This window comes from Marinilactibacillus sp. 15R (genome assembly GCF_001895285.1).
Lineage (GTDB): Bacteria > Bacillota > Bacilli > Lactobacillales > Carnobacteriaceae_A > Marinilactibacillus > Marinilactibacillus piezotolerans.
Genome location: NZ_CP017761.1, coordinates 865073 through 922743, shown reverse-complemented (window position 1 = coordinate 922743; position 57671 = coordinate 865073). Strand labels below are relative to the sequence as shown.

47 protein-coding genes, 1 pseudogene and 1 other annotated feature (1 of these 49 cut by a window edge) are annotated in these 57671 nt (G+C 36.2%); of the genes and pseudogenes, 11 read left to right on the top strand and 37 right to left on the bottom strand.

All coding sequences use genetic code 11. From position 1 onward, the window contains the following. The 7 genes in view from purN to purC are tightly spaced (at most 44 nt apart) and all read right to left on the bottom strand, a layout consistent with a single transcriptional unit that may run on beyond the window. Positions 1-403: the 5' portion of a phosphoribosylglycinamide formyltransferase gene (gene purN, locus BKP56_RS04475; RefSeq protein WP_072695967.1), read on the bottom strand. Its footprint begins 185 nt before the window's first position; 403 of the gene's 588 nt are visible here — the first part of the coding sequence; it begins with the start codon at positions 401-403; its stop codon lies beyond the left edge, outside the window. 10 nt (positions 404-413) lie between these two features. Continuing rightward, positions 414-1457 (bottom strand): phosphoribosylformylglycinamidine cyclo-ligase, encoded by a 1044-nt coding sequence (purM, locus tag BKP56_RS04470; RefSeq protein ID WP_072693911.1) that lies wholly within the window; start codon positions 1455-1457, stop codon positions 414-416. A 44-nt stretch (positions 1458-1501) separates the two neighbouring features. Next, positions 1502-2953: an amidophosphoribosyltransferase gene (purF, locus tag BKP56_RS04465; protein ID WP_156849220.1), complete on the bottom strand. Its 1452-nt coding sequence runs from the start codon at positions 2951-2953 to the stop codon at positions 1502-1504. Next, on the bottom strand, positions 2929-5160 hold the full coding sequence (purL, locus tag BKP56_RS04460; RefSeq protein WP_072693908.1) for a phosphoribosylformylglycinamidine synthase subunit PurL: 2232 nt from the start codon (positions 5158-5160) through the stop codon (positions 2929-2931). Before purL ends, purF begins: the two co-directional genes overlap by 25 nt. Further along, positions 5157-5840 carry a phosphoribosylformylglycinamidine synthase subunit PurQ gene (gene purQ / locus BKP56_RS04455; protein ID WP_072693907.1) on the bottom strand — a complete coding sequence of 228 codons (684 nt, stop codon included), beginning with the start codon at positions 5838-5840 and terminating at the stop codon, positions 5157-5159. The genes purL and purQ overlap by 4 nt, the downstream gene beginning before the upstream one ends. A 2-nt stretch (positions 5841-5842) precedes the next feature. Further along, a complete protein-coding gene (gene purS, locus BKP56_RS04450) occupies positions 5843-6103 on the bottom strand; it encodes a phosphoribosylformylglycinamidine synthase subunit PurS (protein WP_072693906.1) in 261 nt (86 codons plus the stop codon). Positions 6104-6117: 14 nt separating this feature from the next. Beyond that, a complete protein-coding gene (gene purC, locus BKP56_RS04445) occupies positions 6118-6828 on the bottom strand; it encodes a phosphoribosylaminoimidazolesuccinocarboxamide synthase (protein ID WP_072693905.1) in 711 nt (236 codons plus the stop codon). Between the two features lie 347 nt (positions 6829-7175). Between purC and BKP56_RS04440 the strand changes: the two genes are divergently transcribed. Continuing rightward, a complete protein-coding gene (locus BKP56_RS04440; RefSeq protein ID WP_198033989.1) occupies positions 7176-7886 on the top strand; it encodes a DsbA family oxidoreductase in 711 nt (236 codons plus the stop codon). Positions 7887-7950: 64 nt separating this feature from the next. Here the strand turns inward: BKP56_RS04440 and BKP56_RS04435 are convergent, their stop codons facing one another. The 10 genes from BKP56_RS04435 to purE all read right to left on the bottom strand — a co-directional run bounded on the left by BKP56_RS04435 (position 7951) and on the right by purE (position 19016). Continuing rightward, the gene (locus BKP56_RS04435; protein WP_072693903.1) at positions 7951-8340 is read right to left on the bottom strand and encodes a MerR family transcriptional regulator; all 390 of its coding nucleotides are present in this window, start codon (positions 8338-8340) and stop codon (positions 7951-7953) included. 92 nt (positions 8341-8432) lie between these two features. Then, the gene (locus BKP56_RS04430; RefSeq protein WP_072693902.1) at positions 8433-8939 is read right to left on the bottom strand and encodes a hypothetical protein; all 507 of its coding nucleotides are present in this window, start codon (positions 8937-8939) and stop codon (positions 8433-8435) included. A 138-nt stretch (positions 8940-9077) separates the two neighbouring features. Further along, positions 9078-10073 (bottom strand): aldo/keto reductase, encoded by a 996-nt coding sequence (locus BKP56_RS04425; RefSeq protein ID WP_072693901.1) that lies wholly within the window; start codon positions 10071-10073, stop codon positions 9078-9080. A gap of 141 nt (positions 10074-10214) precedes the next feature. After that, positions 10215-11669, bottom strand: a complete 1455-nt coding sequence (gene ascB, locus BKP56_RS04420) for a 6-phospho-beta-glucosidase (RefSeq protein ID WP_072693900.1) — start codon at positions 11667-11669, stop codon at positions 10215-10217. Positions 11670-11734: 65 nt separating this feature from the next. After that, complete coding sequence (locus tag BKP56_RS04415; RefSeq protein ID WP_072693899.1) at positions 11735-13693, bottom strand: beta-glucoside-specific PTS transporter subunit IIABC; 1959 nt, start codon at positions 13691-13693, stop codon at positions 11735-11737. A 171-nt stretch (positions 13694-13864) separates the two neighbouring features. Next, positions 13865-14701 (bottom strand): BglG family transcription antiterminator LicT, encoded by an 837-nt coding sequence (gene licT / locus BKP56_RS04410; RefSeq protein WP_072693898.1) that lies wholly within the window; start codon positions 14699-14701, stop codon positions 13865-13867. Between the two features lie 314 nt (positions 14702-15015). Next, positions 15016-16011, bottom strand: a complete 996-nt coding sequence (locus BKP56_RS04405) for a D-2-hydroxyacid dehydrogenase (protein WP_072693897.1) — start codon at positions 16009-16011, stop codon at positions 15016-15018. Between the two features lie 100 nt (positions 16012-16111). Further along, entirely contained in the window at positions 16112-17407 is a 1296-nt protein-coding gene (gene purB / locus BKP56_RS04400) for an adenylosuccinate lyase (protein WP_072693895.1), read from the bottom strand. Positions 17408-17440: 33 nt separating this feature from the next. After that, positions 17441-18559: a 5-(carboxyamino)imidazole ribonucleotide synthase gene (gene purK / locus BKP56_RS04395; RefSeq protein WP_072693894.1), complete on the bottom strand. Its 1119-nt coding sequence runs from the start codon at positions 18557-18559 to the stop codon at positions 17441-17443. After that, a complete protein-coding gene (gene purE / locus BKP56_RS04390; RefSeq protein ID WP_072695963.1) occupies positions 18552-19016 on the bottom strand; it encodes a 5-(carboxyamino)imidazole ribonucleotide mutase in 465 nt (154 codons plus the stop codon). Before purE ends, purK begins: the two co-directional genes overlap by 8 nt. A 393-nt stretch (positions 19017-19409) precedes the next feature. Here purE and BKP56_RS04385 point away from each other — a divergent pair, with 393 nt between their 5' ends. Next, positions 19410-19799, top strand: coding sequence for a hypothetical protein (locus BKP56_RS04385; protein WP_072693892.1), 390 nt, complete (start codon positions 19410-19412; stop codon positions 19797-19799). A 209-nt stretch (positions 19800-20008) separates the two neighbouring features. On the opposite strand, the gene BKP56_RS04380 is transcribed toward BKP56_RS04385, so the two are convergent. The 9 genes and pseudogenes from BKP56_RS04380 to BKP56_RS14220 form a co-directional block, all read right to left on the bottom strand. Then, on the bottom strand, positions 20009-20710 hold the full coding sequence (locus tag BKP56_RS04380; RefSeq protein ID WP_072693891.1) for a Crp/Fnr family transcriptional regulator: 702 nt from the start codon (positions 20708-20710) through the stop codon (positions 20009-20011). Between the two features lie 170 nt (positions 20711-20880). Continuing rightward, positions 20881-21426 (bottom strand): Dps family protein, encoded by a 546-nt coding sequence (locus BKP56_RS04375; protein WP_072693890.1) that lies wholly within the window; start codon positions 21424-21426, stop codon positions 20881-20883. An 83-nt stretch (positions 21427-21509) separates the two neighbouring features. Then, positions 21510-23417 carry a heavy metal translocating P-type ATPase gene (locus BKP56_RS04370; protein ID WP_072693889.1) on the bottom strand — a complete coding sequence of 636 codons (1908 nt, stop codon included), beginning with the start codon at positions 23415-23417 and terminating at the stop codon, positions 21510-21512. 273 nt (positions 23418-23690) lie between these two features. Next, positions 23691-23912, bottom strand: a complete 222-nt coding sequence (locus BKP56_RS04365) for a heavy-metal-associated domain-containing protein (protein ID WP_072693888.1) — start codon at positions 23910-23912, stop codon at positions 23691-23693. An 85-nt stretch (positions 23913-23997) separates the two neighbouring features. Beyond that, positions 23998-24108 (bottom strand): annotated as a pseudogene (locus BKP56_RS13760) (class 1b ribonucleoside-diphosphate reductase subunit beta); the annotation flags it as partial. Between the two features lie 70 nt (positions 24109-24178). After that, the gene (locus BKP56_RS04360) at positions 24179-26239 is read right to left on the bottom strand and encodes a heavy metal translocating P-type ATPase (RefSeq protein ID WP_072693886.1); all 2061 of its coding nucleotides are present in this window, start codon (positions 26237-26239) and stop codon (positions 24179-24181) included. A 1418-nt stretch (positions 26240-27657) separates the two neighbouring features. Then, positions 27658-28764: an IS4 family transposase gene (locus BKP56_RS04350; RefSeq protein ID WP_072693882.1), complete on the bottom strand. Its 1107-nt coding sequence runs from the start codon at positions 28762-28764 to the stop codon at positions 27658-27660. Positions 28765-29006: 242 nt separating this feature from the next. Continuing rightward, positions 29007-31466 (bottom strand): heavy metal translocating P-type ATPase, encoded by a 2460-nt coding sequence (locus tag BKP56_RS04345; protein ID WP_072693881.1) that lies wholly within the window; start codon positions 31464-31466, stop codon positions 29007-29009. Positions 31467-31592: 126 nt separating this feature from the next. Then, entirely contained in the window at positions 31593-31649 is a 57-nt protein-coding gene (locus BKP56_RS14220; RefSeq protein ID WP_442914828.1) for a hypothetical protein, read from the bottom strand. Between the two features lie 244 nt (positions 31650-31893). Between BKP56_RS14220 and BKP56_RS04335 the strand changes: the two genes are divergently transcribed. After that, the gene (locus tag BKP56_RS04335; protein WP_072693880.1) at positions 31894-32535 is read left to right on the top strand and encodes a helix-turn-helix domain-containing protein; all 642 of its coding nucleotides are present in this window, start codon (positions 31894-31896) and stop codon (positions 32533-32535) included. Between the two features lie 73 nt (positions 32536-32608). Here BKP56_RS04335 and BKP56_RS04330 read toward each other — a convergent pair whose 3' ends face one another. The 3 genes from BKP56_RS04330 to BKP56_RS04320 all read right to left on the bottom strand — a co-directional run bounded on the left by BKP56_RS04330 (position 32609) and on the right by BKP56_RS04320 (position 35561). Continuing rightward, a complete protein-coding gene (locus BKP56_RS04330) occupies positions 32609-33109 on the bottom strand; it encodes a DUF5626 family protein (protein WP_072693879.1) in 501 nt (166 codons plus the stop codon). Positions 33110-33391: 282 nt separating this feature from the next. Next, positions 33392-34117 (bottom strand): amino acid ABC transporter ATP-binding protein, encoded by a 726-nt coding sequence (locus BKP56_RS04325; protein ID WP_072693878.1) that lies wholly within the window; start codon positions 34115-34117, stop codon positions 33392-33394. Further along, the gene (locus tag BKP56_RS04320; protein ID WP_072693876.1) at positions 34110-35561 is read right to left on the bottom strand and encodes an ABC transporter substrate-binding protein/permease; all 1452 of its coding nucleotides are present in this window, start codon (positions 35559-35561) and stop codon (positions 34110-34112) included. The genes BKP56_RS04325 and BKP56_RS04320 overlap by 8 nt, the downstream gene beginning before the upstream one ends. A 346-nt stretch (positions 35562-35907) precedes the next feature. Here BKP56_RS04320 and BKP56_RS04315 point away from each other — a divergent pair, with 346 nt between their 5' ends. The 3 genes from BKP56_RS04315 to BKP56_RS04305 all read left to right on the top strand — a co-directional run bounded on the left by BKP56_RS04315 (position 35908) and on the right by BKP56_RS04305 (position 40058). Continuing rightward, positions 35908-37533: an alpha-glucoside-specific PTS transporter subunit IIBC gene (locus BKP56_RS04315; protein ID WP_072693874.1), complete on the top strand. Its 1626-nt coding sequence runs from the start codon at positions 35908-35910 to the stop codon at positions 37531-37533. 27 nt (positions 37534-37560) lie between these two features. Further along, positions 37561-38904 carry a 6-phospho-alpha-glucosidase gene (locus BKP56_RS04310; RefSeq protein WP_072693873.1) on the top strand — a complete coding sequence of 448 codons (1344 nt, stop codon included), beginning with the start codon at positions 37561-37563 and terminating at the stop codon, positions 38902-38904. A gap of 389 nt (positions 38905-39293) precedes the next feature. Continuing rightward, positions 39294-40058 (top strand): MurR/RpiR family transcriptional regulator, encoded by a 765-nt coding sequence (locus BKP56_RS04305; protein WP_072693872.1) that lies wholly within the window; start codon positions 39294-39296, stop codon positions 40056-40058. Positions 40059-40089: 31 nt separating this feature from the next. On the opposite strand, the gene gntK is transcribed toward BKP56_RS04305, so the two are convergent. Beyond that, entirely contained in the window at positions 40090-41649 is a 1560-nt protein-coding gene (gntK, locus tag BKP56_RS04300) for a gluconokinase (protein WP_072693871.1), read from the bottom strand. 141 nt (positions 41650-41790) lie between these two features. Next, a complete protein-coding gene (gene gnd / locus BKP56_RS04295; RefSeq protein WP_072693870.1) occupies positions 41791-42687 on the bottom strand; it encodes a phosphogluconate dehydrogenase (NAD(+)-dependent, decarboxylating) in 897 nt (298 codons plus the stop codon). Between the two features lie 148 nt (positions 42688-42835). Between gnd and BKP56_RS04290 the strand changes: the two genes are divergently transcribed. The 4 genes from BKP56_RS04290 to BKP56_RS04275 all read left to right on the top strand — a co-directional run bounded on the left by BKP56_RS04290 (position 42836) and on the right by BKP56_RS04275 (position 47584). Next, complete coding sequence (locus BKP56_RS04290) at positions 42836-43687, top strand: MurR/RpiR family transcriptional regulator (protein ID WP_072693869.1); 852 nt, start codon at positions 42836-42838, stop codon at positions 43685-43687. Between the two features lie 19 nt (positions 43688-43706). Then, positions 43707-44462 (top strand): MurR/RpiR family transcriptional regulator, encoded by a 756-nt coding sequence (locus tag BKP56_RS04285; RefSeq protein WP_083540465.1) that lies wholly within the window; start codon positions 43707-43709, stop codon positions 44460-44462. Positions 44463-44622: 160 nt separating this feature from the next. Continuing rightward, on the top strand, positions 44623-46230 hold the full coding sequence (locus BKP56_RS04280; protein WP_072693867.1) for a PTS transporter subunit EIIC: 1608 nt from the start codon (positions 44623-44625) through the stop codon (positions 46228-46230). Between the two features lie 25 nt (positions 46231-46255). Next, positions 46256-47584, top strand: a complete 1329-nt coding sequence (locus tag BKP56_RS04275; protein WP_072693866.1) for a 6-phospho-alpha-glucosidase — start codon at positions 46256-46258, stop codon at positions 47582-47584. A gap of 200 nt (positions 47585-47784) precedes the next feature. On the opposite strand, the gene BKP56_RS04270 is transcribed toward BKP56_RS04275, so the two are convergent. The 3 genes from BKP56_RS04270 to BKP56_RS04260 form a co-directional block, all read right to left on the bottom strand. After that, positions 47785-49605: an ABC transporter substrate-binding protein gene (locus BKP56_RS04270; protein WP_072693865.1), complete on the bottom strand. Its 1821-nt coding sequence runs from the start codon at positions 49603-49605 to the stop codon at positions 47785-47787. Between the two features lie 60 nt (positions 49606-49665). Continuing rightward, positions 49666-51129 (bottom strand): ABC transporter permease, encoded by a 1464-nt coding sequence (locus BKP56_RS04265; RefSeq protein ID WP_072693864.1) that lies wholly within the window; start codon positions 51127-51129, stop codon positions 49666-49668. An 18-nt stretch (positions 51130-51147) separates the two neighbouring features. Continuing rightward, on the bottom strand, positions 51148-52710 hold the full coding sequence (locus tag BKP56_RS04260) for an ABC transporter permease (protein WP_198033987.1): 1563 nt from the start codon (positions 52708-52710) through the stop codon (positions 51148-51150). Next, positions 52685-52974: a binding site (T-box leader), on the bottom strand. It overlaps the preceding gene by 26 nt. Positions 52975-53174: 200 nt before the next feature. Here BKP56_RS04260 and BKP56_RS14215 point away from each other — a divergent pair. Next, positions 53175-54893: an ABC transporter ATP-binding protein gene (locus BKP56_RS14215; RefSeq protein WP_072693863.1), complete on the top strand. Its 1719-nt coding sequence runs from the start codon at positions 53175-53177 to the stop codon at positions 54891-54893. Positions 54894-55052: 159 nt separating this feature from the next. On the opposite strand, the gene BKP56_RS04250 is transcribed toward BKP56_RS14215, so the two are convergent. From BKP56_RS04250 to BKP56_RS04240, 3 genes are all read right to left on the bottom strand, one after another. After that, positions 55053-55796, bottom strand: coding sequence for an amino acid ABC transporter ATP-binding protein (locus tag BKP56_RS04250; protein ID WP_072693861.1), 744 nt, complete (start codon positions 55794-55796; stop codon positions 55053-55055). Between the two features lie 15 nt (positions 55797-55811). Continuing rightward, positions 55812-56513, bottom strand: coding sequence for an amino acid ABC transporter permease (locus tag BKP56_RS04245; protein WP_072693860.1), 702 nt, complete (start codon positions 56511-56513; stop codon positions 55812-55814). 89 nt (positions 56514-56602) lie between these two features. Beyond that, entirely contained in the window at positions 56603-57475 is an 873-nt protein-coding gene (locus tag BKP56_RS04240; RefSeq protein WP_198033986.1) for a transporter substrate-binding domain-containing protein, read from the bottom strand. Positions 57476-57671: the final 196 nt, after the last annotated feature.

Here is a 57671-nt window from a genome sequence, read left to right as displayed (position 1 = left end):
TTACACCAGTTTCTATTGCTCCATCATTATAAGCATCCTTGATTCCTTGTTTTCCAGGATAAGCAGGCAGCAAAGAAGGATGGATATTCAAAATCTTCTCAGGATAAGCTTCAAGTAATGTATCTCCTACAATGCGCATGTATCCTGCCAAAACAATCAGATCGATCGAATGTGCTCGTAATTGCTCTAATATTTTTAATTCAAATTCCTTTTTTGATATAAAAGACTTAGGCAAAATAACTGCGGCAGGAACCTTTAATTTTTCAGCTCGTTTTAAAGCATAAGCCTCAGCATTATCACAAACCAGCAATTCAAGATTTCCCTTGATTTTCCCCTGTTTGACTGCTTGGGCAACAGCTTCAAAATTTGTTCCGCTTCCCGAAGCAAAAATGGCGATTTTAATATTTTTTTCTTTATTCAAACACAATCGCCTCATTTGTATCTCCTGAAGATTCAACAACTTCACCTATTATAGCAGCTTTTTCTCCCGTATGTTTTAGCTCTTTCAGAACTTTCTCAACCTTATCTTCAGAAACGGCTAGTACCATACCGATGCCCATATTGAAAATCTCATACATCTCTTCAGACTTTAATTGCCCTTTTTTTTCAAGCAATTTAAAAATACCCGGTATTTCCCAAGTTCCTTTTTTTATCTTAGCTGTCAATCCTACCGGAAGCATTCTAGGAAGGTTTTCTACAAATCCCCCTCCAGTGATGTGCGAAATCCCTTGTATCAATTGTTCTTTTATTAAAGGCAAAACGGCTGCCACATAAATTCTTGTTGGTTCCAACAGCTCTTCCCCAAGCGTTTTGCCGTTTAATTCTTCAAACATCGTTTCCAATGTATATCCGTTCTCATCAAAAAACACTTTTCTGACTAATGAATATCCATTTGAATGAATACCGCTTGATGGCAGTCCGATCAATTTGTCTCCAGCTTTTACTTTATCTGCTGTGAGCACTCCGGATTTTTCTGCTACCCCTACACAAAATCCTGCAAGGTCATACGCAGTTTCTTCATACATATCTGGCATCTCAGCTGTTTCTCCCCCAATTAACGCTGCGCCCGCTTGTACACACCCATCAGAAATTCCGGCAACGATTTGTTCCATTCGTTCTGGAACAGTTTTTCCTGTTGCAATATAATCTAGAAAATAAAGAGGTTCAGCTCCCTGAGCCAGAATGTCATTCACACACATTGCGACACAGTCAATTCCAATTGTGTTGTGCTTGTCTTGCTGGATAGCCAGCAACAGTTTGGTTCCTACGCCATCAGTTCCCGAAACGAGCACAGGTTCTTTTACTTTTATCTTAGATAAGTCAAAGGCCCCACCGAAACCACCTAAAGCGCCCATAACGCCTAATCGTTCTGTTCGTTTTGCATGTTTCTTGATGCGTTCAACCGTTTCGTACCCTGCTTCAACATCTACCCCAGCGTTGGCATAAGCATTTCCCATAGCGCCATACCTCCTGTTTTTACTTTAATTGAAATATACGTTTTTTATGTTAATAGTGGATCACGTTCATTAATCTTTTCCAGTGTATTCCTATAGTCTGTTTCGTAATCATATAATGGCGTTGGATAATCACCAGTAAAGTAAGCCATACATAAGCCATTGTAAGGTGCGTCAAATTGTAGTCCAATAGATTCTACTGTTCCATCTACGCTTAAAAAGGATAAGCTGTCTGCTCCAATGGTTTCCCGGATTTCTTCCACTGTCTGCTCCGCTGCAATTAATTCTTTCTGATTTTGGATATCGATTCCATAAAAACATGGATATTTTAGTGGCGGTGAAGAGATTCGAACATGAACTTCTGCTGCACCGGCATCTTTCAAGAGCTGTACGATCCGTTTACTTGTAGTACCACGAACGATCGAATCATCAACCATGATCACTTTCTTCCCTGCTACGACCCCGCTGACAGCTGATAATTTCATTCGTACACCTTGTTCCCGCAATTCTTGCGTCGGTTGAATGAACGTTCTAGCAACGTACTGATTTTTCACTAATCCCATTTCATAAGGAATCCCACTTTCTTCTGCATATCCACTTGCCGCAGATAACGAAGAATTCGGCACACCTATCACCATGTCTGCTTCGATCGGCGCTTCCTGTGCGAGTCTTCTACCCATATTTTTTCTGGCCGTATGCACATTTACGCCTGCAATATTAGAGTCGGGTCTAGCAAAGTAGATGTATTCCATAGAACAGATTTGAAGCATTGTATCTTCTGTATATTTCTCGATCTGGTAACCATCATCATTTACGATGACGATTTCTCCAGGTTGAACAGAACGAACAAACGTCGCTCCAACTACATCTAATGCACATGTCTCACTTGCCAAAACATAAGCACCATTCTCCAACTGCCCGATCGACAGCGGTCTGAAACCATTCGGATCAAGTGCTCCAATCATGGCATCTGGAGTCAGAATCAAGTAGGCAAATGCGCCTTTAATGGCGTTCAAGCTTTCTTTGATTCTTTCCATCAGCGTGCTTTGTTTACTTCTGCGAATCAGATGCATCAAGATCTCTGTATCAGAATTAGAATGGAAAATTGCACCTTCTTTTTCTAGACCTTTTCTCAAAGTCGTCGCATTGATTAGATTCCCATTATGCGCGAGCGCCAATTCTTCATCATGAAACTTGAACAAGAAAGGCTGAATATTTAAAATACTGTTGCTTCCTGCTGTACTGTACCGAACATGACCAATTGCTGCGTCTCCTGTCAATCGTTCGATTTCTCTTTCATCCTTGAACACTTCTGAAAGCAAACCTAAATCTCGGTGTCCTTTTAAACGACCATGATTATTGGCAACAATCCCCGCTCCTTCTTGACCGCGGTGCTGCAGGCTATGCAATCCAAAGTAATTCAGTCTTGCTGCCTCTGAGTGTCCCCAGACACCAAAGATACCGCACTCTTCATTTAAGCTTTTGATTTCAGCAACCAAGGAATCGCCTCCTCCCATACCTTTTTTAGTTCATTGGTTTCTAATTCGGTTTTCTCATCTTGTGTTTTTATGACGACTGTTTTTGAATCTGTCACTTTACCGATCTCAGTAACATCTTGATCAAATAATGCTTTTACTGCCGTTGCATTTTCGGGTTTCACTGACAGTACGAATCTGGATGGTGATTCAGAGAATAACCACTCTTTTGGCATATCAACCGTCACGTCCATACCGAATCCTTTTTTAAAGGCTGATTCTGCTAAAGCTACTGCTAGTCCACCTTCAGAAAGGTCATGAGCACTTTGAATCCATCCTCGTCTGATCGCTTCCAATACTTTATCTTGAATGTCCTTTTCTTTTTCAATATCAAAGTCGAAAAGTTCACCTTCTATACGACCAAGCTGCATTTTCTGAATTTCCGTTCCGTTAAAGTCAGGTTTTGTTTCGCCAACTACAAAAATCTTATCCCCAATTTGTTTAAAGTCAGAAGTGGTTACATGAGCGAGTTCTTTGACTAACCCGACCATCCCGATCATTGGTGTAGGATAAATGGCTTCACCGTTCGTCTCATTGTATAAAGAAACATTTCCCGAAATCACTGGGGTTCCAAGTGTTTCACAAGCTTTTGAAATGCCATCAGCAGACGTCCAAAGTTCCCAGAACACTTCTGGTTTATCCGGATTTCCGTAATTCAGACAATCTGTAATCGCTAGTGGTTCTCCTCCGCTTGCTACAATATTCCTTGCTGCTTCTGCGACAGCCATCTGTCCGCCTCTTTCCGGGTTCAGATAAAGGTATCTGGCATTGCAGTCTGTCGTCATTGCTAAAGCTTTCTGGGTTCCGCGAATCCGTAAGACAGCCGCATCGCTTCCCGGTCCTACGACAGTATTCGTGCGGACCATAGAATCATATGTCTCAAAAATCGATTTTTTCGATGCAATCGTCGGCTGCTGCAGTAATTTTTTTAATGTTTCACCTGCATTTTTTACAACCGGTTCAAATGCTTTTAATGCTTTAAATCTTTCAATTCTTTCTGGCTCAGTATAGGGTTTATTGTAAACAGGGGCTTCTTCTGCCAGTGCATCGACCGGCAAGTCCGCTACCTGTTCTCCATTGTGGAATAAACGGTACTGTCCGTCATCTGTTACATGTCCGATATTGACAGCATCTAATTCATACTTTGAAAACAGTTCTTTAACACGTTCTTCTGACCCTTTCGTTACGCAGATCAGCATGCGTTCCTGCGATTCGGATAGCATCATTTCATAAGGCGACATATGGGTTTCGCGTTGCGGAACATCATCTAGATTCAGTACCATACCGCTACCTGCTTTTGAAGCCATTTCTGAGCTAGATGAAACCAGTCCGGCAGCACCCATGTCCTGAATACCGATCAAAATATCTTGATGGTTCTGGATCAGTTCCAGACAAGCTTCCATCAACAGTTTTTCCATGAATGGATCGCCGACTTGAACCGCTGAACGTTCAGATTCTTCTTCATCACTAAATTCTTCAGAAGCAAAAGTCGCTCCGTGAATGCCGTCTCGGCCTGTTTTTGCACCTACATACATAATGGTGTTCCCGACACCTTTTGCTTGGCCTTTTTGAATATCTTTATGGTCGATCAAGCCCACACACATCGCATTGACTAGTGGATTTCCCTTGTATACCAGGTCAAAACCAATTTCCCCACCGACAGTTGGAATGCCGATACAATTTCCGTATCCACCGATACCAGCAACCACTTCTTCTAATAAGTATTTTGTTCGTTCATTGTCTAATTCACCAAAGCGAAGTGAATCCAGTAATGCGATTGGACGCGCACCCATACTGAAAATATCGCGGATAATTCCGCCTACTCCTGTAGCTGCTCCTTCATAAGGTTCTACAGCAGAGGGATGATTATGACTTTCTGCTTTGAAGACGACAGCCTGTCCGTCACCGATATCAACGATTCCGGCACCTTCGCCAGGACCTTGTAAAACTTGAGACCCATTGGTTGGAAACTTACGTAAAACTGGTTTAGAATTTTTGTAAGAACAATGCTCACTCCACATAACTGAAAACAGTCCTGTTTCCGTATAATTCGGTAAGCGTCCCAGAATATCTTCTGAAATCATGCGATATTCTTCATCCGTTAAGCCCCACTCTGCATAGATACGCTGTTCTTTTACGGCTTCTGCTGTTGGTTCCTGGATTGTTTTCATACGTTAGCGGTCTCCTTTACAAAGTTCTTGATCATGGACTGAAAGAACCTTAAGCCGTCACTTGAGCCAAGCAGTTCTTCTGTTGCTCGTTCAGGATGCGGCATCATACCCAGTACATTCCCTTTTTTGTTGATGACTCCTGCGATATCCGCCACTGAACCATTAGGATTCTCTGACGCATAGGTGAAGACGATCTGATTGCTTCTTTCCAGTTCTTCCAAGGTTTCTGGGTCGCAGTAGTAGCTACCTTCTCCATGTGCAATCGGAATCGTTAATTGTTCGCCTTGTTCATATAATGAAGTGAACTTTGTCTCATTATTTTCAACTTTCAATTGAACAGATTTGCAGATAAAATGTAAATGTTTGTTTCTCTGTAACGCACCTGGAAGCAGACCAGCTTCAACTAAAATCTGGAATCCATTACACGTACCGAAAACTGGTTTCCCTTCTTCAGCGAACCGTCTAACTTCATTCATAATATTTGAAAAACGAGAGATTGCGCCACTTCTCAGATAATCCCCATACGAGAATCCTCCAGGTAAAAGTACCCCATCAAATCCTTCTAAACTGGTTTCCATATGTGAGACGTATTCAGCTTCTTCACCTACGCCGTCTCTGATTGCATGAAGCAGATCGACGTCACAATTTGAACCCGGGAATTGAATCACTGCAAAACGCATGCTTATACCGTCTCCTTTACTGCTTCGATTTCATAACGGTAACTTTCCATTACTACATTAGCGAGCAACTTATCACAAATGGTTTCAATCGTTTCTTCGACTGTTCTATCTTCTTGTTTCGCTACTTTGATTTCGAAATATTTTCCCATTCTGATATCTTCGATCTCATCAAAACCCATACGATGAACAGCACCACGTACCGCTTCGCCTTGAGGATCTAGAATGGATTCTTTGTAGGTTACATATACTTTTACGTTATACATGATTGGCTCTCCTTTTAAAGTTGGTTTAAACGATTCAAAACTTCCTGATAAAGCGGAATAATGTCTCCCAGATCTTTTCTGAACACATCTTTATCCAGGCGGTCATTTGTATCCAAGTCCCATAAACGACAAGTGTCTGGTGAAATTTCATCTGCCAGTACGATTGATCCATCATTTGTCTTTCCGAATTCCAATTTGAAATCAACTAGTCGAATGTTCATTTTTTCAAATAATCCAATCAACACTTGATTAATTTCCATTGCCTTTTTCTTGATTTCAAAAACTTCCTCATCCGCAGCAAGCTTTAACACACGGACATGATCATCATTGAGAATAGGATCGTTCAATGCATCTTCTTTTAAATAAAATTCTAATATGGGGAATGAGAGTTTTTCTCCTTCTTCTACGCCTAAACGCTTGGAAAAACTTCCTGCAGCTACGTTACGAACGACAACTTCCAGTGAAAACATACTGACTTTTTGTATGAGTTGCTCTGTTTCAGAGAGTTGTTTAATGAAGTGACTATTGATTCCTTTTACTTTTAACTTTTCAAATAGCATACTAGTAATTTGGTTATTCAATTTACCCTTACCGGTAATATTCTCTTTCTTGGCACCATTACCTGCTGTTGCCTGATTTTTATATTTGACCCAAAGAATATCTGGTTCATCTGTCTCATAAAGCTCTTTCGCTTTTCCTTCGTAAATCAACTCTTTTTTTTCCAAATCAGGTTCTCCTCTCAAGAATAAACAAACAAAAAACGAACTATTTTTATCAACACATCAATCAATGTATTTATTTAACTTCATACTAAATACACTCGCTATCATAGTCAACCTACTAACGAGTATTTGTCATCCTATTTTAATATATAGTTCGTGTTTTAAAATTTTAAAGGTTTATGCAAAAAGATAACCTGTATATATTAGCTAAAAAGCGAACAATAACCCTACCTACTGTTTGTTAAGCAGTGTTGAATGGAATCAACATTGCTTGTATAAACTCATTGTTTTTATATTAGATTTTTGTTATAGTAATGGATACTTACTTTTAGGAAGAGAAGTGACATTTAATGATGAAAATTGAAGTATGGTCAGATTACGTTTGTCCATTTTGTTATATTGGTAAAAGAGAATTAGAACAAGCGATTAGAGAAACTGGGTTGGCAGGTAAAGTTGAGGTTGAATTTAAAGCTTATGAGCTTGATCCGACAACTTCTATCGAAGATAACGCTCCAGTAAAAGAAAGCTTAATGCAGAAAAAAGGAATGTCCGAAGCTCAGATCGAAGGAATGTTCGAAAGTGTAACAGATCGCGCGAAGTCTGTAGGCTTGAACTACAACTTTTCCAAAATGAAGAATGCAAATACAAAAAAAGCGCATCGTCTGGCTAAATTTGCGGAGAGCCAAGGCAAAGGGTTAGAAATAGATGAGGCTTTATTGTCTGCTCACTTCACAGATAATCTTGCATTAAATGATAACGAAGTTTTGTTGAGTGTTGCAGAATCAGTGGGATTATCTCGCGATGATGCTCAAGCAGTACTTTCTAGTGATCAATATGCAGATGAAGTCGTTCAAGACATACAAGAAGCAAGAGCTATCGGCTTACAAGGAGTTCCTTTCTTTGTACTAGAAAGAAAATATGCCATCTCAGGTGCGCAACCACAGACATTGTTTCAAGATACACTGAAAAAAGTTGCCGATGAAATGGGTATCAAGCCTGATTTACAAGTGGTCGGCGGCAGCACTGACAGCTTATGTGAAGACGGCAGCTGTGCGTTTTAAAGACTACTATCGAAAAATGCTCTATACACTCTACATTTTCAGAGTGTATAGAGCATTTTGTATGTTACTTAACTAGTTTTTTCATTGTATTCTCTTTTTCTGAAAGTCGACCTTCGTAGTCATTGATCTTATAATCTAATCGGTTTAGAACTTGTTCCATTTCTTCTTTTTTCTTCAGTAGATTTTCACGTTCTTCTACTAATATTTGTTTTCTTTTTTCTAACGCTTCATCTGCACCCTTTCTAACAAGCTGAGTATATTCTCTCAACACATCAAGAGGTAACCCAACTGAACGCATACATTTTACGAAATCAATCCATTTCAGATCCTGTTCATCAAATATACGTACACCTGATTCATTTCTGGTTATTGGAGGGATCAGATCAATACTTTCATAATATCGGATAGTCGACGGAGTCATATTCATCTCTTCTGCTACTTTTGATATATTCATATTACGGCCTCCTTCAATATGCACTTAGTATATCACCTGAAGTTAACTTTAAGTAAAGAGAAAGAGCTCTTATTTTTCAAAGTATTTATCCATCATTTGAAAAATATGATCTCTTTAGCACTAGATTCTTCCTGCGAAGTTTCCCAGGAATCGATTGCAGCTAAGTAATGCATTAGATAGAAATTCTTTTCTTCAATATCACTAAGTGTCAGTCCTCTTAACAGTATGTAATCTTGGTATAAGAGATTGCTGTCTACTTCCTGCAAGCCAAAGGTTTCATCCCCAATGACCATAATTTTAGGATCATCAAAATATGGTAGATACATATTACGTCCTAGAGCCAATATCTCTTCATAGTACAATCGACTTTTAGCATTTTCTACCACTGTAAATAAGTGTAGATTAATTGCTTCTCCTCTATATTCCGGCTGTAAACGAATGTTATTTTCAAATATTTCTCTTTGAACAGGTGCTAGAATACTTAAATCCCATTCTCTTAAATCCACTAAATCTCTGAGAACTTCCAAGTCGCTTTTCTTTTCTTCAATGATAATCAATCTGTCTCGATATTTTTTTAATAAATAATTTAATCGATCCATTTCCTAACCTCCTTCTCAAAATGCTCTCTTCTCTTTTTTACTATACCCTTCAGAATTATCTTGTTCAATAAAAAAATAGGAGCAACGTATCGTTGCCCCATGGCTTCAAACCTTTCTTAGCTAGAAAACTAATTTTGACTATTTATTGGGATCCGAAAGTGCTCCGACTACATTATGAGGAACATATAATTCTTCCAGATACTCTATTTCTTCTTTCGTTAATGAAATTTTTAGAGCCGCTACGGCATCATCCAGATATTTTTCTTTCGTTGCACCGATGATTGGTGAGACCACTTGTGGTTTGTGTAGTAACCAGGAAAGTGCCAATTGTGCTCGAGGAACACCTTTTTTCTCAGCTAGTTCTGCTAGACGATTTACAACTTCTTTATCCTGCTCTTCTGTCGATCCGTATTTCGATTTTTGTACTTGATCTGTTTCAGAGCGCTTTGTCTGAACGGACCAGTCTCGAGCAAGTCTGCCTGAAGCTAAAGGACTGTAAGGTGTTAACGCTATGTTCTGATCTTCACAGAAAGGAATCATTTCCCGTTCATCTTCTCTATAAATCATATTATAGTGATTCTGCATGGAAACAAACTTCGTCCAACCATTTTTTTCAGCCACATACTGTGCTTTCTGGAACTGCCAAGCATACATTGCCGATGCGCCAATATAGCGGACTTTTCCGGACTTAACTACATCATGTAAAGCTTCCATCGTTTCTTCGATTGGAGTATTATAATCCCAGCGGTGAATGATATATAAATCAATATAGTCCATGTCTAGCCTTTCTAAGGTCTGATCGATCTCATGTAAAATTGATTTTCTTGAAAGTCCTTTCGCATTAGGTCCATCATGTATATCAAAATAAACTTTAGAAGCAACCACAATTTTCTCTCTATCAGCATAATCTTTTAAGGCACGACCTAGGATTTTTTCGCTTTCCCCTTTTGAATAGATATTTGCAGTATCAAAGAAATTGATTCCAAGATCTAGTGCTCTTTTAATAATCTTGCGACTGTCTTCTTCTTTCAAAACCCAGTCATGTGTCCATTTTTCAGGGTCACCGAAACTCATTGCGCCTAAGCAGATTGGTGTAACATCCATACCTGTGTTGCCGAATTTAACTGTTTCCATTCTGTCGCTCTCCTTTTCTTATTAGATACCTTAACTTTATCACTTAAAGTTCAGTTTAAGTCAAGAAATAACTTCTACATATTACAAACAAAAACAAGCAGAAAAGTTCAATCACTTCTCTGCTTGTTAAATACTATAAAGTTATCCTAAATTTTCACCATTTGATTCAATGACTTTTTTGTACCAGTAGAATGAGTCTTTTCTTGAACGGTCAAGTGATCCGTTACCGAAGTCATCTTGATCCACATACACGAAACCGTAACGTTTAGACATTTCACTTGTTGAGGCACTGACTAGATCAATACATCCCCAACTGGTGTATCCTAGTAAGTCTACTCCGTCTTTAACAGCTTCTTTCATTTGTTCAATGTGTTTTCTCAAGTAGTCGATGCGGTAATCATCATGGATACTGCCATCTTCTTCTACTTTATCATAAGCGCCTAAACCATTTTCTACGATGAATAAAGGTTTTTGGTAACGTGAATACATATCATTTAATGTGTAACGTAATCCAACTGGATCAATTTGCCATCCCCAGTCCGACGTTTCCAGATAGTTATTCTTCACTCCACCAAACAAGTTTCCGCCTACACTATCATCACTTGCTTTTGAACTAACAGATAGTGACATGTAATAACTGAATGAAATAAAATCAACTGTATAAGCTTTTAAGATTTCATCGTCTCCACGTCTTTTTTGAATATGAATATCATTTTCTTCAAAGTAACGATTCATATAACTTGGATACTCTCCACGTGCATGTACATCAGTAAAGAATAAATTTAATTGATTTTCATGTTGAGCTAACAGTACATCTTCCGGATTATTCGTTTCTGGATAGAATGTAGAGCGTGCCAGCATACAACCGATTTGGAATTCAGGATTGATTTCACGAGCCAGTTTAGTCGTTAATGCACTCGCTATAAACTGGTGATGTGCTGCCTGATAGCTTAGTTGAAGAGGATTTTCAGTATCGTCCGTCAATACTCCTGCTCCAGTATACGGGCTCATAGTGATAATGTTGATTTCATTAAAAGTCAACCAGTACTTTACTTTGTCTTTATAACGCTTGAATACAGTTTCTGCGTAGTTCAAGAAGAAGTCAACGACTTTTCTATCTGTCCAGCCATTATAGTTCAAAGTCAGACCCAAGGGTGTTTCATAATGAGAAAGGGTAACAAGCGGTTCAATTCCATATTTTATACACTCATCAAAAACTTTATCATAAAATGCTAGTCCTTCTTCATTCGGTTCTGTATCATCTCCATTTGGAAAGATACGAGCCCAGTTGATAGAAATTCTAAATACTTTAAAACCCATTTCAGCTAATAATGCAATATCTTCTTCATATCTATGATAAAAGTCAGTACCAAATCTTTTCGGGAATGTTGCGTCCGATTTACCTTCTAAAATTTCTTTAATTTCTTCTTTTGAAACGTCTAGCGCATGTCCCCCAGTACGTTCTTCTTTTGGAACGAATTTCACCATATCAGCTGTCGATAATCCCTTACCGCCTTCGTTATATGCACCTTCGTACTGATTAGCGGCAGTTGCACCGCCCCATAAAAAATCTTTTCTAAATCCTTTAATTGACAAGAGTATTCCACCTTTCAATATTTAATTGAATGGGCAGTAAAAGAATACTGCCCGGTTCAATTTTATTATATTACAACCGTCATCAAATAATCACTTGAAGCAATTAATTTTTCATCTGTTGTCAAAAGATCCAGATAATTATCTGCATTCGTTATTAAAACTGGTGTTGTGACCGGATAACCGGCTTCTTTGATTGACTCGATATCAAATTCAATCAATGTCTGCCCCACTTCTACATCATCCCCATTTTCAACATATGCTGTAAACCCTGCTCCGTCAAGCTGAACAGTGTCCATTCCAACATGAATGAGTAATTCTACTCCTTCATCACTTGTAATTCCAATTGCATGACCTGTTGGGAATAAAGCAGTTACTTTTCCTTTAACTGGAGAAACGACTTTTCCTTCTGTTGGTTCTATTGCGATTCCTCTACCCATGGCTCCTGAAGAAAATGCTTCATCTTTTACTTCACTTAATGGTAAAATTGAGCCTGATACTGGACTTTCAATCACTTCTTTTTCAACATATGACTCACCGTTCGCTTGAACGATGGCTCCTTCAGTTGTTGTTGCATTTTTAGTTTCAATTCCTTGATCTGTTGCTACTTCTTCATCTCCAAATAGCGTACCAAATCCTACTAAATAAGTCACCACAGCTCCAAATACAACTGCTATTAGTGAAATTGCGATAATAATATATAGGTTCCCAACACCTGCTACTTCCGGATTCAAGAAGTTTGTATAACCAAATACACCTAAACCACCGATAATGTAACCTCTAGTATCAATCAATGCTAGGGCTGCACCACCAAGTGCACCACCTATACAAGAAATAATAAATGGTTTTCTAAGTGGCAAAGAGATACCATATATTGCCGGTTCAGTTACTCCGAAGAAACCTGAAATAATAGCAGGAATAGCTAGTGTTTTTACTTTGGTTTCTTTAGTTTTTAATAATACACCTATGATTGCGCCAGTTTGTGCAAATGAAGCAATAAATGACAGGGCTAGAATTGGATCAAATCCATAGACTGATAGATTATTAATTGCCACTGGAACAAGTCCCCAGTGTAATCCGAAAATAACTAGTACTTGCCAGAATCCGCCAATCAATAAACCTGCAATTACTGGACTGAAGTTATATATTCCTAATGTTGCTGCACCAATTAAATTAGCTGCAATATTCGCTACGGGTCCAATTACAATAAATGTTAGTGGAACAACAACCAACAATGTTAAAAATGGTACTAGGAACAATTTAACAACATCTGGAATAACCTTTTTCATAAATTTTTCAACTTTAGATGCAAACAAAACTCCTAGTATAATAGGAATAACGGTTGAACCATATCCACCTTGAGGCAAGATTACAGGTATTCCTAGAAATTCTAGAACTACTGGTGAAGCAAATACAGAACCTTCAAATAGTGTATATAATGTCTCTCCACCTGATAATCCTGCAATATCTGGATATACCAGAGCTCCTCCTATCGCCATACCAATAAATGGTGCTAAATTAAGTTTTTTAGAAGCTGTATAACCTAAGAAAATCGGGAAGAAATAGAACAATGCGTCTCCTGTAGCATTCAATACCTGATAAGTTCCTGATGTATTTGTCAACCATCCTAAAGCGAGGAATAAGGCATTAAATCCTTTAATCATCCCTGTCGCTGCTAAGACTCCTAGTACTGGCTGGAAGATACCTGATACTAAATCAATAAACTGATCAAAAGGATTCCCTTTTTCTCCAGTATCGTCATTTGAATCAGTTACATTCCCTAAGTTACCTTCTTTAACGACTTGGGCATATACGTCTGGAACATGGTTACCAATAACAACTTGGTATTGTCCACCACTCTTCATAACGGTCACGACCCCATCCATTTTTTTCAGATGCTCCGTGTTTGCTTTTTCTTCATCTTTCAATTTAAAGCGAAGTCTTGTAATACAATGTGTTAAACTGTTGACATTTTCTTTACCCCCAACGTTGTCGAGGATCTCTTTTGCCAATTCTTCATAAGCCATTTCTTTTCCTTCTTTCTTTTCTTTTTTAATTATTTACATTTATGATATTAAAAAAACCTAAACTAATAGTCAGAAATACCAGATTTCCCCTTGAGGAAAAGTATTTGACTATCAACTTAGGTTTTGCCTGCATCTAGTAAATTAGACCAGTAACAATCCATCTGTGATAGATTATTCTTCAGTTGTAACGCGTTGAATATGGATAGCTAGATATAATTGTTCATCTGTTGTCAACATAGTCCTTTGCGTATTGGAAAGATATTCATTTATCCGTTCAGTACACTTAAAAGCTTTCTCATATTTATGTTTAACTTGTTCATAAAGAAAATTATCCCCTGACTCTTTTCTTTCTTGCTGCAGTAAGCGCCTTGCAAAATATTGAAGATGAGTAATAAATCTAGTATATTGAAAAGACTCTTCATTAAAAGTTGTTCCATAATAATAGCTGACGATATTTAAAATATCTTGGACCATTTCAGTCATTTTTATCGTGACTTGAAGGTCTTGTTCATCTTGCCTAGCGTTTACGATATGAAGTGCAATTGCAGCTGCTTCTGTTTGAGGAAGTTGAATATTTAGATTTTTTTCAACAAGTTCTAAAGCTTTTAATCCAATTTCATGTTCAATCTTATAATACCGTTTAATTTCCCATGTTAGTGGACTTTTAATGTCTAATCCTTCTTTAGCTCGACTAATTGCATAACTTAGGTGATCTGGTAAAGTAAGATAAATATGGTTACTCAATCGCGCTCGCAGAACACCTTGTGCATATTTTATCACGTTTGTAGCAACCTCAAGAATATCAGGATCAATATCTCGATATAGTGTTAACAAGTGTTCCATTACATCTTGACCTTCCGGAACAAATGTTTTTTCTATTTTATCCTCTTCAATCTCATCTCCAGGATGTTTTTGAAAGGCAATCCCTCTTCCCATCACGACCATTTCCTGATCGGATTCGTTAAATGCTAACACCACGTTGTTATTCAATACCTTCTCTATTTTCATTTCACTTTTGTGACACCCCCACGTAAAAATTTATTAAAAAAAACCTAAACTCATCCCAAAACTACTGACAAAGAGTTTCTGCTCTTCTATTAAGTAGTTTTCAGATCAATTTAGGTTTTGCCCGGACAAATTACTTGAGTCCAGTTACAATCCTTAACATTGAAAGACTGTTTATTTATCTGTTAAAGCTACTATAACATGTGTTAAAAAACCTTGCAAGCGTTTTTTTAAATATTTTTTTGCACTCTATAGCTATAATTTATAAAAAGTCATCTTCTTAAACATCAAAAATGACTTCTTATACCCTATTTAAATTATTTAGAAACCTCATTTTCGCTTTTACCAGTTTGAATTATATCCCGGGCACTTCCTAGTGCACTATCAACCATATTTTGTACCGCTACAGTCGTATAAAATCCAATATGTGGCGTAATCAATACATTATTCATATGCATTAATTTCTCTAAGTTCTTACCTGGTAATTCTTTACCTGACAAATCATGATTGAAAAAATATTGTTCGTTAGGTAATGTATCTAGAGCGGCTCCCGCTATTGCTTTCTTTTCCAGTGCTTGTATCATTGCTTCTACATCAATGACTGGACCACGTGCTGCATTGATGAGATAAGCGTCTGGTTTCATTAGTTTTAATGCTTCTGCATCTATTAAATGTTTCGTTTTTCCATCTAAGGGAACATGCAGGCTTACAATATCTGCTTTTTCTAAAACTTCTTTTTGAGAATTCATATAAGTTAAAGTGTCTTTCAAATCTTCTATCTGAACCGGATCATACCCTATTACATGAGCGCCTAATGCTTTGAATAACCTTGCTGCTGTTCCACCAATTTTCCCTGCTCCAATGATTCCAACAGTTAAGGTATTGATTTCTTTAGCAATCATTCCTCCCCAACGAAAGTCTCCACGGGACATATTATCTTCTACAATTGGGTTATTTCTAATCAGACGCAGTGCCTGCATAACGACTAGCTCTGCTACAGACGTTGGTGAATAGGCCGGTACATTGGTGACTTTCAGCTGATATTTTTTTGCAAATTCCAAGTCAATAATATCATATCCAGCGGTTCTTAATGAAATCTGTTTGATCCCAAATTCTTTTAGTTTTTCATAGATTCTTTCTTCTATTATGTCTATTCGCTGCTGTATGCAGATTCCATCATAGCCATTAACCTGTTCTATATTCTCAAGAGTCAATGGTACAGTTACTTGTGTTACCTCTATACCATTGCGTTCTTCCCAAGCCTTGATAGCTGGTCTTTCATCTTCTCTTACACTAAATACAAGTAATTTCATTTATAACTCTCCACTCCATTAAACTATTACCCTTTACATAATTTGCTGATAAAAAATCTCTTCGTAAGAATTTGACATCTATACAAAGAGATTTGTTTTATTATCCTAGTCCTACTCGTTCAAATATCTCATTGACATTTTTCAAATGGTAATTGTAATCAAATGCGTCCTCTACATCTTCTTTAGTCAGATATGACATGATGGTTTTATCTTCTAAAACAAGTTGCCGGAATGGTTTCTGTTCATCCCAGCTTACCGCTGTTTGTGGCTGGACCATGTCATAGGCTTCTTCACGGCTCAATCCTTTATCAATCAGCTTCAATAAAACACGTTGGCTATAGATCAGACCTAATGTAGCATCCATATTGCGTTTCATATTTTCCGGGAACACAGATAAGTTACGAACAATATTCGCAAAACGGTTCAGCATGTAATTCAGCAAAGTTGTACTGTCTGGTAAAATAATACGTTCTGCTGATGAATGAGAAATATCACGTTCATGCCACAAACTGACATTCTCATATGCTGTAATCATATGTCCGCGAATCACACGGGCCAATCCGGCCATATTTTCCGAACCGATTGGATTACGTTTATGCGGCATTGCTGAAGAACCTTTTTGCCCTTTTGCAAAACCTTCTTCTACTTCGCGTGTTTCGGACTTTTGAAGTCCTCTGATTTCAGTAGCAAATTTTTCTACACTTGTAGCAATTAATGCAATAGAACTTACATACTCAGCATGCAAATCTCGGGGTAAGACTTGTGTAGAAATTTCCTGCGGGCGTGTTCCCAGTTTTTCACAGACATATTTTTCTACAAAAGTAGGAATGTTAGCAAATGTCCCAACAGCTCCACTGATTTTCCCTGCTTCCACACCTTCAGCAGCGTGCTCAAATCGTTCAATGTGGCGCTTCATTTCTGAGTACCATAAAGCCAATTTCAGTCCAAATGTAGTGGGTTCTGCATGGACCCCATGAGTCCTCCCCATGGTAACCGTATATTTATGTTCTTTTGCTTTGTCACCAATCACTTCAAGTAAATTCTGCAAGTCTTTTCGTAAAATATCGTTGACCTGTTTCAGTTGATATCCATATGCTGTATCTACCACATCTGTACTTGTTAATCCGTAATGAATCCATTTCTTTTCGTCACCAAGCGATTCTGATACAGCACGCGTAAAAGCAACAACGTCATGTCTAGTTTCCTTTTCAATTTCTAATATACGTTCAATATCAAAGGAAGCATTTTTACGTATCTTTTCTACATCTTCTTTAGGAATCTCTCCTAGTTCTGCCCATGCTTCATCTGCTAAAATTTCTACTTCTAACCATGAATTATAACGATTTTCTTCTGACCAAAGTTGCTTCATTTCAGGTCGTGTATAGCGTTCAATCATTTTATGACTCCTCTATTCCCTTTAAAAGGTTTTCTACCAGATTTTTGTTTCATTGACTTCTTTTAAAGTTTTGTCTATATTATCGGTCAAAATAGTAATATGTCCCATCTTACGTCCAATTTTCACATCAGCTTTTCCATAGTCATGCACATGCCAGGATGGTTTGGATTCATTCAACTCAAGTGATTTTTCTAAATGCTCCCCTAAGATATTTACCATGACCGCAGATTTCAAAAGTTCTACTTTAGGCAGACTATAACCGCAAATGGCGCGAATGTGCATATCAAATTGTGAATCTGAACAGGCTTCTATCGAATAATGCCCTGAATTATGCGGCCTTGGAGCCAGTTCATTGGCATAGATATCCTCATCTTTCGTTATGAATAACTCTATTCCCAAAACACCTACCAGCTGAATCTTTTCAGCGATTTTTTCAGCGATTTTCTTTGTTTCTTCCTGAACTTTTTCAGAAACTCTTGCAGGTATAATACTTTTAAGTAAAATATTATTTTGATGAATATTCTCAGAAACAGGAAATGTTGAGATATGGCCTCTCTCGTTTCTAGTCACCATAATAGATACTTCTTTTTCAAATTCAACCCATTTTTCTAGGATACATATACCATTTTCAAGTAAAAGAGCGGCTTCAGATATGTCTGCTTTAGTTTTTAAGACATATTGCCCTTTACCGTCATATCCTCCTTGAACAGTTTTCAAAACAGCTGGATAACCCAACTCTTGTATCGAATCATTTAATTCTTCTACAGTTTTAATTTTAGCATAGGCAGCGACTGGAATCCCTGATTTTTTCAAAAATTCTTTTTCTTTTAATCGATTTTGAGTAATCAAAAGCAAATTTGTTCCTTGAGGTACCCTAACTTGGTCTATCACTTTTTTAATCGTGCTGGCGTCTACATTTTCGAATTCATAAGTCAAAACATCACTGATTTCTGCCAATTTATTCAAAGCTTCTGCATCATTATATGCGGCTTCAATATGGTGATCAGCAACCTGAGCTGTTGGACAGTTTTTTGTCGGATCTAAAACGGCTATTTTGTATCCACGTTCTTTTGCTGAAAATGCCATCATTCTTCCCAGTTGTCCACCACCAATAATACCAATTGTACTTCCTGGTTCGATTAAATTAGACAAGATCTTCACTACTTTCTAGGACTTTTTGTTTGAGCGTTTCTCTTCTATTATCAATCCGTTGAGCAAGTTCTATATTCGTTATTCCGAGTATCTGAGCTGCAAGCAATCCTGCGTTTGTTGCACCGGCTTTGCCGATCGCGACAGTTGCGACTGGAACTCCACCAGGCATTTGTACAATAGACAATAATGAATCCAATCCGTTAAGCGCTCGCGATTGTACAGGCACTCCGATAACCGGTAATGTCGTTTTAGCTGCAACCATCCCCGGTAAGTGCGCTGCTCCACCTGCTCCGGCAATAATGACTTTAATGCCCCTATCTCTTGCAGATTCTGCAAATTCAAACATCAATTCTGGTGTCCGGTGAGCTGATACGACTTTTTTTTCATAATCTACAGCTAATTCATCTAATATTTCGCAAGCAGGTTTCATCGTCTCCCAATCTGAAGTACTTCCCATAATTACCGCTACTTCTACTGTCAAAAAAATGCCCCCTATTGTATGAATATTAATCTTCACAAACTATTCTTCTGTATTTTAACAATAAAAAGGCGATATAAAAAGCTTTAGTCGAACTTTTATCATCTTTTAAATAATATTGTTCGTTTTTGAATAAAAAATAATTTAGCTCATTACCCATGTGCCTACTTTTTACATAAATACATTCATGTAGATATGATCACTGAAATAGTAAAGCAACACTACTTTAAATAAATTACCAAACGACATTATTGATTCTCTCCATCAATATAGTTTGCTCGTAAGTAAACAATTTATTTCCATTATCAAATATCCTATTACAATTTTAACTTTTTATAGTGTATACTAACTAAAAAAAAGGTAGTGATAAATATGAGCGACAGAGATAAACAAAATAAACATACTAGAGAGAGCAATATTAGCAGTTCTATGCATGCCCGTGTTAATGTAGGTCGTGACTTGAATAGTAACACTGATAATAGTGGTCTCTTTGGACATTTTGATGTCGGCAGCATGAATAACAAAGATGAAAAGGGATCAAGTTCAGGTTCTACTTCATTTCTGCACACCGTTCTTTTTTATGTGATCGGGATTGGTTTAAGTATTGCATTTATGCTCATAGGTTTATGGATATTTAATGATTATTTTAATAGCACTGAATCAAACGAATTCTGGCCATCAGCAGCTTCAATTGTTGTTCCTCTTATTTTAGGATTTATTAGTTCAAAGTTAATCTTAATCAAAATCAATAAATTTCTTTAAACAATAGTTTGATCCTAAACATACTTATTAAAAATTTAAAGCGTCAAGTAGTTTTTATTTTAGAAACACATAAACATTCATGTAATGATTTCCTTAATAAAATGACAATAAGATATTCAAAATGGACCTTTTTTAATTATAAAATAAAAAAGGTCTCTAGAATATTCTGCAGTTATGATTTTATTGCTAAACTTAAATCCTATACACTTTCAAACTAATAGTAAACCATCAACATCTTGTATTCGAATTATTTTGTGTGTTATTTGCTTAATATAGCCTTTATCTTCTAATTCATTAAACTTGCGACTGATTGTTTCTGGTGTCGTTCCTAAATAGGAAGCCAAGTCTTTTTTACTCATTGGTAAAATCAGTTCATTCTCTCCTGTTTTTTCCTCACTAAGACTTTCTACCAAAAATAAAGCAATACGTGTTTCTACTTTTTCAGTTGAAAAGCGGGTAGCTTGTTTTTCAGATGCCTCCAGTCGATTAGAAAATTCTGCAAGAACTTTCAGAGAGATAGAAGGATATTTCAATAAGAATTCTTGTATATCTGCTCGTTTAATCATGCAAATTTTTGTATCCATAACCGCTTCAGCATATGATTCATGTGTAGACTCTGAAAATAGTGCCATTTCACCAGTAAAATCTCCTGGGTTTAAAAAACGGACTAATTGTTCTTTTCCAGATTCGGCTAATCTATAGATTCGTACTCTCCCTTTATTGATAATATAAAGAGAATCAGACTCATCTCCTGCATGGTAAATTAGTTCGTTTTTCTTATAAGATACAGATTGAGTCGTTACCATAATTTCTGCTAGCTGTGTATCTTCTAAGTGATTAAAAATCGGCACTAATGAGACACATGCTTTGTGTGGGTCACTAGCATGATCATGTTCTGCATTATAGCTCATTTTATTCCCTCCATTAAACTATATTTCCTAATCCACTAATGATTTCTCTCTTAAAGTATATCAGTATTTTATCTTTTGTATTAAGAAAAACTTCTTTTTCTTGTTTATTATTTGAAAGAACCTGCCATATAATCAAAAGAATATGACAGGTGCCTTTCGAAATACTATTCTTACTCCTCTTCCTCTCCTTTTAGAGCTGACTTATTAAGAAAAGCTTGTAACATCCAAATTGTTTTATCTAGATAATTTTTATAATTAATCATCATATCTTCGAGTACATCATCTTTTTCATTCTGCGCTAAACGAATTGTCCTTATAGCTAGATCTCTGGTGATTCGGAAGTCATCTACTAAATTTCCAACCATTTTTTCGGCTGACATGTATTTATCTTGAGCAGCTTCCGAAACTAAACTATACTTCATGTATTCCTCAGTAGTAGAGGCAGGTTTAGCTCCTGAAGCAATTAAGCGTTCTGCAATCTCATCATAATATTTACTGTTTTCATTATATAATTCTTCAAATTTTTCATGTAACGAAAAGAAATTTGGACCTTTAACGTACCAGTGGTATTGATGTAATTTCACATTCAAGATACCTTGATTAGCAATAATATGGTTAGTCATAGCTGCTGCAGTAGGATTATGATGATCATGTTCTCTCTCATTTTGTGCAATTTCTTTTTCGAGTAACTCTTCAGGTGTATATTTTTCAGTCATTTTAATTCCTCCTATTAGTTTTAAATATAAACTGTAATACGTTTTTCCTTTCATCCCCCCTTTCAAATAAATTTTTATTTTAATCAAGCTTTTGCAGGTACACTTTCTAACCTTTTGCTAGAATGCATATTCTTATGATTAAATCGGATCAAGCGCATAGCATTCAAAATAACTACCAGTACACTTGCTTCATGAATAAACATCCCAGATGCTAAATGGACACTTCCCATCAGAACACCTATTAGCAAGATCGCTACAACACCAACTGCAATAAAGATATTTTGTTTCATATTTCTAATGGTTACCTTAGACAGTAAATAAGCATGAGAAAACTGCATTAATTTATCTGCCATCAAGACAACATCCGCTGTTTCCATTGAGATGTCTGTTCCGCCTTCACCCATGGCTAAGCCAATATCAGCTGTTGCAATCGCAGGTGCATCATTAATCCCATCCCCTGCCATAGCTACAGTATGTCCAGAATTTTTTAGTTCTTTTACGTAGTTCACTTTTTGTTCTGGCAATAATTCAGCATGAAACTCGTCTAATTCCAGGGCAGTTGCTACAGCTTTAGCTGTATGTTTGTTATCTCCGGTTAACATCACAATTTTTTTAATTCCATTTTCTCTCATTTGTGCGAGAGCTTTATAAGCATCTTCACGAATTTGATCAGCTATAGAGATCATTCCGGCAATTTTTCCATCAATGACTATAAAAATAGCTGTGTTCCCTTGCTTCTCACGACCTACTGCATACTGTTCAACAGCTTTTACTAAGGAAATCTTTTCTGACTGTAACAGTTTTCGATTTCCCGCAATAATACTATGACCATTGACTTGAGCCTTAATTCCGTTTCCTTTGATTACTTCTCCATCAGATTGTTCCATAGAAGCAAGATCTATTCCTTGGTTTTGAGCTGCTTTTACAATTGTCTGTCCTAAATGATGCTCAGAAATCATTTCTGCTTTGGCGACTAATCCCAACAGGAATTCTTCATCCAAACGATTGAAAGTGTGAATATCTGTTACTTCAGGTTTTCCTTTAGTCAATGTTCCCGTTTTATCAAAAACCAATGTATCTACTTTCGAGAATTTATCCATTATCTCTCCGCCTTTAATCAACACTCCGTTCCTTGCACCATTTCCAATCCCCGCGACATTAGAGACTGGCGCTCCAATAACTAATGCTCCTGGACATGCAATAACTAGAAATGTAATGGCTAAATGAAGGTCTTGAGTAAACAAATAAACAACGATAGCCAACACTACCACAGCAGGAGTATAGATACCCGCAAACTTATCGAGGAATTTTTCAGCTTTTGATTTTGACTCCTGAGCTTCTTCAACTAGCTCAATGACTTTTGCAAATGTAGTGTCATCCCCTACCCTCTCAGCAACGATTTCAATATATCCAGTATCTAAAATTGTTCCACTAAAAACTTTATCCTCAACTGTTTTTGAAGCAGGAATAGATTCTCCTGTAATAGTCGCCTCGTTAATAGAAGCTTTACCAGAAATAATTGAACCATCTACCGGTATTTTCCCACCTGGGCGAATAATGATTCGATCCCCTACTTCAACTTTTTCAATTGCCACTTTTTCTGAATTTCCACCCTCGCGCAAAACAACTGCTTCTTGAGGAGCCATATCTACTAGTTCTCTTAATGAAGATCGGGTTTTTTCTAAAGTTCTCATTTCTAAATAATCTCCGAACAAGAATAAAAATGTTACAACAGAAGATTCTGTGTACTCTCCTATATACAGCGCTCCAAGTACAGCAATACTGACCAATAAATCAATACTGAAAGCCTTCATTCGTATAGCTTGAATAGCCTTAATAAAAATAGGGACACTGGAAATGATCGTGGCGATAATTAAAGCAATATTCTGTAGATTTTCATTTCCTAAGCTCCCTAATACAAATCCTATAACGATTAAAAGACCTGCCAAAGCGGTAATCTGATTTTTATGGTGATTGATATGTCCAATCATTTATCTTCCTCCTATTTTCATACATTACTTTCCAAAAAGTGGTACTTGTTCTTTGCTATATTTAAATTGTATGCTCTCTTGGAAGTTTATAAATTGATCATGGTCAAGATTTCAAGAATATCTTATATTTTTAATAATTTCTCTATATAAAAATTTCTACAGTCTTCAATCACTTTATTGTCAGAAATACAATCATTATTCAGTATCATACTGTACAAAAAAAGGATACCCACTTTGACACGTGGATATCCTTTTTCGATTTATGGTTAATGATTATGATGTTTTTACAGAAAGTACTGAGTAACCTAGTTTTTGAAGTGTTTCTTGAATATTATTACTTTCGATCATTGATTCATCAAATTCTGTTTTAACCTTACTGGAATTGAATAAAACCTTTACAGAGTCAATCCCTGCCGTTTTTGTTAACGTTGTTTCGATTTTTTTAATACAAGATGGACATGTTAAAGGTTCTAATTGATATACAGCTTTTTTCATTTTCTTTTCCTCCTCTTTCTTGATATTCATAGTATAAACAAGATCAAGAATTTAAAAATTGAGGAAAATCAATTTTTGAATTTTTTTAGAATTCATAGTCTTCATCTGACATGTTTTCAGCATTCCCCATTAGATAGCCTGCCCCTACTTGGGAAAAGAAATCATGATTAGCCGTCTCAATTAATATACGTTTCATAAAACTCGTCTTATCATCTTGCGTTTCACTAACTTATTGAAATATCTTTTAAAATTACTTCTTTGTAATATTATTCATTATGTGTTATTTTCAGCAATCTAGCATTAATCGCCACAACAATTGTACTTAATGACATGATCGCTGCTCCGATTGCTGGCGTTACGACGATACCAAAGTTAATGAGTACACCTGCTGCTAACGGAATTGCAATAATGTTATATCCGGCAGCCCAGATCAGATTTTGGATATTTTTCCGCTGGGTCGCTTTAGATAAGTTCAAGATACTTAATAGATCTCGTGGATCGCTATCAACTAATACAATATCAGCTGTTTCAATTGCAACATCTGTACCAGCACCTATTGCGATACCGATATCTGCTGCAGCTAGAGCTGGGGCATCATTGATTCCATCTCCAACCATCGCAACTTTTTTACTGCCTTGTTCCTTTAATCTTTCGATCTCTTTTGATTTCCCATCCGGAAGGACTTCAGCTATAACTTCAGTTAATCCTAATTCTTTTCCGACCGCATCTGCCGCTTTCTGGTTGTCTCCTGTTATCATGACTGTATCTATTCCCATTTCTTTTAATTCACGAATAATTTCATAAGAAGACTGGCGAATCTGATCGCCAACAGCAATCATTCCCATTAAAGAGTGATCTCTCAAGACAAAAACAACTGTATTCCCTTTTCCTGAAAGATCTTGAAATTGAGCTTCATCAAAATTAATCTCTGTTTCTTTCATTGCTCCGGGACTGATAATCTTAATCTCTTTAGAATCGATAATTCCTTTCAATCCTTTTCCCGTTAGTGTTTCAACGTCCCTGACTTTTAAAGATTCAATATTGCGCTCTTCAGCTTCTCTAACGATTCCTTTTCCTATAGGATGATCTGATTGTTTTTCAATAGAAAAAGCAACTTGTAAAAGTTCTTCTTCAGATGTGCCTTCTTCTGGAACGAGTGCTTCTACTCCAAAGTTCCCCTCAGTTAAAGTCCCCGTTTTGTCAAAGACGACTTTATCCACTTTTCGGGCATCTTCAAACTGAGTCCGATTACGAATCAATAGCCCTTCTTTAGCAGCTATAGAAGTAGACACAGAACTGACAAGCGGCATTGCCAGTCCAAGTGCATGAGGACAAGCTATGACTAACACAGTAACAAGTCTTTCAAGCGCAAACTCAAAATCAGAAGCAATAATCCAATACGTAAATGTAATTAATCCCGCTACCACGGCGACGTAAAACAACCATTTTGCTGCAAGATCTGCAAATCCTTGAGCTTTTGATTTTGACATTTGAGCATTTCTGACAAGTTCTACAACTTGAGATAGATAAGTATCTTCTCCAACTTTATCTACTTTAACTTTCAATGCACCCTCACCATTTATTGAACCACCTATTACTTCTTGGTCTTTCGTTTTTTCAACAGGTACGGATTCCCCAGTCAGCATTGATTCATCAATGGAAGAGCTCCCTTCTAGAATAATGCCGTCTAAAGGAATTTTTTCTCCAGTTTTGACAAGAATATGGTCTCCCGGATGAAGTTCTTCAACTGAAACAACCTCTGTATTTCCAGATTCATCCAGTTTATTTGCCTCATTAGGCATCAAATCGATTAAACTCTCCAGTGCTTTTGAAGCACCCATCTGAGATCGCATTTCTATCCAATGACCTAAAAGCATAACTACGATCAGCGTAGCTAACTCAAAATAGAAATCGCTACCTTCAATAAAAAAGGTTGTCAACGTACTATATACATAAGAGGTGATAATTGCTAAAGATATTAATGTCATCATTCCAGGAGTTCTTGCATCAATGACTTCGCTTTTAATTCCAGTTAAAAATGGTTTTCCTCCATAAAAGAAAATAAATGTAGCTAAAACAAATAGCACAATATCTGAACCAGGAAAGGAAACCTCAAATCCGAAAATATTCTGTAACATCGGAGCTAGAATGGCTATCGGAATTGCAACTATCAATGAAATCCAAAATCTTTTTTTAAAATCTTCTACCATGTGTGCATGGTGACCATGATGTCCAGCATGTCCACCATGAGCTCCATGTCCATGATGACTCATTTCCCCTTTTTGGTCTTCGTGTTTCATCTGCTCATGTTGATGATGATTTTCCATTATTTAGTCTCCTTACAAATAAATTTACAAACGATTACGTTTGTAATCATTTTACGTCTATTATTATGAATAATCAACTCATACACTTTACTTCTTCTAAAAAGCTTATTAGGTAAATAAAAAAAGTATCTTATAAGATACTTTTCCTCTATTAATTGCTGTTTTGAATATTTTACTATTTTTTCATATTGAACAATTTTGCTATTTTAGAATTTTTGCTTAATATGATCAGCATGTAAAGTTGCAACCCAATTACCATAATCCAAAGATACTGAATACTCGAAACAAGAAAAGAGCTAAAACTAATCATCATCGCTAAAACAATTGTCACTTTTAAAATGATTTGAATTTTATTCACCTTTAGACACATAGAATTTTTTTCAAGATAAAGGATAAACTGTGTAAAAAGGTACATTGGATAAACAAATAAATAAATATGTACGAACAATATAGTGAAAGCTAGGATATACGAGTCAATGTAATTCAGTGAAATGGATTCCAGTCTCACTCCGAATAAGAGACAAATTAAAAGGATTAAATTCATAGTAGCATAAAACCACAAAGAATCTTTCGTGAAAATCTCATCTGATTCATCAGTTTTTTCTATTCCTATCCGAATTAAAAGATAGCCAAATATATTGGTAAAAATGTATACTAAACTATAATCGAATATCGTAAAATTCACTTTAAAAAACAATAGTAAAAATCCTGCTAAAATTAATTTCATACTATAATCCCTTCTTTAAATCTATATATATTAAGTGACTGATTACCTATGTATTTATTAGAAAAACTTACTATTTTACTTAGTTATATTATGCCTGTTTTTTAAAAAAAGTGGGAGCAACGTTCCGTTGCCCCCTGCAAAAACCCTTTAGTTAAAGTATTTTAAATTAAAAATTTATGTAAAACATTTTTTGTCACAATTTATACAATAGTAAAAATCTCTTTCATTTTACAAAAATAAACGAAATATTATTTTAATTAGATCATTTAATTTATAAAAATATTATCATAGAAACCATGAAACATAAGATCCGGAAGGTATAAAACTAATTATATTTTTCTATATGTATTAATTCGTTCAAGCAAATTTAAATTCTTCATTTCGATTAACTAAACAAAAAAACTCTTGAAGAGGATACGATATTATTCCACCTTCAAGAGTTAGCCCAAAAAAGTTTGTTGGGCTGTTTATTTAATTCATTTTTACTAATACCACTAAATACAAAATATTTCTGGAATCACTAGTGTTGCATAAAACTTAGAATAAATGATTTTTATACATTGTTACTTTAATCACAAGTAGTTTTCATTAAAATTTCCAAAAAAGTCAATTGCTGGCGCAAGGGATGACTTTTTCCAGAAATTTTTAGGGTTATTCAGTTGTCGCTTAGTCTATTTGCACTTTCTTTCACTTAACCAGGTGCGAACGATGCTTTGAAACACTCAAACGGTTCATACTGTAACGCTCTGATTTGTCTCAAAATTGTGAAGAGGCTTGATTTCAACCTTAATTCAAGTTTCATCAGTAACGTCAATAAGTAGACTATCATCGCAAGAATCACCTGATTCTCTACACCTTGTTCAGACTGTGAATAGTACGTTTTAATGGTCAAATGTTGTTTGATATGCTTGAAAAACAACTCGATCTGCCATCTTGATTGATACATTTTTCCGATGTCCTCTGCTGAAAGATCCATTCGGTTCGTCAGGATACGCAGATTCGATCGATGCTTACGTTCAATCGTTATTAAACGAAACAACCCCGTCAGGTAGGTCGATTTGCCCAGCTGAACCAATTGGTCACTGATAATCCCTGATTCATGAGACACTTCCAAGTGCGCTTGAACATGAACGGCTGTATTCTTTTTAATGCGGGAGACGAAAAAGTAGCCCTCCCAGTTCATTTGATCAAACTGAGTGAAATCCAGATACCCGCGATCAAAAACATAGGTCGCCCGTTTCTCATTAATAAAGACGTTCAAGTGATCATGGTCGTGTTCAGAGGCATTGGACAGTTCGAATTGTTCAGGGTGCACCCATCCTTCTTTCATATGACAGACTTTTAAGTGCAGTTTGATTCCCGACTTAGTCGGGCGAAACGTGCCCCAGGGATACCGCGTTTTATTCAGTGAAAAAGTGGACGAATCAATTAAGAACACTCTTTCTTTTGATTGCACCGCTGTTTTTTCATGAACCAGTGAAAGTAATTGCGTGAAAATATCCATCAATACGGAGGGTTCCATCTTTCGCAGGGCACGTGACAATTGAGAATAGCTAATAGACTCAATACCCATCACTTTTTTTAATTTTGGGTTGACCAACTGTTGATCCAAATGCCGTAGGCTATCGGTTTCATCATTAATCGCATAGAGAAAGAGTTTCAGTACTTTCTTAAACGTTAACTTTTTTGAATAGCGATTAAACTGACCGATAACCTGTCGAGACGTTTCACTTAATTTTTCTAAAGAAATGTACGAAAACCATTTATTTATGGTCATTTTTGTTTTATACTTATCCATGCTATAAGTCCTTTGTTTTGGTCTTGGATAAGTCATCCAACCCCATTATAAAGGACTTTTTTATGTGTTGAAACAGTTAAATTATTTAATGCAACACTAGTGTTCTGGAATATAGTCGTTTTTTAATTTGTTCTATTCACCTAAGAAAGATTCAAAATTTTTATTTTTGTTAGCTGTACTCATTAATAAAAATAAGCTCTCTAATTGATTCACAAAAATTTGCACTCAATTAAATAAGACAGCTACTTTATTACTGAAGGCTTGAAACGTTTTAGACGTAAAGCATTCAGTAACACTGATACTGAACTCAAACTCATTGCAGCTCCGGCAATCATCGGGTTGAGTAAAGGACCACCAAAAAAGTAGAAAATCCCCATAGCAAAAGGAATACCTATTATATTGTAAGCAAATGCCCAGAACAAGTTTTCTTTAATATTTCTGATCGTTGCCTTGCTTAATTCTACAGCTGTTGAAACATCCATTAAATCGCTTCGCATCAATACAATGTCAGCAGACTCTATCGCAACGTCTGTTCCTGAACCAATTGCAATACCTATTTCTGCTTGGGCAAGAGCTGGTGCATCGTTGATTCCATCTCCAACCATTGCTACTTTTTTCCCTTCAGACTGAAGTTTTTTCACTTCATTAGCTTTATCTTCCGGAAGAACTTCACTGAGCACTCTATCGATTCCCACTTGTTCAGCGATTGCTTCCGCTGTACCTTTATTGTCACCAGTGATCATAGCTACTTCAATACCCATTCTATGGAGCTTTTCAATTGCTGCAACACTATTTTCTTTGACCGTATCTGCAACAGCTATGATTCCAGCTATCTGATCATTGATTGCAACATACATGGGCGTTTTTCCATCTCCAGCTAATGTATCTGCTGTTTCAGCAAGAGTTTTCAAGGAAATATTACGAATATTCATCAATTTCTTGTTGCCTGCTAGTAATTTTTTCCCATCAATTTCTACTTCGATACCTTGACCAGGAATTGCATTGAAGTTTTCAGACTTGATTAGTTTCAAGTCTTTTTCTTCTGCTCCTTTAACGATTGCTTCTCCGAGAGGATGCTCGGAACCTTTTTCAGCTGAAGCTGTCAGCTGCAGTAATTCAGTATCTGAAATTCCATTTTCAGTGATAATATCTGTAACTTTGGGTTTGCCTTCTGTAATCGTTCCTGTCTTGTCAAATACAATAGTTTGTATTTTATGAGTTGTTTCCAGAGCAACTCCACCTTTGATTAGTACCCCATTTTCTGCGCCTTTACCAGTCCCAACCATGATAGCTGTAGGAGTAGCTAAGCCAAGTGCGCATGGACAAGCAATAACGAGTACTGAAATGGCGATTGTCAAAGAAAATAGTCCATCTTCTCCACCAAAGTACCAGGCTAAGCTAGAAATTAGCGTTATGACTATAACGATTGGTACAAAATACCCAGAAATGATATCTGCCATTTTAGCGATGGGTGCTTTCGAACCTTGAGCTTCTTCAACAAGCTTAATAATTTGTGATAAAGCTGTATCTTTACCGACTTTTGTTGCCTTGTATTGAATCGTTCCATTTTTATTAATACTTGCCCCGATAACATTGTCACCTGGGTTTTTCTCTACAGGAATACTTTCACCTGTCAGCATTGCTTCATCAACGGAAGTCATTCCTTCTAGCACCGTACCATCTACTGGAATTTTTTCCCCTGGTTTAACAATGACTGTATCTCCAACTACTACCTCATCAATAGATATACTCGTTTCTTTTCCATCTCTAACGACTAAAGCAGTTTTAGGTGCTAAACCCATTAATTTTTCGATTGCCTCAGATGTTTTTCCTTTAGAACGTACTTCAAGATATTTACCTAATGTGATTAAAGTCAGAATAACAGCCGCTGATTCATAATATAATACCTCGGAAAAATCTCCATACCCGAACCAGATCGCAATTGTTGCCCCGAAACTATAGATGAATGCCGCACCTGTCCCTAACGCAACTAAAGAATCCATATTAGGATGTCCTTTGGATAAAGTTTTAAACCCTACAGTAAAAAATTGGCGCCCGAAAAACATAACAGGTAGGGTCAATATCAGTTGCAGTAACGCAAATACACCGGGATTCATCATAGGATCAATAACGGATGGTAAAGGTAATCCAACCATATGTCCCATAGATATATACAGCAAGGGAACAGTAACTATTGCAGATGCTACAAATCTTTTCCACATAGAATGGATATATTTTTCTTTTTTTACTTTTGAGTCATCTACAGTATTCATTGAATCTATGTCTTCATGTGCTGCATACCCAGAATCAGCAACTGCTTGAGTAATATCAGATACTGTTAAGATTGCGGGATCATAATCGACTGTCATCTTTTCAGTTGCTAGATTTACACTGGAACTGATAACTCCATTTAATGTACCAGTAGCTTTTTCAACTGTCTGTGCACATGATGCACAAGTCATTCCTTCTATATTGAATGATTTATGCTCTCTACCTGTCAATGCTTTATATCCAGCTTGAGCAACAGCGGATTGAATCTCCTCAACCGAAAGCCTGCTTTCATCGTAACTGATATTCAACTTTTCAGTTGCCAGGTTTACATTAGCTTCTTGCACACCTTCTAAATTCCTGGTCGCTTTTTCTACAGTCTGCACACAAGAAGCACAAGTCATTCCTTCTATATTCAGTATTTTTGTAGTCATTACCTAACAGCCCCTCTTATCTAACTGCTTCTGCTTCATACCCAACTTCTTTTACTTCAGAAATTAGATTATCAACCGTTTGAATGGTTTCATCGTATTTCACTTTTGCGGTACCTTTTTTCAAGTTCACTTTTGCTTTTGTAACGCTGTTTCCACTTTGTTTACGCAATGTTCACAGCTCATACCTTTAATGTTAAAGATTGTTTTTTTCATGATATTTATCTCCCTTTCTTATCCTGTATAATATAAATATTTAAATTAAGTTTACAACTGTAAACGATATAAGTCAAGTCTTCCTATAAGAATATTATGTCTTTACTTTTCAATTAAGCAGGAAATCATCATAAAATACATCAAATGTTCACGTTCAGTCTTTATTTGGTTAAAATCGTATAGTAAAATAATACATATATAAGGAGGTGCTGTATTGGAATTTTCTGATAGAATCAAACAATTGAGGATAGATAACGGGTATTCCCAAACAGGATTAGCCAAAGAACTTTACGTAACTCGCCAAGCTGTTTCAAAATGGGAAAGAGGAGCTGGAAAACCAGATCACGAAGTCTTAAAACAAATTAGTAAATTTTTCAATATCTCTTTAGATGATTTATTGAAACCAGATGATGATCTTATATATACAGAAAATTTTAAAGCATCACAGTCAAATCCAGCACAAACTGCCGATTCTTCAAATAAATCTTATGTATCTAAAAAGCCAAATAACAAAAAAGGTAAAAATCCTTTTAGGTCTTGTATAGAGTTATTAAAATTAATTAATTTTCATATTGTTGCTATATTTCTGATCGCTCTATTTCCTGTTGTCTTGCATCCTGCCTTTTTACTCATTTCTTTTCCAATGGCCATTTTAGCTCTTCGTTATAGAAGGAAAAAAATATTTTACACAGTAACAATTGTTGCATCGCTACTATTAATCACTCTTACTGCTTATGGGTACATGGGTATGAAGTTTGGCTGGTTCACAGATGTGGAAGTCATTCCTCTTGAATCAGATTTACCAGCTGAAGAAAAACAATCTGAGAATAGCATCCTTGAAGAAATTAATGAATAATCACGAGCTTATTACCTATTAAATAGAAATAAGCTGGCCTTTGATTTATTGATCAAGACCAGCTTATTTCTATTTAATTATGTGTAACAATTAAATTATTTCCACTAATGGTTGAAACTAATTGAACCGTTCTGATACCACCGATCCATTGATCAATTTTGAACTCTAACGAAGCTTTTTTCTTGGTGCTGAATAATTTTAATTTACTATAATAAACTCGACCTGTTGGTGATGAAGCTTTGGCATCACTTGCTTTAGTAATTAATTTATTATTTACTAAAATTTTAAAACTAGCATTCCAAATAAGAGCTTGAGAACCTTTTATCAAATAGGATTTATTTTGTACGGTAGCAAAAGTATGAAATCCATTGTTTATATTAGTTTGAGATAAACTTGCAGGGACTTCTTCAACCGTTAATGTAACATTTTCTCCATCTGGCATTTCAATGTTCCCCGATTGTTCTCCACCCTTTTCAAGATCATATGTAAAATTCTCTGCCGCTTCCACAGATTGATTAAGTGACCAAATACCTATTCCCATTATCCATACCAATACAACAAAATATTTTTTCATATTCGTAATCTCCTTTTTATTTTTATTATAACTGTTATTTTTATTATGGCAAATAGGAACCGCTTTATTTACTTTTTCAAAATTAATTAACTACTTTTTATTAGCATTTTTACATTCTCAACTTATAGTTACTTTTAGAAAAAAAGTAAAAAGGACTAGTGAAAAGTAAAATACCACCAAATCCAGGTAATTCCAACCTTTGTTTGGCGGTATTTATATTTACTTACCCTTATATAATTTCAGCTATAAAAGGCTTACGTTCAAACTTCTCTCTTATTACACTTATAAAATTTTGGCCAAGAAATCTTGAGTTCTCTGATTTTTAGGGTGCTTAAAGATTTCTTCAGGAGTTCCTTGTTCAACAATATGCCCGTCATCCATAAAGAGTACTCTGTCTGCTACCTCTCTTGCAAATCCCATCTCATGCGTTACAACAACCATTGTCATTCCGGATTTAGCTAGTTCATTCATAACATTCAATACCTCTCCAACCATCTCTGGGTCTAATGCAGATGTCGGTTCATCAAACAGCATGACGTCTGGATCCATTGCAAGTGCACGTGCAATTGCAACACGTTGTTTCTGACCACCAGAAAGGCTAGACGGATAAGCATCCAGTTTATCCCCCAGGCCAACTTGTTGCAATAGTTGGGCAGCTTTACTATCTGCTTCGGATTGACTGATTTCTTTTGTTTGAACAGGAGAGATGGTCAAGTTTTTTTGAACAGTCATATGTGGAAAAAGGTTGAATTGCTGGAACACCATCCCCATTTTCTGACGCAGCTGATTAAGCTTTTGCTCATTCAAACCTGTTAATGATGTCCCTTCAAATACAATCTCCCCATCTGTGGGTTCTTCCAGTAAATTTAGACACCGCAGAAAAGTGGATTTCCCAGAACCAGATGGGCCAATGACAACTACAACTTCTCCTTGGCTAATTTCCTCGTTAATATCCTTTAATACTTCATTTTTTCCAAATGATTTTTTTAAATGTTTGACACTAATCATGATTCATTCTCCCTTCAAAATAATTCAATATTTTTGTCAGTGTAAAAGTCAGGAAGAAATAAACCAGCATCGTTATAAATAATGGTAGAATCCCTTTAAATGAGATCGAACGTACAACTCTTGTCTGGAAAATCAATTCTCCAACACCAATTACAGAAACAATAGAAGATTCTTTTATAACAGTAATAAATTCATTTCCTAATGCTGGCCATATATTTTTCAACGCTTGTGGGAAAAGAATATATCTCATGGACTGACGCTTGCTCATACCCAAACTTCTTGCTGCCTCAGCCTGTCCACTATCGACAGAATTTAATCCACTACGGATAATTTCACAGATGTAAGCTCCACTATTTAAGGAAACAGCAATTATACCAGCTGTCAATGCAGGTAAATCAAAGAATACTCCTGCTCCAAAGTAAATGAACATGACTTGAATCATCAGAGGAGTACCTCTAACAAATTCTACATAAGCCGAACCCAGGAAACGAAGTAGTTTATTTTGAGTTAACCTCATAAGAGAAAGAATAAATCCAAGAACCATTCCCACTAATACACCAATAGCTGAGATCATGATTGTAACAAGCATTCCATCTAAAAAATATGACCAGTAAGTAGAAGCAAACCCGGTATCTGTCTCTTCTGCCATATACTCTCCAGCTACTGCAAGATAATCTTCTGTCAGATTATCCTGTTTAATTTCAGCAAGGCTTTCATTCACAGCTGCAACAAGAGAATCTTCCCCTGGTCTGATTGCAATTGCTGAGCCTTGGTCTTGTTCATCAAGCTCAAAATCACCTTCGAATGTATATAAGGAATTATCATTACCAGCATGAGCTTCTGCATTCGGACCCTGCATAACAATTGCTTCAATACGATTTGTCTGTAAAGCTAACAGCAGATCATTAATATTCCCTAGTTGCATCAACTCTACATCAGGAATCTGTTGTGCAAGCTCTTCTTGTAACGATCCCGTCTGCACTCCGACTGTTTGTCCAGCTAATGAATCAATAGAATTATAGATTTCCTTATCTTCTGCTCGAACCATAATATTCTGGAAAGTCTGATAGTAAATATCTGAGAAATTAACACTTTTACGACGTTCTTCAGTCGGAGTCATTCCAGCAACAATCATATCTACATTGTTGGATTCAAGCGCTGGTAATAAGCTATCAAATTCCATATCTTGAACAACTAGCTCTACTCCAAGATCATCAGCGATTTTTTCAGCAATCATAATATCCATTCCTACGACTTGCTGTTCACCATCTACCTCAGCATAAAATTCAAATGGGGGAAAATCTGCGCTTGTACCAATAACTAATTCTCCACTTTCTTGTACTCGAGCTAATGAACCATCTTCTGCGTATACGACATCAGTCGGTATAAACAACAGGATAGTAAGTATAAAAAAGGCAATAATAACTTTTAACTGTTTCTTCATTTTCTATTCTCCTTCACTTCATAATTAATAACCATTCGCATAAATAATGTATAAAGTTATTTATAATCAATTATTGCTAACGTTGAAAAATATCATACCATCATGTAGATAATTATGCAATATAATAAATAGAAATAGTTTATTTATTATATATAACTCTTTTTTATGCAATATAAATGTATATTTTTTGAGTTGTGGGAATTTTCTCGTATCCCGGGAAATCTTTCTATCAGCGAACTCTATCCCTCCTTGTTCTCAAGTTATTTACTCTTTCCCTTAACTTAATTAAGATAAAAATGTAAACGGAACCAAAATATTATAAATAGAAAAAAAGGAGTGTATAAATATGATGGAAAAACTCCAGCGATTTGGAGGTGCAATGTTCACACCCGTTTTACTATTTGCATTTAACGGGATTTTATTAGCTTTTTCAATTGCGATGCAAAGTGAATTAATATTAGGAACACTTGCAAGTGAAGGAACATTCTGGAGTAACATTTGGTCAGTAGTTGAGGCCGGTGGATGGACGATTTTTAACAATATGGAAATATTATTTGTGATCGGTCTACCAATTGGTCTTGCTAATAAAGCGAGCGCTCGTGCCGCCTTAGCTTCATTCGTTGTTTATATGACATGGAATAACTTTATTGCTGGGATTTTAGGTATTTGGGGAACCAATTTTGGTGTTGACTACTCCCAATCTGTTGGAGGGATCAGTGGATTAAAAGAAATCGGCGGAGTCAAAACGCTAGATACAAACTTGATTGGTGCATTAGCAATTGCCGGTCTTACTGTATGGATCCATAATCGCTATTTTGAAAAGAAATTGCCAGAATGGCTCGGTGTTTTCCAAGGAACATCTATGGTCGTCATCATTGGATTTTTTACTACCTTAATTCTTGCATTCTTGACTGTTTGGATCTGGCCACCAATCCAAGATCTGATTAGTCAGGCACAAGGGTTCATGGCTGGCAGTGGTTCAATTGGCGTTGGTCTGTACGTGTTTTTAGAAAGGATATTAATTCCAACAGGATTACATCACTTCATTTATCAGCCTTTTGAATATGGACCAGCTGTTGTTGAGGGAGGTCTTGTTCCATATTGGATGGAACACTTAAATGAAATTGCTTCTACTTCAGGAAATTTGAGAGATATTATTCCAGAAGCAGGATTTGGATTCCACAATGTTTCCAAAGTGTTTGCACCAATCGGCATCGGAACAGCTTTCATTGTCACTGCAAAACCCGAAAATCGAAAGAAAACCTTTGCTCTAGTTTTACCTACTGCATTAACAGCTATTATGGCCGGGATTACTGAACCATTCGAGTTTACTTTTCTTTTCTTAGCACCACAACTCTTTGCAGTACACGCCCTATTAGCAGCCTTATTAAGCTTCACCTTGTATTCATTAGGTGTATCAGCGGTTATAGGCGGTGGTTTACTTTCTAATATTTCTTATTTTATCGTACCTATGGCATCAAATCACCTAAATGCTGTTCTTCTATTCTTTGGAGTCGGTTTAGTCTTTAGTGTCATTTATTTCTTCATATTTAGATTTGCTATTTTAAAATGGAATATTAAAACACCCGGTAGAGAAGATACTGGAGAAGCAAAGATGTTTAAAAAAGCTGACTACCGTGAGAAGAGGGCTAAAGAAAAAAATAAACAATCTCATGACCAAGGCTCGAGCGATAATGACCCTATTGCTGATCTAGATCCAAATGCCCAAAAAGCAATTCACTTTTTAGAAGGATTAGGTGGTGGTAATAATATAACGAATATCAATAACTGCGCAACCCGTTTAAGAGTTAGTGTTGCGGATGAATCCCTCATTGCAGAAGATGGATTCTTCAAACAATATGGCGCACATGGTTTAGTAAAAAATGGAAAAGCACTGCAGGTTATTGTCGGACTAGATGTTCCTCAAGTTAGAGAATATTTTGAAAATGAAGTCGCAAAACAAAAAGATTAAATCTATAAAATAAAAGGAGTAGTTTATATGTCACTTAAAGAACAGTCAATATTAGTAGCTGGTGGAGGGAGTACTTTTACTCCCGGAATCGTATTAATGCTTTTGGAAAATTTAGACAAATTCCCCATCCGTCAATTAAAATTTTATGATAATGATAAAGAAAGACAGCAGCAAATTGCCGATGCCACAGAAGTTATATTAAAAGAGCGGGCACCCCACATAAAATTCGTAGCAACCACAGATCCCGAAGAAGCATTCAGTGATATCGATTTTGTAATGGCTCATATTCGAGTAGGAAAATACGCTATGCGGGAAAAAGATGAAAAAATCCCATTAAAATACGGTGTAATCGGTCAGGAAACTTGCGGACCCGGCGGGATTGCTTATGGAATGCGTTCAATTGGAGGTGTTTTAGAATTAATTGATTATATGGAACAATACTCTCCAGAGGCGTGGATGCTCAATTATTCTAATCCGGCTGCTATTGTAGCTGAAGCGACCAGAAAATTACGTCCAAATAGTAAAATCATCAATATCTGTGACATGCCTGTTGGAATCGAAAATCGTATGAAAGATGTGCTTGGTCTAGAATCCAGAAAAGATATGACTGTAAAATATTATGGTTTAAATCATTTTGGATGGTGGACTGATATACGTGATAAAGATGGAAACGACTTGATGCCTGAATTAAAAGAGTGGGTATCAAAAAATGGGTATATTACTCCTGCTGAATTGAATGGGGCCGCTGAAGAAGAAATCGAACCTAGCTGGTTCTATACATTTGGTAAAGCAAAAGAAGTGCAATGGTTAGATCCCGATACTTTACCAAACACTTATTTAAAATATTACTTCTACCCTCAAGATGAAGTTGAGCATAGTAATCCAGAACATACTCGCGCTAATGAAGTAATGGAGCACAGAGAGAAAAATACTTTTAATGAATGTAATAGAATTGCTAATATTCAAACAGCTGAAGACGCAAAACTTGAAGCTGATGAACACGCTACGTACATTGTTGATCTAGCAAGAGCTATTGCTTATAATTCAAAAGAACGTATGCTGCTGATTGTTCCTAACAAAGGTGCTATTGTCAACTTCGATGAGGATGCTATGGTAGAAGTCCCTTGTATCGTAGGTTCTCAAGGTGCTGAGCCTTTGACTCAAGGTGAAATCCCTCGATTCCAGAAAGGTCTGATGGAACAGCAAGTTGCTGTAGAAAAACTCGTTGTAGAAGCCTGGACAGAAGGATCTTACCAAAAATTATGGCAGGCACTTTTCCTTTCTAAAACGATGCCAAACGCGCGAGTAGCGAAACAGATTTTGGATGACCTGATAGAAGTAAATAAAGAATATTGGCCAGAATTAACTTAACAAAAATAATAAATTCACTCAAAAACTCGGAACCTTATTTACTATAGGTTCCGAGTTTTAATTTATTTAAATTAGGAATGCTCAACTTCTTTATATATTGCAATTATAAAACTATTGGATTTTAATTTTCAAACAGAATAAATTCAAGAATATTTTAATTTAAATATCACACGTAGTCATTGTTTAGCTTTTTTATTTTGCAATAAAATTCCAGTTATAAAAACTATATCTAGTATGATAAATGTAATCTTCCTATATTTGCCTTAAAAACTATTTACTAATTACATAATTTTATTAACCTATTACCTTTTGTCTAATCTTAGTATTTTATACCTTTCAAAATTGCTTAGTATGTTATACTTATACTATTATTCCAAGGGAGGTATCTGATGAATCTCGAGGCATTAATCAATCAGCATTATTCAGAATTAAATGAGAATGATTTACATATCGTACAGTATATGATGCAACATAAAAAATCCATTAAACAAATGACGATTACTATGTTGGCGAAAGAAACATTGACCTCTAAGTCTAGTGTACTCCGATTAACAAAAAAACTAGGATTTTCAGGATTTAGTGAATTCAAATACGCACTAAAAAATAATGACGACACCAGATCTCTTTCGGCAACTTCTTTCTCAAGTTTACAAGAGACCGATTTAAGCGGAACAGCCAAATTATTTAGCCAGCAGCAGATATATCCAATCATTGAACATTTTCATGCTGCTAGAAATATTTATTGTTATGGAACTGGCTGGGGACAGCGAACTGTGTTGAAAAATTTTAATCGAGGCATGATAGATTTAAAAAAATTCCCGCTATTATTAGAATCTTTAAGTGAGTTTGAAGTCATCGTTCAGCGTGCTGTTCAACCGGATGATCTCGTTATCATTGTCTCTTTGAGTGGTGATATAAAACAAGCAGAACAAGTAACTCGACTTTTAAAAATGAAAAATATTCCTATTCTTTCAATCACAAATTTATCAAATAACGTCTTAGCTTCTATGGCAACTTATAACTTATATTTTCAGAGTACTCCAGTCAATTATATGGAAGAAGATATGTATAGCTTACTGCCAATCTTTCAATTGATGGATTCTTTAAGAAGAGAATATGTAGACTATTTGATGGATATTAAAACTAACAAGTAGACATTCAAATTAAAAAAGACAAGAAGCTGAATTAATTCAGTTTCTTGTCTTCTTTAATTTTTGTATATTTCTTCTGAAAATCTACTACAGCTTCATATTCTTGTTCATATAATCGGCTCAAACGAATAAAGATCGGCAGCAGTTCTTTATATACTAATCCTTTTTCTTTATCTGGGTGATTAATGGTTCTTGTTTTGACCATCTTTTTAACTTCAGATAAGTCATCAATTTCTCCCATTGCATACAAGCCTAAGATTGCTGCGCCTAGACAGGCACTTTCGACAGTTTCAGGTACGTGGACTTCCTGTCCAAAAATATCTGCGACCATTTGTCTCCAGACAGCCGAATGTGCAAATCCTCCGGTTGCTCGGACTTCTTTTGGAGTACCGATCAACTCTTCTAACGCTAAAAGAACCATATATATATTCATATTGATTCCTTCAAGCACAGCACGCATCATATGTTCGCGCTTATGATGCATGGCCAGTCCAAAAAATGATCCTCTGGCATTAGCATTCCAGGATGGCGCTCTTTCTCCAGATAAATACGGATGAAACAGCAATCCTTCAGATCCGGCTGCTACTTGATCTATGCGGTCAGTGATTAGGTCGTAGGGGTTCTGATTTTGTTCTTTTGCTATCTTGACTTCCTCAGAACAAAATTCATCTCTCAACCATCTCAGTACCATTCCCCCATTATTAACGGGACCGCCAATGACCCAGTGGTTTTCAGTTAGAGCATAGCAAAATGTTCGTCCCTTTTCGTCAGTGACTGGTTTATCTGTTACTGTTCTAATCGCACCACTTGTACCAATCGTTATCGCTACTTCACCAGGCATCACTGCATCTACACCAAGATTAGCTAGACATCCATCATTCGCTCCTATAATAAAAGGAACTTCTGAACTTATACCCATTTCATCAGCAAGTATCGGGTCTATACCTTTATATTGAGATGTAGTAGGTACCAGCTTAGAAAGCTGATCTGGACCAATTCCCGCAATTTCTAACGCTTCAGCATCCCACTCCATTGTGTAGATATTTAAAAGCCCAGTTGCCGAAGCGATGGAATGATCTACTACGTACTCATTAAAAAATGCTTTAAATACATATTCTTTAATTCCTATAAATTTAGCAGTTTGTTTGAATATATTCGGCTTTTCTTCTCTAATCCAGCTAATGTTAGTCAAAGGAGACATAGGATGGATTGGTGTCCCCGTTTTTTTATATAATTCTAATCCTGTTTGTTTTTTTATTTTCTCTGCATATGGTTCGCTTCTTTGATCTGCCCAAGTAATGGAAGGTGTCAATGGATTTCCTTCTTTATCCACTGCAATCACACTGTGCATAGCTGCACTAAATGAAATTAATTTCAAAGCATTTTTATCGATTTCACTTCTTTTCATTACAGTTCTGATTGATTCTTTTACTGCCTCAAGTATTTCTTTCGGATCTTGTTCAGCAGCCCCTGGTTCTGGTACATTCAGTGGATACTCTACTGAAGATTGCTGAAATGCATTCCCTTTAAGATCAAATAAAACAGCTTTCGTACTAGTCGTTCCTATATCTACACCAAGCATGTAAGATTTCACATTCATTTTCCTCTCTAGTAACGATATTTTATAATCGCACTATCAATTCACTTTTCTTTATTTAATTCTTGTTTAAGCTTAACTCTAATATCGATTTCTGTCCATGCAAAAAATGCGGACTATGGCTTATACCAAGTAGTCTCACTGCTTTTCAACTGCATGTCCTCCAAACTGATTTCTTAAAGAGGCAACAACTTTTCCACTAAAAGAATTGCTTTCTAAAGAGCGATTTCTCATCATCAAAGATAAAGCAATAACAGGCGCAGCAGTCTCTAATTCCAATGCTGTTTCTACTGTCCATTTTCCTTCTCCGGAAGCATGAACGATTCCTCTAATTTTATCTAATTTAGGATCTTCAGAAAAAGCAGACTCCATAAGTTCCATCAACCAAGACCGTATAACCGAACCATTATTCCAGACTCGCGCTACTTTTTCGTGATCAAAATCATACGTACTCTTTTCCAGAATATCGAACCCTTCGCTCATTGCTTGCATCATCCCATATTCTACTCCATTATGAACCATCTTCAAGAAATGACCACTTCCAGATTCACCTGTATACAAATATCCATTTTCTACAGAAATGTCTTTGAAAATAGGTTCTATCTGATCGAATACTTCTTTATCTCCACCAATCATGGTACAAGCCCCTTCTCTTGCTCCTTCCATTCCCCCACTTGTACCAACATCAATATAAGATATACCTTTATTTTTTAAATCATGATATCGTTTAACAGTATCTTTATAGTTACTGTTTCCACCGTCTATCAGAATATCTTCTTCAGATAGATACGGTTTCAAATCAACTATCAATTTTTCGGTAATTTCTCCTGCAGGAACCATCATCCAAATAATTTTTTTGCCATCCAATTGTTTAAATACTTTTTGAATACTCGTTACACCTTTTGCACCTACTGCTTCAGCTTGCTCAACTAAATTATGATCAATATCAAAAGCTACCACTTCATGTTTGTGGTCTAACAAATTCTGCATTAGATTAAATCCCATTTTTCCAAGTCCTAAAATTGCTAATTTCATTTTAGCTACCTCCTGTAAAATTTTATTTCGTACCCTCAGTATATAAAAGAATATTATTTCTTACAAGTAATTTATAGAAAAATATTTTCTTTTGTTTCTTTTCAATCTATAATTAGGGTAATCCCTAACAAAGGAGTTCGTTTAGACGATGGAAAATAAACAAACCTGCAAAATGAGAATTCGATCTATTTATAGAACATTTAGCGAGAAAGAAAAGAAATTAGCTGATTATATTACTGCTTCTCCTGAAAAAATTATTCATGGAACGATTAATCAGATTGCCGATGATACTGGTCTAGCAGATTCTACTGTATTTAGATTTTGTAAACGCCTTGGTTATAAAGGATTTCAAGATATGAAAATTGCTTTAGCCTCTGAACAAGTAAAAGAATTGCATGATATTCATGAGCATCTATCTTCCGAAGATAATGAAAGAACTGTTTTAAAGAAAGTTTTCCAATCAAATATCAAAACACTGGAAGATACGTTAACGGTTATTGATGAAGATCACTTTAAAGGCGCAGTTAATGCAATGCTTAAAGCAGATGGAATTGAATTATTTGGATTTGGCGGTTCTAACGTTATTGCTCTGGACGGATATCATAAGTTCATCCGAACCGGATTACCTGTTTCTGCTCAAATCGATGCTCATATGCAGTTAATGTCTGCTTCTCAGATGACAGATTCCAGTGTCGCTGTTCTTATTTCTCATACTGGTCATTCCAAAGATATTCTCGGATTATTAGATACTCTAAAACAAAATAACGTGCTCACTATAGGAATCACTAGTTTTACACAATCCCCTTTTAGTCAACAAGTTGATATTCCACTTTACACTTTATCGGAAGAAACAGATTTCCGATCTGAGGCACTAGCTTCAAGAATAGCTCAACTCAGTCTTCTTGATGCTATTTATGTCAATATCTTGATGAGATTAGATGAAAAAGGCAAAAAATCTATCACCAAGGTCAGAAATGCTATTCAAAACCGTAGAATTTAACTTGTAAAGGAGCATACATTTGATAGACTTAAGCAAATTGACAGCTGGGAAAAAATTAACTTCTTTAGAAAAAACGATTCTTCAGTACTTTATAGCTCATATTGATACTGTTCAAGATATGGGCGTACGTGCTGTAGCAAGTGCAACTTATACATCTCCCGCTTCTGTTATAAGATTATCTAAAAAACTGGGATATACTGGTTTTACTGATATGTATTATTCATTACTTCCAATGATTAAAAAAGCAGAGAATAATTCGAATACTGAGAATGAAACCATATTAAGTACTGATTTTAAATCGTTGATTAAAAACTGTTCTTACGAAAATACTCAACAATTCATTGATAATGTACTGCTACTGAAACAGAAATATATCTTTATTTATGCTACCGGTTTCTCTCAGATTGCAGCAGAGTATATTTACAAGAAGTTTTTGGTTCTAGGAAGGAAAGCGATTCTAGCTAGTGGGTCTGATTCAGTGGGTGTGTTTGAAAATAACTTAGATGACATTGGTGCAATGATCGTTGTCTCTAAGTCCGGTGAAACAGAACAAGTTTACCGCAAACTGAAAAAAGCTGTTGATGCTGAAATCTATACTGTTGCTTTCACAAAAGAAGCCGATAACCGAATCGGATCAATATCTGATTTAAATATCCAGATTCTGGATACCCATCAACTGGATGATCGCAATATGCTTCCTAACCTCTTTTTCCCCGGTGTTTTACTATCTTTTGAATCCATTGTTGAACAATACTTAACCCAATTAGAATCTTAAACTTTTTTATGCGAAACGTGTTTCTTTATCAAGAAACACGTTTCTACTATTTTAAAACGCTAACATTAGAACCGCTTACACGCTATACTAATTTTAGATCAATCATTCTTATTACAAAAAGTTTAAAAAAGAATGAAAAAATTGAATTGGAGGAAAGAAGATGAAAGATAAGTTAATGAATGGAATGCAGCGCTTTGCAAAAGCCATGTTTATTCCTGTACTGATTCTACCTATTGCGGGTTTGCTAATCGCGATAGGAAACTTGTTTACAAACGCTCGATTGATTGAGTTGCTTCCCTTTTTAGATAATCCGATCACTATGGGATTCGGATCAATCTTATCAGGATCACTCGTTTCTATCTTGACAAACTTGGGACTCATATTCTGTGTGGGTATTGCTGTGGGCTTAGCCAACAAGAAAAAAGCAGAAGCAGGATTTACTGCACTTTTAGGATTTTTGGTATTTATATATGCAATGAATAACTTCCTGTCTTTTAATGAACTGCTCGTAGATCCCCAGTCTCTACAGGGAACAGGTCAATCTATGGTGTTGGGTGTTCAAGTATTAGACATGGGTGTATTTTTAGGAATTATTCTAGGAGTCGTTGTCGCACTTGTTCATAATAAATTTGCTGAAATAGAATTTGATAATGCCTTCCAAATTTATGGGGGTTCTCGTTTTGTGTTTATCGTATTGATCCCAATCGTTGTCATCTTCGCAATTCTGATGAGTTATATCTGGCCAGTTGTTCAATCTGGAATTGATGCAACCGGAACATTTATTAACCAGACAGGCAACTTTGGATTATTCTTATATGGTACACTTGAACGTTTACTCATTCCAACTGGTTTACATCACTTGGTTTATACCCCTTTCTTATATACTTCTCTGGGTGGTGTTGCAGAAGTCGGCGGTGAAGTCTTTGAAGGAGCTCGTAACATCTACTTTGCTGAAATAGCAGACCCATCTGGTGGTCTATTAAACCAAAGTGTTATCTGGGATGCTCGTGGAATCTCGAAAATGTTTGGGTTACTTGGTGCCTGCTTAGCAATGTACCATACTGCTAAACCAGAAAATAAAGCGAAAGCAAAAGCTATTTTAATTCCAGCCGTCTTTACTTCCTTTGTCGCTGGGGTTACTGAGCCAATCGAGTTTTCATTCATGTTTATTGCACCTGTATTATTCGTTATTCACTCTGTAATGAGTGGATTCAGTATGGTTGTCTTAAATTTACTAAATGTTCGTGCAATTGGACCAAATGGTTTTATAGATTTCTTGCTTTACAATGTTCCTTTAGGTATTGAACGGACAAGATGGCCGATCTTTATTTTAGTCGGAATTGCCTTCTTCATCATTTACTATTTAACATTTAGATTCTTGATCACTAAATTCAAATTCAAAACGATCGGTCGAGAAGATGCCGTACAAGATACAAAACTTTATTCAAAAAAAGACTATCAAGCAGCAAAATCAGGGCAGCTTGTTGAAACGGTTACTGGAGATAGAGAAGCCGAAACAGGTTCTGCACCCGTTATTGTACAAGCCCTTGGTGGACCAGAAAATATCAATACTATCACTAACTGTTATACTCGTTTGCGCTTAACTTTAAAAGATCCTGCATTAGTCGATGAACAGACTTTACGGACAGATACCGGCGCTAGCGGCGTCATCGTAAAAGATCAGAACGTACAGGTTGTCTACGGACTGCAGGTTAATAGCGTACGGAGATCAGTGGAAAAATATCTTGGTCGAGATCCAGAAGAATAATTTAAATAAGAAGGGAAAGAATTAAATGAATAAGAAATTTTCAGTTGTTATCGCAGGTGGAGGAAGTACCTTCACTCCAGGAATCGTTCGTATGTTATTAGAAAATTTAGATCGTTTCCCCTTACGTACTTTAAAACTTTATGACAATGATGAGGAAAGACAAGGTATCTTAGGAGAAGCACTAGCTATTTTAATGAAAGAACAGGCTCCAGAAATCGACTTTTCATACACCACAGATCCAGAAGAAGCTTTCACGGATGTAGACTTCTGTATGGCTCATATTAGAGTCGGAAAATATGCTATGCGTGAGCAAGATGAAAAAATCCCATTGAATCACGGTGTCATTGGACAAGAAACTTGTGGACCTGGTGGAATTGCTTATGGTCTAAGAAGTATTGGTGGTATGATCGAATTAATCGATTATATGGAAAAATATTCTCCAGAATGCTGGATGCTGAACTATTCCAATCCGGCCGCAATCGTCGCAGAGGCTTGTCGCGTACTCCGTCCAGACTCAAAAGTCTTGAATATCTGCGATATGCCGGTAGGAACGCTAAGAAGAATGTCTCAAATTATCGGGAAGACACCTGACGAATTAGAAGTTCGTTACTTTGGTTTAAACCACTTTGGCTGGTGGACAAGTATCAAGGACAAACAAGGTCATGAATATCTTGATCAGATCCGTGAATATGTAGCAGAAAATGGTTATCTTACAACAGTCGAAGTGGAAACACAGCACACAGATCCAAGCTGGCAGCAGACACATAAAAAGGCAAAAGATCTGTTAGCTGTCAATCCAAGATATCTACCGAATACGTATCTCAAATATTATCTCTATCCAGATGATGAAGTCAGTCACTCAGACTGCTCCTATACTCGTGCCAATGAAGTCATGAATGGTCGAGAAAAAGAAGTGTTTGATGCTGCTCGTACAATTACAGAAAAAGGAACAGCAGCCGGTGATGAATTCCACATCGACAGTCACGCTTCCTTTATCGTTGACTTAGCTCGTGCCATTGCTTTTAATACTCACGAAAGAATGCTCATGATCGTCGAGAATAACGGAGCCATTGCGAACTTCCCAGATGATGCCATGGTAGAAGTGCCTTGTATTGTAGGAAACGACGGACCAGAACCACTTTCTCAAGGTAAGATTCCAGATTTTGAAAAAACCTTGATGTACCAGCAAGTCATGGTTGAGAAAATGGTTGTAGAAGCTTACGTTGAAGGAAGCTACCAGAAACTATGGCAAGCTCTCACACTTTCTAAAACCATTCCAAGTGCCGGCGTTGCTAAAAACTTGCTTGATGATCTGATCGAAGCAAATAAAGATTTCTGGCCAGAGTTAAACTAACTCATTTCTTAGTATATGTATAAATAAACAACCACTCCCCTAGAAAATCGGGTAGTGGTTGTTTTTAATAATACAATAATTTTTTCCATAGAAAGAGCTTACTCAATACCGTAAATACTACGAATACTGAACAAGCTCCTATGAAATCATTAAACTTTAGTTTATGACTATATAAAAACTACACTTACTCTCTTAGAAAATTACTCTGCTGACTGTTCCAAGTAGTTAGCTAAGTGTTCTTGGACTAAATCAGCATCCGCTTCTAGTTCATTTCCAGTGTCTACTAAAGGTGATACTGGAGTGAATGCTTTATTTTTCTGACCATCATAAGATTGAATGAAATCGTCTTGATTGATTGAGTACAGAATCGCTTTACGCAAATCTTCACTCTGAGCAGTTTTACTTTCTTCATTTGTCGTATTGATAATCAAATATTCTACAGCGTTACTTGGACCAGTTTGTAGTTCAAGAGAATCTTCACCTTCAACTACCTCATATTGAGTTTCTTCCAATCCATAAAGCAAGTGCACTTCTCCACTTCTCAAAGCAGACAATGCGCTATCCATATCTCCAATAAAGCGAACTGTTACATTTTCAATTTGGGCTGCATTTTCAGAATCAGGCATATAAGCAGGGTTCTTCTGGAAAGTTGCTTCATAGTCATTTTTAGCAATCATGATATAAGGTCCACTGGTATATAAATGATTGTCGTAAGTGTCTCCTTCTGTTACTGCACGCTGATCACCGTAAGGAATATCTGTATTAATATCAAAATTCTCAATATCATAGGTGTTGACACTCTCAACTTGTTCTTTTGAAACAATTCCAGCAGATTGATGTGCCAAATAATTTAAGACTTGTGGAAATGGCTCGGTAGTAGTTAATTTAACTACCTGATAGTTTCCTGCACTACTATCAGATTGCGTTTTATCTGTCACTAAACTATTGATAGGAGTATCTAATCCAGATTCCAGTGCTTCTTTTATACTTGTATTTTCACCAGCGACTGTTGCCTCTTCCAATTCGCTCATATCTTCTACAACCGTTACATCATCAATATATTCATGCAAACTATACGTTCTATGGTCTGGGACTGATTCAGGATCACTCGCACGTTCTAGAGAGAATTCAACATCATCTGCTCCAACTCGCTCACCCGTGTCTACAGCTTGTCCATCTTCTACACTTGCAAAATTAATATCATCACGCAAAATAAAATAGTAATCAGAATTACCTTCAGCAATAGCATGATTGTAACTCAATGAAGCTTCAGAAGTTACAGTATCATCTTCTGTCAAGTTTACCAAACGTACATACATATTCGTATTCAATTGATTGATAGATCCATCGTTTCCTTTTATTGGATCTAAAGATGTTAAATCAGATTCAGTCTGAGTCAGAATTAAAGGCTCTGAGGAATTGAGCGAAGTATCATTAAACTGAACAGTATCCCAAGCAAAAGCTCGTGATTTATAAAGATTAACTGTATCCGGATTAATTAATTCCTTATTAAATGCTTGTGCTTTTAATGAATTATAAAGACCGACGGCATAAGCATTTTCTGTAACGATGACATTTTCCATTTCACTATACGTATCAACATATTCTGATTCGTTCTCCGTAGCTGCTTGATTGATCAGTTCGTCTACTTCTGAGTCAGGAGCAATAACTCGGCTATCTCCATCACTCGTGAATAATGAACGAACTGCATAATCCGGATTCCCTGTTACAGTGGTCCAGCTCGCAACAGAAATATCAAAGTTTCCTGCATCTCTTTGAGCTCTATAGCTGGCATAATCAGGTTGCTGGTTAACGTTGACTTCAAAACCATTTCTAGTCAACTGGTCACGTAAAATATTCAAGTCTTTTTCGTCCGCAGCAGCACCTAACAAATCGATTTGTACTGCTTCTTGATCACTGTTTGAATTGCCTGTTGCAGCTTCATCTTCTGTAGTTACATCACAAGCAGATAAAGCCAGTGTTCCAAGCAATACAGCTGTACTTATTAATTTCTTTTTCATACATTTTTCCTCTTTTCCTTTTGATTTTATTTTATTTAAGTCTATTAAACTTTTTAAACATTAAGATAACCTTGGATCTGTTGCATCTCTTAAACCATCACCCAAAAAGTTAAATGATAAAACTAATGCAATGATCGCTAATCCTGGATAAATAGCTAAGTGAGGCTCCGTTTCCAGATATTCACTACCAGTCCGCAGTATATTCCCCCATTCTGGAATATAATTTTCTACTCCTAGTCCAAGGTAACTCAGACTACTCGTCGCGATAATCGCTGATCCAATGGTTAACGTTGCTCTAACAATCATCGGTGCCAGAGAATTGGGAATAACATGTTTACGGATGATATTCGTATGATTGTTTCCAATTGCTCTTGACGCCTCTACATATTCCAGATTCGTTACCTGGATTACGTTTGCTCGCATTGTCCGAGCATAACTTGGGATATACCCGACACTTAAAGCAATAATTAAATTTGTAGTAGAAGCTCCAAAAGCTGCGACAATTGTTATAGCTAACAGAATTCCTGGAATAGCGTATAAGATGTCTAAAAATCGCATAATTAAATTATCTGTATGTCGACCATAATATCCAGAAACAGCACCGAGCGCCCCTCCAAATATCAGCGGAATAACCGTTGCCAGTACTCCAACAGTCAATGATATCCGTGCTCCAAACACAATTCTAGAAAACACATCTCGACCAAAATTGTCTGTTCCAAAAGGGTAAGTCAGACTTGGTGGTTGTAGAATACTGCTATAATCATTTGTCACTGCAAACCCATAATTAAAAGTCCAATAACTACAAATAGAAATAGCAACAAGAAATACGATAAATAGCATACCTATCATAGAAGCTTGATTTCGTATGATTTTTTCACGGATACCCTTCCGTCGAGTCATTGTTGTTTCGTTATCTGTCTTTTGGATCATTGAAATTATTACAAAAAGCACAAAAAGATTCCCAACTAAAACAGTTGCTGCAAAAAATAGAAGAAAAACTTTTTTTACTATACCAGACATTGCTGCAAATCTATTGTACCCGACTAACACAACAATATGAAAAATAAGAATAAAAAGCAGTAAAAACATAAACGGTATAAAAGTATTGGTTACATAAGCTTTAAATAAGTTTAATGCAGATACTCCAATTACCAGAAAATCTGTCAATACCATATATACAGAATAAATATAACCAGTGCTTACTTTATTTTTCAATAAATATAAAGACGAAAGCACTATAAATAAGTTTCCCGCTAACAAGGAGATTAATAATACTCCAGCCAACTGCCGGCTTGTTGAGTTAATGACAAGTGATTTATTACTATCTTTTCTGATTTTAAGTACTAATAATGCCTGAACAGCAGTTACCAATCCATTGATACCTGCCAGAATCAAAATAAACGGACGAATAGCAAATGGGCTGAAATCAAAAGATGCAAAGCCGATAATCAGCGTATATAACAGTGAAAGCCCCATAGAAAACTCCGCTTGCTTATAAACCAGCGTATCTTTATAAGATTTCAAAGAACTTTTCCCTCCCTTCTAGTATCTTTTAAGATTGGTCCGAATTCTCGGATCAATAAAGGCATAGAGCATATCAATAAACACATTTACAACTGATAACACAATGGCTACATAAATGACACCACCTAGAACACTTGGTATGTCAGGAATAAATTGACGTTCTACAATATAATTCCCGATCCCATTGATATTGAAGACTTGTTCAGTTACAGCTGCGCCTCCAAGTACTCCTCCGAATTGAAGACCTATGATCGTTACAATTGGAATTAATGCATTTGGTACCGCATGTCTCAACATTACTCTTCTATTCGATAATCCTTTTGAGCGAGCTGTTAGAATATAATCTTCATTAACTACTTCTAGAGTAGATGAACGCGTCATTCTTGCTACTGAAGCCATCAGCAATGTACCAAGTACCACTGCCGGCATAATCAGCGAAGCAAAGTTATCTGCATTATAAGTTGCCGGCAACCATCCCAGTTCAATTGAAAATCCTAATATGAAAATAAGGCCTTGCCAGAAACTTGGAATGGATAACCCAATTAATGCAATAAACATAAAAACATGATCAAACATCGTATTAGCTTTCACTGCCGAATATATTCCAGCAGGCAATGCCACTATAAGAGCAATTATTAAAGCAAATACTGAAAGTTCCAACGTAACTGGGAATCGTCGCATAATGGTCGAAACAACTGCCTGATTGCCCGAATAGGCATTCCCTAAATCAAAAGTGAAAACACCTTTAATCGTTCTCCATAATTGAACAATATATGGATCATCTAGTCCGTACATCGCACGAAAATTATCAACCTGGGCTTGCGTAGCGGTCTCTCCAATAATATTTCTGGCCGGGTCAGAGGGAGAAAAATATAATAAAGTAAAGACGATGATCGTTACTCCCAATATGACAAAGAGCATCATGAGCAACCGTTCAAATAAATACTTCATAAATGGAAAGGAATGTATGACCAGCAATACATACATAGGAAATCCTAGAACTGCTGATAAGACAAAATATTTTGGATTTAAAATAAAGGCAAGTGATTGTCCTAAAAAGGTTACTTTTTCTCTATTAGATTGTTCATAGATTTCCTGCGCTTTTTCACTTACAGCTTGCTGGAATTGAGTAGAAAATAATCTTTCAACATTTTTATTCGTTTCTTTCTCATTTAATAGTTTATTGAAAAAAGCTTGTTTATTTTCTTCTTGCTTTTTCAATTTTGCTTTTAATTTCTGATCATATCCAATTTGTATTAAAGCTTCCTTTGCTTCGCTGTTAATTTTTCCATTTTGCTTTTTGACATATTTCTTGTATAGAAAGACTATAAGAATAAGCAGCTGAAAAGGAAGACCAAAAATCAGCAAACCTATACGGTAATAAGGGCTCAAAAATGCTTTTCCGTATTGTCGAGAAACCATTTGAAAGAAATTCTGATCTTGTTTGATAATCGTTTCAACTTTCATTTCCATACCTCCATTCTCTTTATTAAGAATGTATTTTTCATTTGCATCATACGTACAAAAAAAGCCCTTAAACACAGATACATCTGTATTCAAGGGCAAAATAATCAATTCCACGGTTCCACCTTAAAAAATGTACAGTTTCAACCTTGTTAAACCTCCGGCTGTACTATACACTATCTTAACTACAGTACTCAGACGCATCTGTCTGTAATACTGCGCCGCTGTAACGGGCATACCCGGCATCATCTAATCTTCCAAGAAAATTCAACGATACGACTCCAAGACGCACTTCCAGATATCACTCTTTATCCCTTCTCAGCAAACAGGGACTCTCTATAAAATCGCAATGATCTGTACTCTTCTTTTCATTGTCTTTTAACTTATTTTTTTAAAGTAGTCTTAATTGAAGATAAATATACCAAATATAAAAAGTACAGTCAAGGCTAAACATTTAATTTTTAGGATAGATTTTTGATTGACTTTATCACTGTAACTTTCTGCAAAATGATATTTTTTCTATCTCGATTGACAAACATGCTATAATCAAATTATTCTAGACAAATTTGAGGAGCGGAACTATGGAAAAATTACTGGATGTCCAGAAGTTATCTATTATATTTGAACAAGGCGACTCTTCAAATGAAGTTGCAACAGATATTCATTTTGAAGTATCAAAAGGCGAGACTTTAGGGATTGTTGGAGAATCAGGAAGTGGAAAAAGTGTCACTGCACGTTCTATTATGCGTCTTCTTCCTCCCAATGCCCAAAATAATGAAAACAGTAAAATTGTATTTATGGGTAAAGATTTAACTCAGTTAAGTGAAAAAGAAATGCGGAAAATCCGTGGTAAAGATATTGGAATGATTTTTCAAGATCCAATGACCTCACTCAATCCCACTATGCGAATAGGAGATCAAATCACCGAAAGCATACAGTTTCATCAGAAACTACGTAAAAAAGCTGCAAAAGAAGAAGCACTTAATATAATGGAATTGGTTGGTATCAAAGATATTGAGTTTCGTTACAAGCAATACCCTCATGAATTTTCAGGTGGTATGCGCCAGCGAATGATGATTGCTATCGCCTTAGCATGTAATCCTGCTCTTTTGATTGCGGATGAACCAACTACAGCGTTGGATGTTACGATTCAAGCTCAAATTTTGGATCTATTAAAAGACATTCAAAAGAAATTTGGAACCTCCATTATTTTAATTACCCATGACTTTGGAGTAGTGGCTAATATGTGTGACCGTGTTATTGTTATGAAAGATGGCGAGATTGTGGAAAGCGGCACAACCAAGAATATATTTGACCATCCAAAACATACCTATACCAAAAAACTATTAGAGGCTGTGCCAAACCTTCAAAATGAACAGAAAGCATTCTCAAATGTAAACAGATCTAAAAAGCCTTTACTCTCTATCAGAAACCTTCAGAAACATTTTGATTTAGGAAAAGGTTCAGTTTTAAAAGCTGTTGATGGTGTTTCTTTTGACATATATGAAAAAGAAACATTAGGATTGGTTGGTGAATCTGGTTCTGGAAAATCTACTACTGGTCGTACGATACTGCGACTTCATGAAGCAACAAGTGGAGAGGTTCTTTATGAAGGATTCAACTTAAATAATTTAACAGCTAGCGAAATGAAAGATATGCGAGAACATATGCAGATTATTTTTCAAGATCCCTACGCTTCACTTGATCCACGAATGAAAGTTGTCGATATCATTGGAGAAGCACTTGATGTTCATAAACTGGCTGAAAACAAACAGGATCGCTTTAATAAAGTGATCGATTTGCTTGAACTAGTCGGCTTAGATCCATCCTTTGCCATGAGGTATCCTCATGAGTTCTCTGGAGGACAGCGCCAACGGATTGGAATAGCACGGGCACTAGCTGTAAATCCGAAGTTTATCGTCTGTGACGAGCCTTTATCTTCTCTAGATGCATCTATCCAATCGCAAATTGTGGAACTGCTAGAAGATTTACAAAAAAAATTAGGATTAACGTATATGTTTATTGCACATGACTTATCTATGGTGAAACGTATCAGTGACAGAGTAGCTGTGATGTATAATGGAAATATAGTAGAGCTAGCAAAATCAGAGGAGCTTTTTGCTAACCCTCTTCACCCTTATACAAAAAAACTTTTATCTGCTATACCGGTTCCAGATCCAACTTATGAAGCTACTCGTAAAAAACAGAAAAGTGATGAAGAAACACTTTCATTCGATTTATCTGCATCTGTTTTTCAAGAAGTTTCTCCTGAACATTGGGTAGCTCTTCCAAAAGTATAGTCTCTAGCTATTGAACGATTATTGCGTATTTCCCAGCATATTTTTATCCCAAAAATTATAAGTCTTATAAAAAGACTATTAAAAGATCTATCATTAATCAGAAAACAGAAAAAGGATGAACACTCTTGATTAAGTGTTCATCCTTTTTCAATATATATACTATTCATCTTCCAGTAAAGCCAGAAATTCTCTCGTGCGGGCTTCTTTTGGATTAGTCAGTACTTTTTCAGCTGGTCCTTCTTCAAGAATATAGCCTGCATCCATAAATAAAGCTCTATTAGCTATACGTCTGGCAAAGTTCATTTCATGTGTGACAATCACCATGGTTTGTCCCTCTTTAGCCAGTTCTTCAATCACTTTCAACACTTCTCGCACTAGCTGCGGGTCTAAAGCTGAAGTAGGTTCATCGAATAATAATACTTCTGGATGCATCATCAATGAGCGGGCAATAGCAGCTCTTTGCTGTTGTCCTCCTGACAATGCATCAGGATATTTATCTTTATGTTCAAGGAGGCCGACTTTTTCGAGTATTTCATTTGCCTCGACAAGCACTTCTTTTTTATTTCTCTTTTGTACAGTAATTGGAGCTTCAATAATGTTGTCCATCAATGTTTTATGTGGAAACAGATTGAAACTTTGAAATACCATACCTGAGTACTGGCGAATTTCTTTTATGTCTTCTTTAGTAAGTTTTTGTTTTCCAAATTCTACCTTTTTGTCTCCGATTTTCAGTGTACCTTCACTGGGTTCCTCTAGTAAATTCAAGCATCTCAGCAAAGTTGTTTTCCCTGAACCTGAAGCGCCAACTAAACAGACTACTTCACCTTTATTTACACTGAAATTGATAGATTCTAAAACGACTTGATCTCCAAATTTCTTTTTCAAGTTTTCTACTGTAATCATAGTCAGGATGCTCCTTTATCCTTTTGCTAAATAGCGGTTATAACGAACTTCAAGTCTACTTTGAATTGCACCAATCACAATACTGACTAGCCAATAAATAATTGCAACCGTTATATACATTGTCATACTATCATATGTTCTTCCTGCTATTAATCGACCACTATATAATAATTCCTGTACAGTAATAACAGAAGCAAGCGAGGTTCCTTTTAATACATCCATAAAAATATTAAAAGTAGGCGGAACCGCGATACGTGTCGCCTGAGGAATGATGATTCTTCTTAATGTTTGAAAGTAACTCATTTGAAGCGTTTCAGCTGCTTCCCACTGTCCTTTAGGCACAGATGATATCGCAGAACGAACAACTTCAGCAAGGTAGGCAGCAAAGTTGAAACTTACTCCCACAATTGCTGCAACGATTGAGCTTTCAAATTCTATTCCTATTACTGGAAGTCCATAATAAAGAATAAATACAAAAACAAGTAATGGTGTACCACGCATAAAGGAAATATAAAACTTAGCAGGTAATCTAAAAATAGCAAGTTTAGACATACGTGCAATCCCAACTATAATTCCTATAATAAGGGCAAAAACCATACTGAATCCTGCTATAATCATTGTTACACGTAAACCTTCTAACAAGAATGGTATAGATTCAATTGCAAGATCAAAATCATACAAATATTCCCATCTTATTTCAGAAAAAAACTCAAACATATTAAACTCCTTTCTTTCTATATACTAGAAAAGAACATACAAGAAGCTTGTAATGGCTTCTTGTATGTTACGATTTTTTTGTATTTAACTTACTCTGCGTCTAAACTGACAACTTCAGATTGATCAACTGGTTGAGTTGAGTCCGCACCTAAAAATTCTATCGACAATTCTGAAACTCTTCCTTCATCTTTCAAAACAGCTAATGCTTCACTTAACTTATCGCGTAATTCAGTATTCCCTTTTAATACTGCTAAAGCACTTTCTGAAGAATGATATTTTATATCTTCATCTACCATTAAACCATCATCACCAAATTCTTCTACATTTCTTTGCAATACTAACCGGTCATTTAAATAAGCATCTTGGTTTCCATTAAGAATGTCTCGCATGATTGTATCTACACCAGCGTCATATGCTGTTGTTTCCCCACCAATGTTTTCTGCAAAGGTAGCATAGTTACTTGTTAGAGAACCCAGTCCTATTTTTACACCTTCTAAATCATAAGCAGATTCGAACTTTCCATCATCTTCTGTACGAATAATGGCTGAACCGTAAGAATATTTGTGAGAATCCACAAAATCAAAAATCTCTTTACGCTCTTCTGTAATTGCAAAGTCATTTGCGGCTACGTCAATTTGTCCATTACGCAATGCTGGAAGTAATCCGTCAAACTGCATCGTTTCGAATTCCACTTCTACTCCTAATTCTTCTCCAAGTTCACGTACTAACTCTACCTCAAATCCTGTTAGTTCATTCTCGTCATTCAAGAAAGTAATCGGCGCATATGTTCCAGATGTTCCTACAGTCAATACGCCTTCTTCTTCAATTGATGACCATGAGATATCTTCTGTGGTTTCTTCTGATGCATTTTCAGCTTCTTCATTGTTGTCACTTGTTGTACAAGCAGTCAGTAATAGCCCTGCCGTTAATAATGTAGTTAAGCTTATTGTTTTATTAATCATTTAAAAATCTCCTTATGCACTTTTTCAATATTCTTACAATAAAATAATTATTTTGAAAAAATCATCATTTTTTTATACACAGGAGCTAATATAGCATGTTTTTTTGTTTATGTCACGAATTCTACCTTACTTTTTGTTAGTTTTTAATCAACTTATAACTATTTCACTTGATATAATGTATCCTAAAAACACTTTT

Excerpts from the sequence above, each read along its gene's own strand:
- purM (WP_072693911.1), bottom strand. The coding sequence starts at position 1,457 with ATGGGAAATGCTTATGCCAACGCTGGGGTAGATGTTGAAGCAGGGTAC.
- purL (WP_072693908.1), bottom strand. The coding sequence starts at position 5,160 with ATGAAAACAATCCAGGAACCAACAGCAGAAGCCGTAAAAGAACAGCGT.
- purQ (WP_072693907.1), bottom strand. The coding sequence starts at position 5,840 with ATGCGTTTTGCAGTGATTCAATTCCCGGGTTCAAATTGTGACGTCGAT.
- purS (WP_072693906.1), bottom strand. The coding sequence starts at position 6,103 with ATGTATAACGTAAAAGTATATGTAACCTACAAAGAATCCATTCTAGAT.
- BKP56_RS04440 (WP_198033989.1), top strand. The coding sequence starts at position 7,176 with ATGATGAAAATTGAAGTATGGTCAGATTACGTTTGTCCATTTTGTTAT.
- BKP56_RS04435 (WP_072693903.1), bottom strand. The coding sequence starts at position 8,340 with ATGAATATATCAAAAGTAGCAGAAGAGATGAATATGACTCCGTCGACT.
- BKP56_RS04430 (WP_072693902.1), bottom strand. The coding sequence starts at position 8,939 with ATGGATCGATTAAATTATTTATTAAAAAAATATCGAGACAGATTGATT.
- BKP56_RS04425 (WP_072693901.1), bottom strand. The coding sequence starts at position 10,073 with ATGGAAACAGTTAAATTCGGCAACACAGGTATGGATGTTACACCAATC.
- BKP56_RS04415 (WP_072693899.1), bottom strand. The coding sequence starts at position 13,693 with ATGGCTTATGAAGAATTGGCAAAAGAGATCCTCGACAACGTTGGGGGT.
- licT (WP_072693898.1), bottom strand. The coding sequence starts at position 14,701 with ATGAAAATAGAGAAGGTATTGAATAACAACGTGGTGTTAGCATTTAAC.
- BKP56_RS04405 (WP_072693897.1), bottom strand. The coding sequence starts at position 16,011 with ATGAAATTACTTGTATTTAGTGTAAGAGAAGATGAAAGACCAGCTATC.
- purB (WP_072693895.1), bottom strand. The coding sequence starts at position 17,407 with ATGATTGAACGCTATACACGACCTGAAATGAAGCAACTTTGGTCAGAA.
- purE (WP_072695963.1), bottom strand. The coding sequence starts at position 19,016 with ATGGGAAGTACTTCAGATTGGGAGACGATGAAACCTGCTTGCGAAATA.
- BKP56_RS04385 (WP_072693892.1), top strand. The coding sequence starts at position 19,410 with ATGAGCGACAGAGATAAACAAAATAAACATACTAGAGAGAGCAATATT.
- BKP56_RS04380 (WP_072693891.1), bottom strand. The coding sequence starts at position 20,710 with ATGAGCTATAATGCAGAACATGATCATGCTAGTGACCCACACAAAGCA.
- BKP56_RS04375 (WP_072693890.1), bottom strand. The coding sequence starts at position 21,426 with ATGACTGAAAAATATACACCTGAAGAGTTACTCGAAAAAGAAATTGCA.
- BKP56_RS04370 (WP_072693889.1), bottom strand. The coding sequence starts at position 23,417 with ATGATTGGACATATCAATCACCATAAAAATCAGATTACCGCTTTGGCA.
- BKP56_RS04365 (WP_072693888.1), bottom strand. The coding sequence starts at position 23,912 with ATGAAAAAAGCTGTATATCAATTAGAACCTTTAACATGTCCATCTTGT.
- BKP56_RS04360 (WP_072693886.1), bottom strand. The coding sequence starts at position 26,239 with ATGGAAAATCATCATCAACATGAGCAGATGAAACACGAAGACCAAAAA.
- BKP56_RS04350 (WP_072693882.1), bottom strand. The coding sequence starts at position 28,764 with ATGGATAAGTATAAAACAAAAATGACCATAAATAAATGGTTTTCGTAC.
- BKP56_RS04345 (WP_072693881.1), bottom strand. The coding sequence starts at position 31,466 with ATGACTACAAAAATACTGAATATAGAAGGAATGACTTGTGCTTCTTGT.
- BKP56_RS04330 (WP_072693879.1), bottom strand. The coding sequence starts at position 33,109 with ATGAAAAAATATTTTGTTGTATTGGTATGGATAATGGGAATAGGTATT.
- BKP56_RS04325 (WP_072693878.1), bottom strand. The coding sequence starts at position 34,117 with ATGATTAGTGTCAAACATTTAAAAAAATCATTTGGAAAAAATGAAGTA.
- BKP56_RS04320 (WP_072693876.1), bottom strand. The coding sequence starts at position 35,561 with ATGAAGAAACAGTTAAAAGTTATTATTGCCTTTTTTATACTTACTATC.
- BKP56_RS04315 (WP_072693874.1), top strand. The coding sequence starts at position 35,908 with ATGATGGAAAAACTCCAGCGATTTGGAGGTGCAATGTTCACACCCGTT.
- BKP56_RS04310 (WP_072693873.1), top strand. The coding sequence starts at position 37,561 with ATGTCACTTAAAGAACAGTCAATATTAGTAGCTGGTGGAGGGAGTACT.
- BKP56_RS04305 (WP_072693872.1), top strand. The coding sequence starts at position 39,294 with ATGAATCTCGAGGCATTAATCAATCAGCATTATTCAGAATTAAATGAG.
- gnd (WP_072693870.1), bottom strand. The coding sequence starts at position 42,687 with ATGAAATTAGCAATTTTAGGACTTGGAAAAATGGGATTTAATCTAATG.
- BKP56_RS04290 (WP_072693869.1), top strand. The coding sequence starts at position 42,836 with ATGGAAAATAAACAAACCTGCAAAATGAGAATTCGATCTATTTATAGA.
- BKP56_RS04280 (WP_072693867.1), top strand. The coding sequence starts at position 44,623 with ATGAAAGATAAGTTAATGAATGGAATGCAGCGCTTTGCAAAAGCCATG.
- BKP56_RS04275 (WP_072693866.1), top strand. The coding sequence starts at position 46,256 with ATGAATAAGAAATTTTCAGTTGTTATCGCAGGTGGAGGAAGTACCTTC.
- BKP56_RS04270 (WP_072693865.1), bottom strand. The coding sequence starts at position 49,605 with ATGAAAAAGAAATTAATAAGTACAGCTGTATTGCTTGGAACACTGGCT.
- BKP56_RS14215 (WP_072693863.1), top strand. The coding sequence starts at position 53,175 with ATGGAAAAATTACTGGATGTCCAGAAGTTATCTATTATATTTGAACAA.
- BKP56_RS04250 (WP_072693861.1), bottom strand. The coding sequence starts at position 55,796 with ATGATTACAGTAGAAAACTTGAAAAAGAAATTTGGAGATCAAGTCGTT.
- BKP56_RS04245 (WP_072693860.1), bottom strand. The coding sequence starts at position 56,513 with ATGTTTGAGTTTTTTTCTGAAATAAGATGGGAATATTTGTATGATTTT.
- BKP56_RS04240 (WP_198033986.1), bottom strand. The coding sequence starts at position 57,475 with ATGATTAATAAAACAATAAGCTTAACTACATTATTAACGGCAGGGCTA.